Raw genomic sequence first — 57,671 nt, forward strand, 5'->3', positions numbered from 1 at the left:
GATTACTGAAGTAGACGGCGTGCTATACGACTTAGGTGTATCATCTCCGCAGCTTGATACGACAGAGCGTGGCTTTAGTTATCATAATGATGCACCGCTTGATATGCGCATGGACCAAAGTGCACCGCTTACCGCACGTGACGTTATAAATGACTGGGCGTATGAAGACTTAGTACGTATTTTTTTCCGCTATGGAGAGGAAAAGTTTTCTAAGCAAGTTGCACGTAAAATTGAAGCGGCAAGAGCCGTTAAGCCTATTGAAACAACAGCTGAGCTTGTCGAATTAATAAAAGAGGGCATCCCTGCGGCAGCGAGACGCAAAGGCGGTCATCCCGCTAAACGCGTGTTTCAAGCTGTGCGTATTGCTGTGAATGACGAGCTAGGTGCAGCTGAGGATTCTATCACAGATGCTATCTCAATTTTAGCGCCAAAAGGACGAATTAGTGTAATTACGTTCCATTCACTTGAAGATCGTTTATGTAAGACGATATTTAAAGAAGCATCATCATTACCAGAGTTACCACCTAACTTACCGATTATCCCAGACCACTTACAGCCTACGTTACGTTTAGTCAACCGCAAACCGATTCTGCCATCAGAAGAGGAGCTAGCAGCTAACAATCGTGCACGTTCGGCTAAGCTGCGGATAGCGGAAAAAAACTAACGAAAAGGATGTGATACTATGGCAGAACGCGCTTATCAACAATTGCCAAATATTCCACAACAGACACCTCAAGCACCACCATCTCAAAAGCCCAAAGCACCCAAAAAAGCAAAGAAACATACGCCTTTTGAAAAACTATTATTGGCTGTTTTTATCGTTGCTTTTATCGGACTTGCAACATTAGCAGTTAGTCGTCAAGTGACGCTTTATGAGATGACACGTGAGATTAAAAGTGTGGAATTAGAGACAAAAGCGAAATTACAGGAAAATAAAGAACTTAAAGCAACTTTGACAGAGTTATCACAACCTGAACGTATTTGGAAAAAGGCTGAAAGCTTAGGGCTAACACAAAGTGAACAAAATGTTAAGGTCGTGCCAGCAAAATGAGTCGAACTAAACGTCGATTAAGCAAAGGTGCAGTTTTTTTGTTCTTTGTTTTTGGTATCGCTTTTCTCGTTTTATTTACGCGCATTGTATACATTCAAGCGACAGGTGAAATTAAAGGCAATGACTTAAAAGAACGTGCTGCAGATATTCGAGCGCGTAAAGAAATATTGCCGGCAGAACGCGGAAAGATTGTAGATAGAAGAGGCGAAGTAATCGTAGAAGATACGACGACGTATCGTTTACAGGCGATACTAGATACGCCTAAAGCGCGTGAAATGCAAGTCCCTTACGTAAGTAATCCCAAAAATACAGCAAAGGTGTTAGCCAAACATATCGAGATGTCTGAAAAAGCTATTTTAAAGCAATTGACGCTTGATGATGTAACACAGGTGGAGTTTGGTACCGCTGGTAAGGACTTGAATTTTACAACGAAGCAAGCTATTGAAGAAGAGGGTTTACCCGGCATTAACTTTTCAACTGAGGCCAAACGATTCCATCCTAACGGTACATTCGCATCTCATTTAATTGGTTATGCTAAGCCTGTCGTCAATGACCAAGGTAAAATAGAACTTGTCGGTGAGATGGGATTAGAAGCCATTTACAATAAGTTGTTAAAAGGTGAAGACGGCTTATTAAAATATCAAGGTGCTAAAATGTCTTATATTTTACCGAATAGCAAGCGTGATATTACGCCTCCCAAAAACGGCGATACCCTTCAATTAACCATCGTAAAAAACATTCAAAACTTTTTAGAAGAAGAGATGGATGAAGTGTATAAGCAGTATAAGCCAAAAGCGATGTCAGCTGTTATGGTAGATCCTAAAACAGGAAGAATACTAGCTATTACACAACGACCAACCTTTAATCCTGACACTTTAGAAGGTGAAGGGATGAGTTGGTTAAATGCGCCAATTGAGCAAACGATTGAGCCAGGCTCTACAATGAAAGTGTTTACATTAGCTGCAGCTGTGGATAGTGGCAACTGGACACCAAATGCGTATTATCAATCAGGTCGCTATCGTGTTAATAACACGGAAGTAAATGACCATAATTTTCAAGGTTGGGGCGCGATTACGTATTTAGAAGGTTTCCAACGTTCTTCTAATACAGCGATTGCACATATGCTAGATATTATGGGATCCGACACTTTTTATAGCTATTTAGACAAGTTTGGTTTTGGTAAAAAGACAGGCATTGATTTACCGAATGAAGCGAGCGGTGTCCTACTATCGAAAGAGCCTATCGAACGCATTACGACAGCTTTCGGTCAAGGTAGTACATTTACACCGATTCAACTCGTGCAAGCAGCTACTGCTGTTGCTAACGATGGTAAAATGATGCGTCCATTCGTTATTGAAAAAATCATTGATGAAGCAACTGGTGAAGTAGTAGAGCAACATAAGCCAAAACAAGTGGGACAACCGATTTCAAAAGAATCAGCCGCAATCGTACGTGATGTGTTAGCTTCAACTGTTACGTCTAAATACGGATCGGCACAAAGCTATAAACTAGATGAGTACGAGGTAGCAGGTAAGACAGCTACTGCTCAAGTACCGAGAGAAGATGGTGGCGGTTATTATGCTTTTGATAATAATAACTTCTTATACGGCTTCCTAGGTATGGCACCGAAAGATGACCCACAAATTATTATGTATGTGGATATTACAATGCCACAATTAAGTGCAGGTGAATACGGTTCAAAGCCTGTATCTAAAGTGTTTAACTCAGTCATGCGTAACAGTTTAAAATACTTAAATGTTAGCACGGCAGAAATTGAGCCTGTAGAGAAGATGGCGTTAGCATCGTATAAAGATCAGCCTGTTGAAGATGTTCAGATGGCTTTAGAAACAAAAGGTATGATACCTGTTATTATAGGTGATGGTGATACGATTATTGATCAACAACCGAAAGCAGGTAGCAAAGTAGTAAGTGGTACACGTGTATTTTTGAAAACTGAAGGACCTAGCACATTGCCGTCATTTACAGGATGGTCACTGCAAAGTGTTTTAACTTATGAGGCGTTAACAGGTTTATCCATCGAAACGAATGGCGAAGGTTTTGTGGTAAGTCAAAGCGTTTCGGCAGGTACACAAGTTACAGAAAATACGACTATCGTATTACGTTTACAAACGCCAGAGGAAAGGTTTACGCAACCTCCTGAACCAGCACAGAAGGAGATGCCTTTAGAACCGAAGTTGCCAGATGGCTATGAAGGCTTAGAAGAAGGAGAGTCATTACAACAATTTGATAATCCGAATATTGAGCCAGATGGCGTAGGATAGCAGTAAGCCTAATAAGAAAGGAGTTGTCATGTAAAGTGACAACTCCTTTAGGTGTTTACATAAATGGATAAAAAGGAGAACGTTTTTCATGACAGTTTCAACAATGGCAATCGTATTTGCCGCAGCATTTATTTTAACGGTAGCGCTTGCACCGTTCGGTATTCCGTTATTACAACGCTTAAAATTTGGGCAAAGTATCCGAGAGGAAGGGCCGGAATCACACTTTAAAAAAGCAGGTACACCGACTATGGGTGGCTTAATCTTTTTAGTATCTATTTTAGTAGTAGCGGTTGTTATGGGGATAGTATTTGATTTTATGACAACACAATTATCGACGCTATTACTTGTCTTTTTAGGATTTGGCGTAATCGGATTTTTAGATGACGGATTAAAAGTAATTTTTAAAAGAAATTTAGGATTAACTTCTATTCAAAAGCTGATTGGTCAAATTATTATTGCAATTATTGCATATGTGTTATTGCGTGGTAATGAATTTGATACATCTGTAACGATACCGTTAGTTAAGTGGTCGGTAGATTTAGGTATGCTATATGTGGGCTTTTTAATCTTTTGGCTCGTTGGCTTTTCTAATGCTGTCAATTTAACGGATGGATTAGATGGGCTAGCATCAGGTTTATCTGTAGTAGCGTTTACGGCATATGGTGTTATTGCCTATGTACAAATGCAAGCAGACGTAGCATTTTTCGCCTTTGTTGTAGCAGGTGCAATGTTAGGTTTCTTACTATTCAATAAAAATCCAGCCAAAGTATTTATGGGTGACACAGGCTCATTAGCTTTAGGTGGCGGTCTAGCCATGCTTTCTATTGTCACTAAACAAGAGATGTTGTTATTAGTAATCGGTATTGTCTTTGTAATCGAAACATTATCAGTAATTTTACAAGTAGGTAGCTTTAAGCTACGTGGCAAACGTATTTTTAAAATGAGTCCAATCCATCACCACTTTGAGCTATCAGGTTGGTCAGAGTGGAAAGTAGTTATCGTATTTTGGACGACAGGAATACTTGCTGCCGTACTTGGCGTTATGATGGGGGTAATGTAATGAAAACGTATACGAATTTACAGCATAAAAAAGTATTAGTGCTAGGGCTGGCAAAGAGTGGATTTGCCGCTGCGGAGCTACTGCAACAACTCGGCGCTTTTGTAACCGTCAACGATGCAAAGCCTTTTGAAGAAAACAAAGAAGCACAATTGCTGTTAGAAAAAGGCATCACAGTTATTTGTGGGCGTCACCCGGAAGATTTATTAGATGAAGGGTTTGAATTGATTGTTAAAAATCCTGGTATTCCGTATACCAATCCTATTGTAGAGGATGCCATGGCACGCAATTTACCTGTGTGGACCGAAGTGGAGCTTGCATACCTTGTAAGTGAAGCGCCAATGGTAGGTATTACTGGCTCCAATGGTAAAACGACGACGACAACATTAGTGTATGAAATGTTAGCACAGGCACATAAAAAGCCACTAGTAGCCGGTAATATCGGTACCGTAGCCTGTGGCGTCGCTCAACAAGCTACTTCAGAAAATATTATTGTGACCGAGCTTTCTTCATTTCAATTAATGGGAGTTTCACAGTTTAAACCAAAAGTTGCGGTACTGCTTAACTTATACGATGCGCACCTTGATTACCACGGAACGTTTGAAGCGTATGCAGAAGCGAAATTTGCTGTAACAAAGCATCAAGATTCTAGCGATTACTTCATCTATAATGCGGATCAAGCTATTGTCAAGCGCTATGCAGAGCGCAGTAAAGCACAACTAATTCCTTTTACAACAAAAGGACGTACAGCACACGGGATTAGCGCTGATGAGACGAAGATTTATTGGCAAGGTGATGCCATTATGGAAAGAGCACAAATTGCACTACCAGGTGAACATAACTTACAAAACATTGTAGCAGCTGTAGCAACATGCTTATTATTAGGTTGTGAAGTTGCGCCTTTACAGCACGTCTTACAACAATTTAGTGGTGTAAAACACCGCACGCAATTTGTCAGCAATCGACAAGGTGTGAAATGGTACAACGACTCTAAAGCAACAAACTGTTTAGCGACTAAAAGTGCATTGTTAGCCTTTACAGCACCGACCATATTATTAGCAGGCGGTTTAGAGCGTCATCATAGCTTTGACGAATTAGGTGATGCCTTAACGAATGTTAAACATGTCATCGCTTTTGGTGAGACGAAGCAACGCTTGCAAAAATTTATGCAAGAAAAGGGTATTGAGACAACGTTAACAGATGATGTGACAACAGCTGTGCATATCGCAAATCAACTCGCAGTATTGGGTGACACGGTACTCTTATCGCCTGCGTGCGCAAGCTGGGATCAGTATGAAAGTTTTGAATTACGCGGTGACGCATTTATTAACGCTGTAAACGCATTGTAAAGGAGTGGAGCGGATGGCTAATAACGTAATTGATTTGGAAGAGCGTTTACCTGAGCTACAGCGTAAACGTAAGCGTAAAACGACGATAAAGTTCACGGTAGTATTGCTCGTCTTACTCGTGCTATTCGCTCTTTTTGCTTACATGCAGTCTTCCTATAGTAAAATCAAAACGATTAAAATCGACGGAGCTGAATTGCTTACTAAAGAGACGTACCTTGCCTTACTTTCTTTTGAAAAAGGCGACTCAATGTGGGGGATGCCTATTAAAGAAAGCAAGGCTACTATAGAGAAAGAAGATATTGTTAAAAGCGTTACGATTAAGAAAAAGTGGCCGCGCACTGTAGTTGTAACTGTAAAAGAGTGGCGTAATGTTGCATATATGTTTAAAGAGGCGAGTTATGTAGGAGTATTAGAAAATGGCACGTTTTATAAGCAAGAAGGGCTGTTACCTATTGATGCACCGTTAATTCAAGGGTTTGATGATAAAGAAGAGCGCAAAGCATTAACCGAACAACTTGCTCAGCTTCCTTCAGAGGTGCTACAGCTCATTTCTCAAATTGCTAATAATAAAACAGAAACTTCACCTTATCTTGTCCAATTATTTATGAATGATAGTTTTGAAGTATATGCTATGACACCTACATTAGCAGATAAATTGAAGTATTATCCAGAAATTGTGGCGCAAATTCCTGTAGGTGAAAAAGGTGTTATTGATTTAGAAGTCGGTGCGTACTACCGTCCATATAGTGAACAGTACCGTACAGTAGATGAGCAAATACCTGAAGAATCGCTACTTGAAGAACCGTTACTTGAAGAGAGCGAACAAGTTAACCCTACACGAGCAGAGGATAACCAGCAAGAAGAGGGTGTGGATGAATCATGAAACGCTTTGCTTTTACGCGGAAACAGTTTGTAGTGTTAGTAGTATGTATTACAGCCGGTTTTATTATAGGGTATTCCTATAATTTAACGAAAGAAGAGCGAATGATGACGATTGCTAATTTACAAGATTATGAACGCGAAGATAATTACCGTGAGCAGCTAATCGATCAACAAGAGCGCAATAAACAACTGACGACAGAGCTACATGAAATGACGGTAGCTATTCGGGATTATGAGAAGAAAATGGTCGACGCTGATTATGAAAAGCTCGTAGCGCAAGCCGATGATTTACGCTTGTTACTCGGTTCTATTTCAGCAAAGGGCAAAGGCGTGAGAGTGACGTTAGCTGATGCCGATTATAATCCAGCTAATGTAAATCCAAATGCGTATATTGTACATGAAAGCCATGTCTTCACTGTGATTAATGAATTAAAAATTGCGGGAGCTGAGGCTATTGCGGTTAACGGTCAACGATTGCGCACAAATTCGTATATTCGTTGTACCGGTCCTGTCATTGTTGTAGACGGTAAGCAGTTTCCAGCCCCTTTTACAATAGAAGCCATTGGCAGTAACGACAGCATCAATGCTTCGTTAAATTTGCGAGGAGGCGTATTAGATCAATTGCTACATGATAATATCGTCGTAACAGTTGAAGAAAACCGTATGATAGAAATGGTTGCAAATAAACAAGGAATGTGAGTGAAAGTACATAAGGAGGGGTAATGAATGAACACGTCATACTCTATGCGTATTACGATTGTGTTATTTATTATAGGAATCATGATGGCCGTCCTTTATAATACTGTGCAGCAACCAGTAGAGCGAGATACGCGTGACGTTTGGGAAATTCGCGAAGAATTGTCTCAAGAAAAAAAGCGTCACTCTGAATTATTGAAAGAAATTCGCACATTAAACGAAGTAATGAAACGCTATGAAAGTATAGCAGAAAGCAGTCCTGAAGTTGCGATTAAAGAAACGATAGCAAGGTTAGAAGAAAGCGTCGGTCTAACACCTTACCAAGGACCGGGGATTCAACTCATTCTTAAGCCGTCTCCCGAAGCGATAGCGCTAGGCACCACGCTTCATCCGGTACCACCGGCGTTACTCATGCAACTCGTTAATACGCTTTACGAATTTAAAGCGACGACAATTGCTATTGATAATCAAAGATTGATACAAACTTCTGCAATCCGTGATATTAACGGCAAAACGACGGTTAATGGTAAGCCGCTAGCAATGCCACCTTTATCGGTTCAAGTAGGGACATTAAATATAGAAGATGCTAAAAAGCTCAAGGCACAGTTAGAAGCATCTTCAATTATTGATAGTTTTTATTTAGACGATGTGCTATTAGAAATTGGAGAGCCACAAGAGGACGTTGTTATTGTAAAATACGCGGATGCCGTAAAGATTAATTATTTACAACAATTGGACAAAGGAGACTAAATGATATGTGGCTACCACTACTAGGTTTATTACTAGGTTTAGGGTTAGGTCTTTTGTCTGATATGCAAATACCTGTAATTTACCAAAACTATTTATCTATTGCAGTCTTAGCCGCACTTGATACACTATTAGGGGGTATAAGAGCTCAATTACAAGAGGTTTATGACGATAAAGTATTTGTATCGGGTTTTTTCTTTAACGTGTTATTAGCGGCTGGATTAGCCTTTTTGGGTGTTCATTTAGGCGTGGATCTTTATTTAGCTGCGATATTTGCGTTTGGTGTACGGTTATTTCAAAATATTGCTGTAATACGTCGTATCCTACTTGTGCGCTATGATGAGCGTAAAAAAGTAAGAAAAACAACAAATAACCATAAGATTATATGAATTTACTTAGACAAACGTTAACACATACAATAAAATGAACAAAAGAGACTAAATTATAAGGAGGTGCAACGGTTTTGGATTCACAAAACATTTATACAGCGATTGATATAGGCTCATCTAATGTAAAGGTAGTAATCGGTGAAATGCGTGGTGCACAATTGCATGTTATCGGCGAAAGTAACGTGCACTCTGAAGGTCTACGCAAAGGTATTATTGTGGATATTGAGAAAACGTTGCAATCAGTACAAGAAGCTATTGTACATGCGGAGAGAATGACAGGTTATAAAGTGGAGCGTGCAGTAGTTAGCATATCAGCTCATCAAGCAGATATTCAGCGTGTTCGAGGAGTAGTAACGGTTACAAATAGTGAAGTAACAAATGATGATTTACATCGCGTAATGGATTCGGCTAGCAGTTATAAATTACCAGAGGGGCGAGATCTGGTCAATGTTATTCCTATAGAGTTTACCGTAGATGATTGTGAAGGGATTACCGATCCTAGAGGAATGATTGGTGTACGACTTGAAGTGGATGCTATGATGATTACAACATCAGCTACTTTAATGCATAATGTTTTACGCTGTGTGGAACGCGCAGGTATTGATATTCATCAAATTTATTTCCAACCGCTAGTTGTAGGGCATGCGGCACTTACTAAGGATGAAAAGTATCAAGGTACAGCTTGTATTGATATTGGTGGAAGTTCAACGACGATATCTTACTATGAGGAAGGTATTTTGCAAGATGCACGCGTTGTGCCACTAGGTGGAGATAATATTACGCAAGATATTTCTATTGTGTTAAAAACATCAACGACGCAAGCAGAGTATATTAAAAAACAATATGGCCATGCCTATTATAAAGATGCTTCAGATCAAGAGTTTTTTGAAGTGCAAATTGAAGGTACTGATACAGTTGAGCAATACAGCCAGCGTTATTTATCTGAGATTATGGGCGCACGTCTTGTTGAAATTATAGAGTTTGCGATTGACGCCTTAGCTCAAATGGGCGTTAAAGACTTACCAGGCGGTGTCGTTTTAACAGGAGGTTCGGCCATGATTGAAGGCATAGCGCCTCTTACTCGTCAAGTGATGCAAACGCGTGTTAGAATTTATACACCACAGTTTATTTCAGTACGTGAGCCAGGCTATGCAGCTGCTGTAGGTTTAATTGATTATGCTACACAGCAAGATAATTTCTATAGACGACCTGCAACGACAACGCAACAGCAAGATGTGACGCAAACCGAAGAATATTATGAAGCGCAACCAGAAGCAGAAGAAGTCGAAGAAAAACGTCCGAGTTTAAAATCAAAAGTAGTTAAAATGTTTAATAGCATGTTCGAATAATATGGGAATTTACGGTAGGAGGAAAATAGTATGTTGGATTTTGATACGAGTTTAGATCAAATGGCTGTAATAAAGGTAATAGGTGTAGGTGGTGGAGGAAATAACGCGGTAAATCGTATGATTGAACATGGCGTTCAAGGTGTGGATTTTATAGCTGTTAATACCGATGCTCAAGCCTTAAAAGATTCAAAGGCTGATAATCGCTTACAGATGGGGATTAAGTTAACGCGTGGTCTTGGTGCCGGAGCTAATCCCGAAGTAGGTAAAAAAGCGGCTGAAGAAAGCCGTGAACAAATTGAAGAATTGCTAAAAGGCGCGGACATGGTCTTTGTTACCGCAGGAATGGGTGGGGGCACAGGAACAGGTGCAGCACCTGTTATTGCCCAAATCGCACATGACCTAGGCGCTTTAACAGTAGGTGTCGTAACAAAGCCGTTTAGCTTTGAAGGCTTAAAAAGAAAAAAGCAAGCGTTAGGTGGCATTGCGGCACTTAAGGAAGCTGTAGATACACTCATTGTTATCCCTAATGACAAGCTATTAGAAATTGTAGATAAGAGTACACCAATGTTAGAAGCTTTCATTGAAGCGGATAACGTATTACGTCAAGGGGTTCAAGGTATTTCAGATTTAATCGCAACACCTGGTTTAATTAACTTAGACTTTGCAGACGTTAAAACAATTATGTCTAATAAAGGATCAGCGTTAATGGGTATCGGTATTGCAGCTGGTGAAAATCGTTCGGCAGAAGCTGCGAAAAAAGCTATTTCAAGCCCGTTACTTGAGTCATCAATCTCAGGCGCAAAAGGCGTCTTAATGAACATTACCGGTGGTTCAAACTTAAGTCTTTATGAAGTACAGGATGCAGCAGAGATTGTCGCAGCTGCTTCAGATGAAGAAGTAAATATGATTTTCGGTTCAGTTATTAATGATAATTTAAAAGATGAAATTATTGTAACTGTTATTGCTACAGGTTTTAGCGAAGAGCCACAATCTGCACCTTCAGCTATGGAAAATATGGGCACGCAATTTATGCGTAAACCACGTCAAGCACCACCTGTACAAGAAAAGCCAGCACCCGTTCAAGAAGCACCAACACCTCAACCGCAAAATAATTACACACAGGAAGATGAGTTAGACGTACCTGCGTTTTTACGCAATCGTAATCGTCACTAATCCTAACAGATGCCCTGAGTTGCTTAACAAAGCAACTCAGGGCTTTTAAAATAGGTGGGTGTGAGTTGATATATTATAATGTGCTTGTTACAATTGAGATAAATTACTGAGGAAAAGTTGGGAGAAAATTGACGAAAATCATTGAGAATTTAGCACGAATTGAACCAAAAATTGCAGCGGTCAATCCACAACAGCCTGTTACGATTATCGCTGTCACGAAAGCTGTCTCTGTTGAGCGCACACAAGAAGCGATTGCAGCAGGTGTGACGCACTTAGGGGAGAATCGCCCAGAAGGCTTACTACGTAAGCAAGAGGCAATTAATGAAGCGACTTGGCACTATATCGGCACATTACAAACGAGAAAAGTTCGTCAAATTATTAATACGATAGATTATTTACATTCATTAGATCGCATGAGCTTGGCAGAAGAAATTAATAAACGAGCGACTAAAGTAGTGAAGTGTTTTGTACAAGTCAATGTATCTGAAGAAGATAGCAAGCATGGCTTACCTGTTAGTGAAGTTATACCGTTCATTAAACAATTAGCCGATATGGATAAAATTGAAGTGGTCGGCTTAATGACGATGGCTCCTTTACATGCGCAAGAGCATGAGATTCGTACGGTATTCCGCGGTTTAAAAGATGTGCAACAGCAAATTAAAGCATTGCAATTGCCATACGCACCATGTACAGAATTATCGATGGGGATGTCTAATGACTACGTTATTGCCATTGAAGAAGGGGCAACTTACGTTCGTATCGGCACAGCTTTAGTTGGTAGTGAAAGTGAGGGAATGCAATGAGCAAAAAAAGTAAATGGCGCAATTTTTTTTACGGTGAAGATGATGAGACGTACGATGAATACGAAGAGACACCTGCCCCTCCTGTGCAGCAACCACCTGTACAGCAAACAGCGCAACGCCCCCGTGTAGTAAAGACACCAACGAAAGATAGTACGAATATCGTAAAGCTACAAGCAGTACAAAAACCTGCGCAAACGCCACCTAAAGTACGGGTTTTTGAGCCGAGTAGTTATGCAGAAGTTCAAGCGATTAGTGACTGCATTCGTGAAGAACAAACGGTTGTTATTAACATTCATTTATTAGATGCTAACCAAGCGAAGCGCGTCATTGACTTTATCGGTGGAGCAACGTATGTGATGGGCGCTACTTTTAAGAAAGTAAGCACAGACGTATTTTTAAGTTCACCTGCAAATGTAGAAATCGAAGGTGATGTAACACAACTACTAACAAATCAGAAAACCGAGTGAGGTAATACTATGTATTTTGAAATTGCACCAATTATTATTAAAGTATTTAATGCATATTCTATTCTACTCATTATTTATATTTTTATGAGTTGGGTACCAGCTGCACAAAACTCAAAATTTGGCGAAATTTTAGCTGCAGTATGCGAACCGTATTTAAGCATTTTTAGAAAAATTATCCCACCATTAGGTATGATTGATTTTTCACCAATCATCGCAATCTTTGCATTAAATTTAATTGCTACAGGTGCGCTAAAAGTATTAAGTTGGCTATTACTATAAACAAAGACCTTACATTTTGTAAGGCTTTTTTTTAAGGAGAAATCAATGGAGCATATCTTACAGCATTTTAGACCAGAAGAAAAACCATTTATTGAACAAGTGGTGGGCTGGCAACGCGAAGTAGAAGATCGCTACGCACCGAAGCTTACCGATTTTTTAGATCCGCGCGAACGCTTTATCGTCCAAGCTATTATTAAACAAAGCGAAGATTGTAGACTAATGTCAAGCGGTGGCTTTTTGCAAGCTGAACGACAGCGTGTACTCATTTACCCAAGCTATTATGAACCGACTGCTGAAGACTTTCAGATTGCACTCTTTCGTATTAATTACCCTGTTAAATTTGTCTCATTAACGCATCCCCAAGTGCTCGGTACACTAACAGCGAGTGGTATAGACCGTAAACGCTTTGGTGATATTCGGTTAGAAGATAATGAAGTTCAGTGCGCAGTAAGCGAAGAAATTGCAGATTTTTTGCAAGTACAAATGACAGCTGTAGGAAAAGCTAAAGTAGCACTAGAAAAGATTACAACACAGCAGGCACTAGCACCGAGTGATGAAAAGTGGGAAGAACAACTTCATACCGTAAGTGCTATGCGCCTCGATGTAGTGTTAGCCAGTGCGCTCACGATAAGTCGTCAAAAAGCACAACAACTTATTACTTCAGGCCGTGTTAAAGTTAATCATACTGTGCGAGAAGACCGCGCTTTTGAATTACATGAGGAAGACTTACTATCAGTTAGGGGCTATGGTCGTATGAAAGTTATAGCGATTGAAGGCAGAACACGTAAACAAAAAATTAAAGTCATCATTGGGGCACTAACTGATTAAAATTATACAATTATGATGTGAATTACGTGTCGTAACGTGTATAATGTAAGGAAAACGTTATTGCTTTAAAAGGAGAGAAGGATACTATGCCGTTATCACCTATTGATATAAACAATAAGGAGTTCACGCGAGCATTTCGTGGTTACGCTGAGGATGAGGTTAATGAGTTTTTAGACCAAATCATTCAAGATTACGAAATTTTAATTCGTGAAAAAAAAGAGTTAGAGCAACAAGTCGCTATGATGCAAGAGCAAGTGAATCATTTTAATACGATGGAGTCTACGCTGCAAAAATCGATTATTGTGGCGCAAGAAGCGGCAGATGAAGTGCGTCGTAATTCACAAAAAGAGGCTAAGCTTATTGTAAAAGAAGCTGAGAAAAATGCTGACCGTATTATTAATGAAGCACTTGTTAAATCGCGTAAAGCTACAATTGAGGTAGAAGAGTTAACAAAACAATCTAAGGTTTTCCGTAATCGTTTTAAAATGCTAGTAGAAGCACAGTTGGATTTGCTTAATACAGACGACTGGGAACACTTATTAGATACAGCAGAAAATGAGTTGCTACCGACGATTAATGAGGAAGAGGCTTGACGTTTTAGCATTCATTTTCTATACTAACAACAATTAGATAATTTTAAATCTTTGAAGGAAACAGTAAAGTAAGGTGTTTATTATCAAGCGAGCTAGGGATGGTGTAAGCCTAGTTAATGCCCATACTTGAAAATCATTCCGGAGTTAAATGACTGAAAGACAGTAAGTTATTTCGTTACGCAGCGTTAATGCGTCTAAGACATAGTGCATGCACTATAAATTAGGGTGGTACCACGAAATGAAAGCTTCGTCCCTTGCTGGGATGGGGCTTTTTTATATTTAAGGAGGAAAAAACAATGGTTGAATACAAAAAAACCTTACTAATGCCAAAAACAGATTTCCCAATGCGCGGAAATCTACCGAACAATGAACCTAAGATGCAAGAAAAATGGGATGCAATGGATATTGATAAATTACAGCTTGAACGCACAAAGGATCGTCCACATTTCGTACTGCATGATGGTCCTCCTTTTGCCAATGGCGAAATCCATTTAGGCCATGCCTTAAACAAAATTTTAAAAGATATGATTAACCGCCATCGTTCAATGACAGGTTACCATGTACCGTATGTGCCAGGTTGGGATACACATGGTTTACCAATTGAGCAGGCATTAACAAATAAAGGTGTTAAGCGTAAAGAGATGTCGGTTGCTGAGTTCCGTGAGCTATGTGAAAAATACGCGATGGAACAAATCGAATTACAAAAAGGGCAATTCCGTCGCTTAGGTGTACGTGGTGATTGGGATAACCCATACATTACGCTGCAACCAGAAGTTGAAGCGCGTCAAATCGAAGTATTCGGTAAAATGGCAGAGAAAGGCTATATTTATAAAGGGCTTAAGCCAGTTTACTGGTCACCATCTTCGGAGTCAGCATTAGCTGAAGCTGAGATTGAGTATCAAGATAAGCAGTCACCTTCAATTTACGTAAGTTTTGCTATAAAAGACGCGAAGGATGTTGTACCAGCAGATGCTAAATTTATTATTTGGACAACAACACCTTGGACTTTACCAGCAAACCTTGGTATTTCTGTACACCCAGAATTTATTTATGCGGTTGTACAAGTAGCGGATAATAAATTTATTGTTGCTAAAGATTTGCTAGACACAGTAGCTAAAGAGCTCGAGTGGGAAAATTATGAAATCGTACAAGAAGTAAAAGGACAGGCGCTAGATCGCGTAGTAGCACAACATCCATTTTATGATCGTGATTCACTTGTGATGGTTGGTGAGCACGTCACAATTGATGCAGGTACAGGTTGTGTTCATACTGCACCAGGACATGGTGAGGATGACTACCAAATCGGTAAACAATACGACTTACCAATTTTAAGCCCTGTTGATAATCGTGGTGTGTTTACAGAAGAAGCACCAGGCTTTGAAGGGATTTTCTATGACAATGCTAATAAGCTGGTAACAGAAAAATTAGAAGAACTTGGTGCATTACAAAAATTAACATTCTTTACGCACTCATACCCACATGACTGGCGCACAAAGAAGCCGGTTATTTACCGTGCAACGCCACAATGGTTTGCATCAATTGATGCCTTCCGTGACGAATTATTAACAGCAGTAGACAATACGACGTTTACACCAGCATGGGGTAAAACACGCCTTTATAATATGATTCGTGACCGCGGTGACTGGGTAATCTCTCGCCAACGTGCGTGGGGTGTACCAATTCCTATTTTCTATGCAGAAAACGAAGAACCAATCATTACGCCAGAAACAATTGCACACGTATCACAATTATTCCGTGAGCATGGCTCAAATATTTGGTTTAAACGCGAGGCAAAAGATTTATTACCTGAAGGCTTTACACATGAAGGTAGCCCAAATGGTAAATTCACGAAAGAAAATGACATTATGGACGTTTGGTTTGACTCAGGGTCAACGCACCAAGGTGTATTAGTAGAACGCGGTATGAAGTACCCTGCTGATCTTTACTTAGAAGGCTCTGACCAGTACCGTGGCTGGTTTAACTCATCACTTATTACAAGTGTAGCGATTAATGGTGTGGCACCATACAAAGGTTTATTATCACACGGCTTTACGCTAGATGATAAAGGACGTAAAATGAGTAAATCATTAGGTAATACGATTGCACCAGTGAAAGTAATGAACCAAATGGGTGCTGATATTTTACGTTTATGGGCAGCATCAGTAGATTACACAGCAGATGTGCGTGTATCAGATGCTTTATTTAAACAAGTATCAGAAGTGTACCGTAAAATCCGTAATACATTCCGTTTCCTACATGGTAATGTGACAGACTTTAACGAAGCGACAGACCGCGTAGCTTTCGAAGACTTACGTGAGATGGATAAATATATGTATATGCGCTTGCAAGATGTAGTAAAAGCAGTGCACGTAGCGTATGAGCGCTATGACTTTGCAGCAGTGTATCATACAGTAAATAACTTTGTAGCAGTGGAACTTAGCTCATTCTATTTAGATATTGCTAAAGATGTTGTTTATATCGAAGGGGTAGATCACCCAGCACGCCGCGCAATGCAAACGGTCATGTATGATACGTTAATGGCGCTAGTAAAAGTATTAACACCAATTATTCCACATACAACAGACGAGCTATGGGCAGTAATGGATATGGAAGAAGTTTCAGTACAATTAACAGACTTCCCAGCACCAGTAGAGCATGAAGTATTTACAGAGCTACGTGCGAAATGGGAAAATGTTATCGCCCTACGTGATGAAGTGTTAAAAGCGTTAGAAGAAGCGCGTAATGCGAAAACAATCGGTAAATCATTAGAAGCGAAAGTTACTGTATATGCAGATAGCGACGAAGCGGCTATTTTAACTAGCGAAGGCATGAATTTTGCAGAGCTATGCATCGTTTCGGATTTTGTAACATTAGACAAAGCGCAAGCACCTGCTGAAGCACTTGCTACAGGTAAGTTAGCGATTGTTGTTACAAAGGCTGAAGGTGAAAAATGTGAGCGTTGCTGGTCAATTTCTGAAACAGTTAGCGACAGCGAAGCACATCCAACACTTTGTAAACGTTGTGCGGACGTAGTAGAAAACTATTATGCAGATGTAGAATAACAGAAAGAGGAAGTTGAGAATAGCTCAACTTCCTCTTTTTAAATAAATAAAAATTCTTTTGTATTACGGTAAACTTTAGGTGAGAAGCCAACATACTTTTTAAAGCTCATACTAAAGTAATTAGGTGTGTTAAAACCTACTTTAGTTGAGATGATATCAAAATTGTATTGGTGTTTGCGCAAATAAGGCAATGCTTTATTAATGCGCGTAATCGCTACGTAATCGACAAAGCTACGTCCTGTTTCACGCTTAAAAATGCGGCTAAAGTGAGAGGGACTAAAATTTACATGTGCCGCCACGAGCTGAACAGTGAGTGGTTCCGTATGATGTTCTTCGATATAGCTAATGGCTCGTTTAATAGCCTCATGTGTCGTTAAATCTTCATAGTAACGCAAATGTAAATTATTGAGTGCTGGTCGACGCCGTGCGAGCTTTGCTTGGCGATAGGAATGATGTAAATAATATGCATCTTGATACACTTTACCGACGCCTATAAAAATATACGTATTATAGTTATCGCGCAGTGTGGTGATTACTTTTTCTAAAGTAGATACGCCAATGTCCCACCGTTTAAAAGAAGTAATCGTAGGTGGTACGCGCATTAATACTACTAAGTAACGCTTAGCGTGTAAAAAGGTAAGGTGGCTATAAGGGCGAAAAGCTTGTTCGAGTTGCGTTAAAATGAGACGTTTAGCATCGTTAGGTAGCGGCTCATCACGGTCAGTTCTGTGAAAGCCTTGTAAAACGAGCACTATATTTGGCCATTCTTTCGGCTCAATAAATTGATGTGCACGTTCGATTTCTTCATTAGTTTGTATTTCATTTTTTACTAAGCGTCGCAAAAAAGCTTTTTGAAATGGTGTTGTGACAAGCTGTGTGTCTTTTTTGGCATACAGCTTTTTTGTGATGCGTAGCAACTTTTGTTGTGTGATTGGTTTGATTAGTAAAGCTGCCAGTTGTAATTCAATAGCGATAGGTGATGAGTAAGCGAGCTCTTGGGGAACGATAGGGATGACGATATGCTGTTTGCGCAATCGGTTAATTTTTACCCAATCAAATAAAGTTGTGAGCTCATAAACGTATAAATCACAAGAGGAAGCTTGACCATTATCGATGGTGAGTGTAGGAAATGCTTCGTGAATCCATGCCATTAATTGTTGCTGTTCTTGTGCATTAGACATTTTCCAACAAATGCGTAACATGAAAAACCACCCTTTCTTTACGTTTATAACTAATATATTAACTTATTCGAGCAGAAAAATATACATTTGTAGCAGTATATTGTATTTTTGTTTTCTCGTTATCGCGTAAAATAAGCAGTGTAAAGAAATTGTAACGAGGAGGAATGACCGATGGCAGATAATAAAAATGACTACGATTACGTAGCACACGGCACAGTGGATTTTAAAGACTTGCCGCCACTCGATAGCGAAACGAATGAGATTATGCACGATGAACTTCGCACGGGCGTATCACTCACGGTATTTTATTTCATTATGATTTTTAGTATTCCTGTTTTAAATTGGTATTTTCCAGCGATTGCATTTAAGCCCATTTGGGGTGGCATGACAGTAACTTGGTTTATTACTTCGATTGTGATGATGGCCATGGCTTTCATTATTGCGTACATTCACACAAAACTGTATGAAAAGCGTTTAGCAAAATACGATCACGATTAAGGGGAGCAAAGGGGTGCATTGAATGGGTATGTTACTAGAACCAAAAATGATATTAACGGTATTTTTAATGGGTACGATTGTTTATATTACGTATTTATCAAAGAAAAATGCTACAGCATCTGATTTCTTCGTTGGGGGACGAAGTTTTGGATGGTTTACAAATGGCTCGGCCATTGGTGGCGACTACTTAAGTGCAGCAACTTTTTTAGGGATTGCAGGCTTAACCTTCCAACTAGGTTATGATGGCGCATATTATGCTTTCTGTTTCTCGATTGGTTTAACGTTACTTGCTATTTTTGTGGCAGGACCATTACGTCGTTTTGGTGCATTTACGGTAGCAGATTTCTTAGGATACCGTTTTCATAGCCGTCGCGCTCGACTCGCAGCGGTTGTCGTTGTATTATCAATTTCAGGTTTCTATGCAGCACCACAGCTATTAGGTGCCGCACAAATTTTAAGTATGTTTTTTGGTACATCCTATGAATTTGGTATTATTTTCACATGTATCGTAATGATTTTCTATGTAGGCATTGGGGGTATGAAAGGAACGACAATCAACCAAGCGTTGGAGCTATGGATTCGTTTAGGAGCTTTCGTTTTGATGTTGATTGCAGCGATGTATAGCGGCTTGCATTATGATAAGATTTTATATGCGATTAATTCATTTTCAGGACCGATTACAGGTACGTCTCCATATGCATTAGATGGCAGTAATATTCAATTTGATGGCGAGGCATGGACAGGTACGGGGTTCTATTTCCCAACATTTTGGCAAACGATTAGTATGACGATTGGTTTAGCGTTAGGTACAATCGGCTTACCGCATATTTTACTGCGCTTCTATACGAATCCGAGTGCAAAAGCAGCGCGTAAGTCAGCGCTTATGGCGATTGGTATCGCAAGTGTATTCTTCTTATTAGCGGTATACTTAGGCGTAGTAGGTCGTGCAATTTTCTTAGCTGGCACAGCCTCAGAAGAAGTAATGCGAGACTTAGTAATCGGCGGTAATAATATGGTCATTCCATCGACTGCGCAAGCACTGGGCGGCGAATGGTTGCTTGGCCTAGTCATTGCAGGTGCCTTTGCAGCAGTATTCTCGAACTTATCTGGTTTATTTATTACGAGCTCGGGGGCATTAGCGCATGATTTGTATGCGGAGTTTATTAAAAAGGATATTACACAACGCGAGCGTGTTATTGCGGGTAAAGTAGCAATTTTAATTTTAGGTGTACTCTATGGCGGTCTTGGCTTATTAGTTAAAGATGCATCCATTGGTCATTTAGTGGCGTTAGCATTTACAGTAGCAGCAAGTACGTTTACACCGATTTTTATTTTAGGAATTTGGTGGCGTCGTATGACTGAAAAAGGCGCGATTGCTGGTTTAGTTATTGGCTTAGGCGTTTCTATGCTATTAATTTTCTTCCCAAGTGTTATGCCAGAGTTTTTACAATTTAAAATCCCAGGCATTATTACAGTGCCTGTAGGCTTCCTATCTGTCATTATTGTGTCACTACTTGATAGACAAGTGCCTGCAGACGTTAATGATTTTATGAAAAAAGTACACGCAAAAGGCTCAGAAACGGTATAATAGCTGTACTACAAAAACATTTCTACTACGTAGAGATGTTTTTTGTATTTTTGAAAGAAAACAGCTACACTATTACGAGAGTTAGCGAGCGTATTGGAGGGCGTAGAAGTGTATAAATATTATGGTATTGCGCTATTTGTCATTGTTATTGATCAATGGTCAAAATGGCTCATCGTTAAAAATATGGTAGTAGGCGAACGCATTATGTTATGGGATCCTTGGTTTGCTATTTTATCCCACCGTAACCGTGGTGCAGCTTGGGGAATGTTAGAGGGCCAAATGTGGTTATTTACGATTATTACAATTGCTGTTATTATCGCTATTATTTATTTCTTTCATAAAGAAGCAAATAATAAGCCTGTTTTGCAAGTAGGCTTAATGTTGCTATTAGGTGGGGCGCTTGGTAATTTTATTGATCGTTTATGGCGTGGTGAAGTCGTGGACTTTGCCAGCGTTTTAATTCCTGGTATTAATTACTATTTCCCTATTTTTAATGTAGCAGACGCGGCGTTAACATTTGCTGTAATTATTTTATTTATCGGTATGTTTATCGAAGAACGAAAAACAAGAAAACAGGTGAAAGCATGACAGTACAACAAATTGAAGTAACAGAACAAATGGCAAGCTTGCGTTTAGATAAGGCGTTAGCAATGACAGACAATGGTTGGTCACGTACACAGATTAGTACATGGTTAACAGAGGGGCGAATTACGCGTGAAGGTGATGTGCCAAAAGCAAATTACAAAGTAAAAGCAGGCGAAGTTTACACTGTCGACGTACCAGAGGAAGAAGTGTTTGAAATTATTCCGCAAGACTTGGCACTGACAATTATTTATGAAGATGACGATGTTGCTGTCGTTTATAAGCCGCGTGGCATGGTCGTTCACCCAGCGCCTGGGCATATGAAAGATACATTAGTAAACGGCTTAGCTTATCAACTTAATACCTTGTCTGATATGAACGGGGAATTGCGTCCAGGGATTGTGCATCGTATCGATAAAGATACATCTGGTCTTTTAATGGTCGCTAAAACAAATGAGGCGCATGAAGGTCTTGTACAACAACTTGTAGATAAAACAGTGACACGTAAATATTTAGCGCTTGTACATGGTCATATTGCGCATGATAAAGGAACGATTGATGCACCGATTGGTCGTGATACACGCGATCGTCAAAAGCAAGCGGTTCAAGACAACGGTAAGCATGCGGTCACGCACTTTACAGTCGTAGAACGCCTTGGTGATTTTACATTAGTAGAGTGTCGTTTAGAAACAGGCCGTACGCATCAAATTCGTGTGCATATGGATTATATCGGCTACCCTCTAGCAGGTGACCCGAAATATGGTCCGAAAAAGACGATTGATTTTGGCGGACAGGTGTTACATGCAGGGGTTATTGGGTTTGTACATCCTATTACTAAGAAATATTTACAATTTGAGCAACCTTTGCCGTCTGACTTTACCGACTTGCTCGCACAATTGCGTAAATAGCATTGACGGTTATTGTAGAACGCGTTATACTTAGCGACAGTAAATTAAATATTCACCTTTAATGGCAGTCCAGAGAGGCTGATAAGGTACTCAATATGACCGTACTCTAGGAGTATGTGCGTCTTTTTGTGTGCAAAACTACACCTCTTAAGCTTACTGCTTAAGAGGTTTTTTCGTTGGTGAAACTACTAAAAGGAGAGGGGAGCAATCCTTTGACGAAAACAGAGTTACTCGATGCACAGTCCATGTCACGTGCGATTACACGTATTGCCCACGAAATCATTGAACGTAATAAAGGAATTGACCAATGTATTTTAGTAGGCATTAAAACAAGAGGCGCTTTTTTAGCTAAACGTTTAGCAGAACGCATTGAAAAAATTGAAGGTAAGCCGATTCGTACAGGAGAGCTTGACATTACACTATATCGCGATGATTTAACGCATAAAAATGATAATGCAGAAGCTTATGTACAACAAGTCGATATTGATTACGTCGTTGCGAACCAAAAAATTATTTTAGTAGATGATGTACTTTATACCGGGCGCACTGTCCGTGCAGCATTAGATGCTGTAATGGATCTTGGGAGACCGGCGCAAATTCAATTAGCGGTACTTGTAGACCGTGGTCACCGTGAATTGCCGATTCGTGCAGATTATGTAGGGAAAAATATTCCTACCTCTAGCACAGAGAAAATCGTAGTACATTTAGCAGAAGTAGATAATTTAGATAGTGTAACCATTCAGAAGCAGGGAGAGTAAAGCGATGGCAACAAAGGCAATATTAGATGTTCAAGATGTACCAAAGCCGCTGTCGCTCATTACATTAAGCGCACAGCACATGTTTGCGATGTTTGGTTCTACAATTTTAGTACCAACGCTCGTTGGGTTAGAACCCGCTATTGCTTTATTAACGAGCGGTATAGCAACGATTTTCTTCTTATTAATTACACGCTTTGAGGTGCCGGCTTACTTAGGTTCATCTTTCGCCTTTATTGCACCAATTATTTTAGCGAGTAAAATTGATGGCCCAGGAAGCGCAATGATTGGTGCCATGGCAGTAGGTGTCGTCTATGGTATTGTTTCATTGGTTATTTGGCGCACGGGTTACAAATGGCTGATGAAATTATTACCACCCATCGTTGTAGGACCAGTTATTATGGTTATCGGTCTAGGGCTAGCTGGAACAGCAGTTGACATGGCGATGAACGTAAACGGTGAATATAATATGTTGCACTTCTCTGCAGCGCTAGTCACATTATTTACCGCAATTATCTTTACAGTCTTTTTTAGAGGCATTTTAAGTACGATGCCCATTTTAATGGGGCTCGTTGTAGGTTACCTTTACTCACTCGCTATCGGTATCGTAGATTACAGCAAAGTAAGCGAAGCAAAAATGTTGGAGATGCCGAAGTTTTTAATTCCGGGTGTGGATTATAGTTTTACCGTAACAACAGAGATTTTGCTTATTATGGTGCCTGTTGTACTCGTAACAATTTCTGAGCATATTGGTCATCAATTGGTGCTTGGTCGTGTTGTAAATCGCAACTACTTGGAAAGCCCAGGCTTACACCGCTCATTGCTTGGTGACGGGATTGGTACATTTATTAGTGCTTTAATTGGTGGTCCACCGAAGACAACGTACGGCGAAAACATCGGCGTACTCGCAATTACGCGTGTGTATAGTGTGTTTGTTATACTAGGTGCAGCGATAATTGCAATACTCTTATCGTTTTCCGGTAAAACAATGGCGGTAATTGCCACAATTCCGACATCGGTTTTAGGTGGCGTATCGATACTATTATTTGGTATCATTGCATCAAGTGGGTTACGTATGTTAGTTGAAAATCAAATTGATTTTGGTGAAAGTCGCAACTTAGTTATTGCCTCAGTCGTACTAATTATCGGTATTGGCGGCGCAAAGCTCGACCTTTCATTACTCACACTTGAAGGCATGGCACTTGCGGCAATCGTAGGTGTTATACTTAACCTAGTGTTACCAAAATCAGCATATACGAAAGACACTGAAAAATTATTAGATGAATAGCAGTACCTTTTAATAGATTGTCCAGAGAGGCAAAAAAGGGGAACTTGATGAGTGAGCAAGCGTTTAGCGCTACAGCTCTATCTCGTCATGCCTCCCTACGCCTCGCTTAACTTAAGCGAGGCTATTTTTATAGACGGGAGCTAACGAACGTGAAAAACTTATTATCGATGGAATATTTATCAAATGAAGAGATCTTACACATTTTAGCACGAGCGAGCGCATTTGAAGCGGGCGAACCGAGTCAGCTTGCACGTAAATACAACGTAGCGAATTTATTCTTTGAGCCAAGTACACGTACGAAAACAAGTTTTGAAATGGCAGAGCGCAATGTAGGATGTACAGTGATTCCTTTTGATGCGGGCTTCTCAAGTGCGTTAAAAGGCGAAACAATGTATGACACAGTAAAGACGTTAGAAATGATTGGTCTTGATGCGGTAGTCATTCGAGCTAAAGAAGATGAATACTACAATGAGCTATTAGAAGGTATTAATGTAGCTGTCATCAACGCAGGTGATGGTGCAGGGCAACACCCTTCACAATCGCTACTTGATTTATATACGATTCAAAAAGAATTTGGTAAATTTGAAGGTCTTAATATTACGATCGCTGGCGACATCTCGCACAGCCGCGTAGCTAAGTCAGATGCCATTGCACTAGAACATTTAGGTGCAAATGTGCGTTTCCTTTGCCCTCCAGAATGGGCAGGCGATTTTGAAGCCCATCATGATTGGGATGACTTAATTGAAGATAGTGATGTTATTATGTTGCTCCGTGTTCAACACGAGCGTCATAAAGTAAATAAAGATTTCTCTAAAGAGAGTTACCATGCACAATACGGTTTAACACTTGAACGTGAGAAACAAATGAAAGACGGTGCCATCATCATGCACCCAGCCCCGATTAATCGAGGCGTAGAAATTGATACGACGTTAGTGGAATGCGAGCGCTCGCGAATTTTTGAGCAAGTGCGTAACGGCGTATTCGTCCGTATGGCGATTGTTGAAACACTTTTGAAAGGGAGAGAATAAAATGAAAACAGTTATTCAAAATGTCAAAATGTTAAACGAGCAAGGTGAATTGATCGACACAAGCGTGGCGATTGAAGCAGGTAAGATTGCTAAAATCGGAGACGTACAAACAGAAGGTGCAACAGTGATTGATGGTAAGGGTAACTTACTAGCACCAGGCTTTGTAGATGTACATGTTCACTTACGCGAGCCAGGCGGCGAAAAGAAAGAAACGATTGCAACAGGTACGGCATCAGCAGCAAAGGGTGGTTATACAACAGTTTGCTCAATGCCAAATACACGTCCAGTACCAGACACAGTAGAAAACCTTGAACTTGTGAATACATTAATTAAAGATAACGCTAAAATTCGCGTATTACCTTATGCTTCACTGACAGTTCGTCAAGCAGGTAAAGAGCGTACAGATTTAGCAGCTTTAAAACAACACGGCGCATTTGCTTTCACAGATGATGGTGTAGGTGTGCAAACAGCTGCAACGATGTTTGAGTGTATGCAGGATGCTGCTAAACTTGATATGGCAGTAGTTGCACACTGTGAAGATAATTCATTAATTTACGGTGGCGTAATGCATGAAGGTAAGCGCAATAAGGAACTTGGGTTAAAAGGTATTCCTTCTGTATGTGAATCAGTGCATATCGCACGTGATATTTTACTTGCAGAAGCAGCGGGCGCACACTACCATGTTTGCCACGTATCTACAAAAGAGTCCGTACGCGTTATCCGCGATGCTAAAAAAGCTGGCGTAAACGTAACAGCTGAAGTAACACCACACCACTTATTACTATGTGAGGACGATATTCCTTCAGATGATGCAAACTGGAAAATGAACCCACCATTACGTGGTAAAGAAGATTTACAAGCGCTACGCGAAGGTTTACTAGATGGCACAATCGATTGCATTGCAACCGACCATGCGCCTCATACCGAAGAAGAAAAATCAAACGGTATGACAGATGCACCATTCGGCATCCACGGTTTTGAAATTGCGTTCCCACTACTGTACACGCGCTTTGTAAAAACGGGCGAGTGGACAGTAAAGCAATTAATTGACTGGATGACAGTTAAACCAGCAGCAGTCTTTAACCTACCTTATGGTACAGTAGCAGAAGGCGCTGTGGCGGATCTTGTACTAATTGACCTTGCTAAAGAGCAAGCCATTGATCGCACAACATTTGTTTCAAAAGGTAAAAATACACCATTTAATGAAAAAGTCGTACAAGGCTGGCCTGTTATGACTATTTTCGAAGGTGAAATCGTATATCAGGAGGACGCACAATGAAAACACGTATGCTTATTTTAGAAGACGGTACAGTATTTAAAGGTTTTGCTTTCGGTAGCGAAGCAGCTTCTCAAGGAGAAGTCGTATTTACTACAGGGATGACAGGCTATCAAGAAGAAATTACAGATCCTTCATTTTACGGTCAAATCGTAACACTAACATACCCGTTAATCGGTAACTACGGTATTAACCGTGATGACTTTGAAGGTATTACGCCTCAAATTCGTGGCTTAGTCGTACGTGAACTAGCAAAGCATCCATCTAACTTCCGTTGTGATGAGACGTTAGATAATTACTTAGCTTCAAAAAATGTGCCTGGTATTGAAGGGATTGATACCCGTAAATTAACGCGCATCATTCGTAAAGCGGGTACAGTGCGCGCTATCCTTACAGCAGCTAACGAAGAAGTAAACGTAGAAGAGATTGTAGCACAGCTAAAAGCGACGCCACTAATTACAGATCACGTTAAACAAGTATCGCCAACAGCGGCTTATCCGAGTCCAGGTCGTGGTATGCGTGTCGTGGTAATTAATTATGGTATGAAGCACGGTCTACTACGCGAATTAAATAAGCGTGATTGCGACGTGTTAGTCGTACCTTATAACACACCAGCTAAGGAAATCTTAGCGTGGCATCCAGATGGTATTTTATTATCAAATGGCCCAGGTAACCCAGCAGATATTCCAGAAGCTGTAGAAATCGTAAAAGAACTTATCGGTAAAGTACCGATGTTCGGTATTTGCTTAGGGCACCAAATTTTATCAATGGCTAGCGGTGCGAAGTCATTTAAATTAGCGTTTGGCCATCGTGGTAGTAACCATCCTGTTAAATCTTTAGCAACAGGTCGTACAGAGTTAACATCACAAAACCATAGCTATGCAATTGATGAAGCCTCATTAAAAAACACAGATTTAGAAATTACACATATTGCGTTAAATGACGGTACAGTACAAGGTGTACGTCATACGAAATATCCAATTTTCGCGGTGCAATTCCACCCAGAAGGTTCACCAGGTCCAGAAGATTCAAACCACTTATTCGATGACTTTATTGAAATGATGGAAAATGAAGCAGAAAAGGGGAAACAAAATGCCTAAACGTACAGATATTGAAACTATTTTAGTAATCGGCTCAGGCCCAATCGTAATTGGACAAGCTGCAGAATTTGACTATGCAGGTACACAAGCTTGTCTTTCATTAAAAGAGGAAGGCTACCGTGTTATTTTAATTAACTCTAACCCAGCGACAATTATGACAGATACAGAGATTGCCGACAAAGTATATATCGAGCCAATCACGTTAGAGTTCGTATCGCGTATCATTCGTAAAGAGCGCCCAGATGCCCTGCTACCAACATTAGGTGGGCAAACAGGGTTAAACATGGCAATTGAGCTTGAAGAGTCAGGCATTTTAAAGGAATTAGGCGTAGAAATTTTAGGTACAAAATTAGATGCGATTCATAAGGCAGAAGACCGTGATTTATTCCGTAACTTAATGTATGAACTAGGTGCACCTGTACCTGAATCTGACATTATCCATAACTTAGATGAAGCAAAAGCATTTGTTGAACGTATTGGTTACCCTGTTATCGTGCGTCCTGCTTTCACGCTAGGTGGCACAGGCGGTGGTATTTGTTATAATGACCAAGATTTAGAAGAAATCGTAACGTCAGGCTTAAAATACTCACCAGTAACACAATGTTTACTAGAAAAATCAATCGCAGGCTATAAAGAGATTGAGTACGAAGTAATGCGTGACGCAGCAGACAACGCCATCGTAGTATGTAACATGGAAAACGTTGACCCTGTAGGAATTCATACAGGTGACTCAATCGTAGTAGCACCTGTACAAACATTATCTGACCGCGAAAACCAAATGCTACGTAATATCTCATTAGACATTATCCGAGCATTGAAAATCGAAGGTGGCTGTAACGTACAGCTTGCACTAGATCCATATAGCTTCCAGTATTATGTAATTGAAGTTAACCCACGTGTGTCGCGTTCATCGGCATTAGCTTCAAAAGCAACAGGTTACCCGATTGCAAAGCTTGCAGCTAAAATTGCTGTAGGTTTAACATTAGACGAAATTAAAAACCCTGTTACAGAGTCAACATACGCTTGCTTCGAGCCAGCACTTGACTATGTTGTAGCAAAAATTCCACGCTGGCCATTTGATAAATTTGAATCAGCAAAACGTAACCTTGGTACACAAATGAAAGCAACAGGTGAAGTAATGGCACTTGGTCGCACATTTGAAGAAGCAATGTTAAAAGCTGTGCGCTCACTTGAGATGGGACTAGACCACTTAGAGCTTAAAAATGGTGCAGAACATGACGATGCATGGATTGAAAAACGTATCCGTAAAGCGGGAGATGAGCGTTTATTCTTCTTAGGTGAAGCATTACGTCGTGGTGTAACAATTGAACAAATTCATGAGTGGTCAGCGATTGACTTATTCTTCCTAGAGAAGTTTGATAAAATCGTTAAAATGGAAAAAACATTAGCGGACAATAAACAAGATAAAGATACACTTTATGTAGCAAAACGTTTAGGCTTTGCTGACCGCAAAATTGCAGAACTATGGGAAACAACAGAAGCAGAAGTGTATGCTTTCCGTAAAGAGCATGGCATTATTCCTGTGTATAAAATGGTTGATACATGTGCAGGCGAGTTTGAATCAAACACGCCATACTTCTACGGCACATATGAAGAAGAAAATGAGTCTGTAAAAACAGATAAAGAATCTGTAATTGTACTTGGTTCAGGTCCAATCCGTATCGGTCAAGGGGTTGAGTTTGACTACGCAACGGTTCACTCGGTATGGGCAATTAAAGAAGCGGGCTATGAAGCTATTATTATTAACTCAAATCCTGAAACCGTATCAACAGACTTCTCAATTTCAGATAAATTATACTTTGAGCCATTAACGATTGAAGATGTTATGCATATTATTGATCTTGAACAACCTAAAGGTGTTGTCGTGCAGTTTGGTGGACAAACAGCGATTAACTTAGCAGATAAACTAGAAGCAAACGGTGTAAAAATCTTAGGTACAACACTTGAAGATATCGACCGTGCAGAAAACCGTGATAAATTCGAACGTGCGCTTCATGAAATCGGCATTCCACAACCACTTGGCAAAACAGCAATTTCTAAAGAAGAAGCTGTAGTCATTGGTAAGGAAATCGGCTTCCCTGTATTAGTGCGCCCTTCATACGTACTCGGTGGACGTGCGATGGAAATCGTTTATAACGTAGAAGAGTTAGAACACTATATGGAACACGCGGTTGAAGCATCACCAGACCACCCAGTATTAATTGACCGTTATTTAACAGGTAACGAAATTGAAGTTGATGCAATTTGTGACGGTGAAAATGTATTAATCCCAGGTATTATGGAACATATTGAACGCGCGGGTGTTCACTCGGGTGACTCAATCTCTGTATACCCACCACAAAAATTAACACCAAAACAAATCGAAACATTAACAGACTATACGACGCGCTTAGCTCGCGGCTTAAAAATTGTAGGTTTAATGAATATCCAGTACGTTATCTCAGATGGTGAAGTGTACGTTATTGAAGTTAACCCACGTTCAAGTCGTACAGTGCCATTCTTAAGTAAAATTACAAATATCCCGATGGCAAACATTGCAACAAAAGCCATTTTAGGCGAGTCAATTGTAGAACAAGGCTACCCAACAGGTTTAGCACCAGAACAACAAGGTGTGTTCGTTAAAGTACCGGTATTCAGCTTTGCAAAATTACGCCGCGTTGATATTACGCTTGGACCTGAAATGAAATCAACAGGTGAAGTAATGGGTAAAGATGCGACGCTTGAAAAAGCACTTTACAAAGGTTTAGTTGCAGCAGGTATGGAAATTCAAACGCACGGTTCGGTATTATTTACGGTATCGGATAAAGATAAAGAAGAGGCAATTGCCCTAGCTAAACGCTTCTCAACAGTAGGTTACCGTATTTTAGCAACAGAAGGTACAGCGAAAACGTTTGAACAAGCAGGTATTCGTACAGATATTGTTGAAAAAATCGGAGCAAAAGGTACAACTTTATTAGATGTCATTCAAAATGGTGAAGCACAACTCGTTGTTAACACATTAACAAAAGGTAAACAACCAGCGCGCGATGGCTTCCGTATTCGTCGCGAATCTGTAGAAAATGGCGTACCTTGTTTAACATCACTAGATACAGCAGAGGCGATGCTACGTGTAATCGAGTCAATGACATTTACAGCAGAGCAAATGCCAAAGGCGGAGGTAAAATAATATGCAGCAAGAGCGAATGAAGGTCGTTCGCCAAGCTCAAATTGCTAAAAACATTTATGAAATTACGTTACGCGGACAAATTGTTCAGGACATGTCTCCTGGGCAATTTGTTCATATTCGCGTGACGGATGCACTTGAGCCTTTATTACGACGACCAATTAGTATTGCCAATGTGAATAAAGAATTAAGCGAGTTTACGATGATTTATCGTGCAGAAGGCCGCGGCACCCAAGTATTAGCGACTAAACGCGAAGAAGACCAAGTGGACGTATTAGGCCCGATTGGTAACGGCTTCCCATTAGATGCGGTTAAAGCGGGAGACACGGCACTTCTTGTAGGTGGCGGTATAGGTGTGCCACCGCTCTATGAACTATCTAAACAACTTAATGCTAAAGGTGTGAAAACCATCCATGTGATGGGCTTCCAAACGGCAGAAGTATGTTTTTATGAAAATGAATTTTTAGCTTTAGGCGAAACACAATATGTGACCGTAGACGGCACGCACCGTCACACAGGGTTCGTAACAGACGTATTAAACAAATTTCAGCCTGAATTTGATGTCTTTTATTCATGTGGTCCAATGCCAATGTTACGCGCATTAGAAGCCTACTACCCAGACAAACCAGGTTACTTATCATTTGAGGAGCGCATGGGCTGTGGCATTGGCGCTTGTTTCGCATGTGTATGTGATACAACCGATCAAGATGAACGCGACTACGTTAAAGTATGTTCAGATGGTCCAGTATTCCCGAAAGGTACGGTGGCATTATGAATCGCTTAGCTATGCAATTACCAGGTTTAGATTTACGCAATCCTATCATGCCCGCTTCAGGTTGTTTTGGTTTTGGTCAAGAGTACGCAAAACTATATGACCTTGAAAAGCTTGGGGCTATTATGATTAAAGCAACAACAGAAGAGCCACGCCGTGGTAACCCAACGCCGCGTGTTGCTGAAACCGCAGCAGGTATGCTAAATGCTATTGGCTTACAAAACCCAGGGCTTGAGCATGTTATGAATAATGAATTGAAGTGGTTAGCACAATATGATGTACCTATTATTGCTAACGTGGCGGGTTCAGAGACAGCTGATTATGTTGAAGTAGCTAAACGTATTTCAACTGCACCGAATGTTAAAGCACTAGAGCTAAATATTTCCTGCCCAAATGTTAAGTGTGGTGGTATCCAGTTTGGTACAGACCCACAAACGGCTCAAGAACTAACAGCAGCGGTTAAGGCTGTATCACAAGTACCTGTTTATGTGAAGCTATCACCTAACGTAACGAGCGTAGTGGAACTTGCTAAGGCTGTAGAAGCAGGCGGAGCAGACGGTATTACGATGATTAATACATTAGTTGGTATGCGCTTAGATGAGCGCACAGGTAAGCCCGTTATTGCTAATAAAACAGGTGGTCTATCAGGCCCAGCCGTAAAACCTGTTGCTATTCGTATGGTGTATGAAGTATACAATGCTGTTAACATTCCAATCATTGGTATGGGTGGTATTACAGACGCACAAGATGTGATTGACTTTATGTCAGCAGGTGCTTCCGCTGTTGCAGTAGGTACAGCGAACTTTGTTGATCATTTTGTATGTCCAAATTTAGTTGAAGCACTACCAGCTAAACTAGATGCACTTGGCGTAACGCATATTTCAGAAATTATCGGAAGGAGCCACCGCTAATGAACACCAATCCTATTATTGCGCTAGATTTTTCGACTGAGCAAGAAGTCGTAGCATTTTTGCAACAATTTGATGAGCGTCTATTTGTAAAGGTCGGCATGGAGCTGTATTTACAAGAAGGTCCAAGCATTATTACAACTATTAAAAATATGGGCCATGATATTTTCTTAGATTTAAAACTTCATGATATTCCTAACACAGTTAAGTCAGCAATGCGCGGCTTAGCTAAGCTAGGCGTGGATTTGGTTAACGTACATGCGGCAGGTGGTCGTCCAATGATGGAAGCAGCACTTGAAGGATTAAAAGAAGGTACGCCAAAAGGACAAGAGCGCGCTAAGTTAATTGCTGTAACACAGCTAACTTCTACAACAGAAGAGCAAATGCAACGTGAGCAGAAAATTATGCTTTCACTTAATGATGCAGTGAAGCATTACGCTCAATTAACAAAAGAAGCAGGGCTTGATGGCGTAGTATGCTCTGTCCACGAAGCAGCCATGATTGGCGAAGTTTGCGGCGCTGATTTCTTACGAGTAACACCAGGCATTCGTTTAGCAGGCGGCGAAACGCATGACCAAAAGCGTATTGCAACACCAGATGGTGCAAAACGTGACGGCGCAACACAAATTGTAGTAGGACGTGCTATCACACAAGCAGCAGAACCACAACTTGCATACACAACGGTACGTACATTATGGGAGGGCAACTAATTATGACATTACAAAACGAAATTGCACACGCTATGCTTAGCGTCGGAGCAGTAGAACTTAATCCAACTGATTTATTTACATGGGCTTCTGGTATCAAATCACCAATTTACTGTGATACACGCCTAACAATCTCTGATCCAAAAGCACGTAAGCAAATCGCTAACGGTTTAGCTACATTGATTAAAGAAAACTTCCCAGAAACAGAAGTTGTAGCGGGTACAGCGACGGCAGGCATTCCGCATGCTGCTTGGGTAAGTGATATTTTAGATTTACCAATGGTTTATGTACGTTCAAAAGCAAAAGAGCATGGGCGCGGCAATCAAATTGAAGGTAAATATGCACCCGGTCAAAAGGTTGTAGTAGTTGAAGATATCGTATCAACAGGTGGTTCTTCGATTACTGCTGTCGAAGCACTGCGTAAGGCAGGCTGTGAAGTTGTAGGTGTAGTTTGTGTGTATACTTACAATCTACCACGTGCTGAAAAAGCATTTGATGAGATTGGTGTAACATACGCAAGCTTAACGAATTTTGATTATTTAATTGAAGCGGCAACGGAGGCAGGTTCAATTAAAGAAGAAAACGCACCTTTCTTAAAAGAATGGCATGCAAAATTAAAAGCAGGCGAATTATAAAAAAAGAATGCGCTATTTTTTCGGAAACGAGAAAATAGCGCTTTTTTTGTTGAGAAATTGACGTTTACACTTATACAAATATAATTACAGCCCAAAAATTATGCAACGTATGTATAAAATCTTTAAAGCGTAGTCAAAGTGTACTAGTAAAATCTTAAGTTAACTATAGATAAATGGTTATAAAACATGCTTTTTATGTGAGATAACATAAAATTCTAAATAAAGAGGTTTACATTATTCAAAATTTACGTGATAATCAGAATTATTAATATAATATTTTTGCAATGTAAAAGGAGGTTGCTACAGTGAGCAAAACAGATATTTTGCTAGAGATTAATCATTTATCGACTAGCTTTCGCATCAAAGACGATTACTTTGCAGCCGTTGATGATGTCACATTAACACTTCGTAAAAATGAAGTTTTAGCAATTGTAGGGGAGTCAGGTTGTGGTAAAAGTACGTTAGCCACATCAATTGTAGGCCTGCATAATACAGAAAATACAAAGGTAGATGGGGAAATTAACTATAATAATCAAAATCTTGTACAAATGACAGACGAACAATTCAACAATGTTAGAGGCGCAGAAATCGGTTTTATTTTCCAAGATCCATTATCTGCACTTAATCCACTTATGCGAATCGAACAGCAAATTGAGGAATCGTTGATCTATCATACTAAACTAAATAAAGAGGAGCGCAATAAACGTGTAATTGAACTTTTACAACAGGTAGGCATTCCTAATCCCGAGCGTACTGCAAAACAGTTTCCACATCAGCTATCAGGTGGTATGCGTCAGCGCGTTATGATAGCGATTGCATTGTCTTGCAAACCCGCTGTTATTATTGCAGATGAACCGACAACAGCACTCGATGTGACGATTCAAGCGCAAATTTTAGATTTATTGAAAGCGTTACAGTCAGAAACAGGAGCTGGCATTATTTTAATTACTCATGACCTTGGGGTCGTAGCAGAAGTAGCGGACCGTGTTGCTGTGATGTACGCGGGACAAGTCATTGAAGAAGCTCCGGTAAATGAATTGTTTACAAACCCAAAGCATCCGTATACGCGCTCACTATTAAATTCGATTCCGCAAATGAACACAGAAGGGCAAAAGTTAAATGTCATTCATGGCATCGTACCTTCTTTAAAAAACTTGCCACGTACAGGTTGCCGCTTTGCGTCACGTATTCCGTGGATGCCACAAGATATTCATGAAGCATCACCTAGCATGCATGAAGTAGCACCAGACCACTTTGTACGCTGTACATGTTGGCAGCGTTTTCATTTTGAAGAGGAGAGCGATGTAGTATGAGTTTTATGGAAATTACAAACTTATGTGTGCATTACCCAATACGTGGAGGGTTTTTTAATACGGTCGTTGATAATGTTTATGCTGTAGACGGAGTGAGTATGTCCTTTGAAAAAGGAAAAACATATGGGCTTGTCGGTGAATCAGGTTGCGGAAAATCCACAACAGGTAAAGCGATTATCGGCTTGGAAAAAGTAACAGCTGGTAGCATTACGTATGAGGGCAAAGATGTAACAAATGAACGAAGAAAAAGAGGCTCGTCTTATAATCGCGATGTGCAAATGATTTTCCAAGACTCTCACTCAAGTATGAATCCGAGAAAGCGTGTTATCGATATTATTGCAGAACCTATTCGCAATTTTACAACGATGACACCTGATGAGGAAAATCGCCGGGTGAATGAGCTATTAGCAATTGTCGGTATGCCAGAGGATGCGAAATATAAATACCCCCACCAGTTTTCTGGGGGACAGCGACAACGCCTAGGCATTGCTCGTGCAGTAGCGTGTAAACCGAAGTTAATTATCGCGGATGAGCCAGTATCAGCGCTCGATTTATCGGTTCAAGCCCAAGTTTTAAATTTCATGCAAGATATTCAAGATGAATACGGATTAAGTTACTTATTTATCTCGCATGATTTAGGTGTAGTTAAGCATATGTGTGATGATATTGCGATTATGTACCGTGGTCGATTTGTAGAGCGTGGAACGAGCAAAGATATTTATACAAATCCGCAACATATTTATACGCACCGACTATTATCAGCTATTCCGAATATCGAACCTGCAACACGTAAGGAACGCAGGGAAGAGCGATTACGTGTAGAGCAATTATATCGAGAGCAACAACATAAATTTTATGATAAAGACGGCAAAGTGTATCCCATTCGCCCATTGACTGAAACGCACTATGTCGCAATGCTACCAACTGGGGAGGGCGAGTAATTATGTGGAAAACAGTCGTTCGACGTATTTTAGTTATGATCCCACAGCTTTTTGTGCTTAGTTTAATTATTTTCTTTCTCGCGCAAAAGATGCCTGGTGATCCATTCTCAGGTTTAATTACGCCAGAAACGGATCCTTCACGTATTGAAGAACTGCGTGAACAAGCGGGGTTAAATGATCCACTACCTATGCAGTATGTCAACTGGATTAAAGACGTAGCACAAGGTGACTTTGGTAAAAGTTATACGTATAAGCGCAGCGTATCTTCATTGATAGGTGAAAGAGCGTATAACACATTTTTACTATCGCTATTTAGCGTGATTTTAGTGTATGCACTTGCTATCCCTTTAGGTGTTATTGCAGGTCGCTATAAGGATACGTTCGTCGATAAGACAGTAGTGTTATATAGCTTTATTAGTTACGCTATACCTACATTCGTGTTGTCGCTCATCTTCTTATATGTATTTGGTTATCAGTTGAGCTGGTTCCCTACGAGTGGTACGGTTGATGTAGGCATTGAAGAAGGAACGCTTAGTTATTATTGGAACCGCATACATCATATGTTATTACCAGCGATTACGTACGCTGTTTTAGGCACTACAGGTATCATTCAATATTTACGTAGTGAAGTAATTGATGCACAAACGCAAGATTACGTAAAAACAGCACGTAGTAAAGGTGTGCCAATGCGTAAAGTATATACGCGTCATATCTTCCGAAATTCTTTATTACCCATTGCAGCATTTTTAGGGTTTACGATTACAGGACTACTAGGTGGCTCAATTTTTATTGAAACAATCTTTGGTTACCCTGGTATGGGACAATTATTTGTTAACTCTGTACTCACTCGAGATTATAGTGTTATTACTACATTAGTTATGTTATTTGGTTTTTTAACATTACTGGGTAGTTTATTGTCTGACATTATTATGAGTATCGTAGATCCACGTATTCGCATTGATTAATAGAGAGGGAGTGAAGACGCTATGGAACAAGAAAAGCAACAAGAAGTAGTGGTAGAAAGTGTGCCACCAACAGGAATGAAAGTCGTTTTACGAGAATTTAAAAAAGATAAGATTGCAATGTTTTCATTCATCTTTATTACCGCTTTAATTATCGGTGTATACATTGCAAGTTATTTCTTTATTGATATTGATGAAGTGATGAAAGTTAAGCTACTGCAACGCTATACAGAGCCGGGGGTAAACGGTTACGTTTTAGGTGCTGATGAAGCAGGGCGAGACATTTTAATGCAACTCATTATTGGCGCTAAAAATTCCATTTATATTGCGATTTCTGTAACGCTTATTACGTCAATTGCCGGTATTATAATCGGCTTAGCAGCAGCGTATTATGGTGGCGTTATTGATAATATAATTATGCGTATTATTGATTTCTTTATGACGCTACCAACATTATTAATTATTATCGTTATGATTACAATTATTCCTGAATATACACCGTTTCACCTTATTTTAGTCATTAGTTTATTCGGGTGGGTTGGTACAGCAAGGCTCGTGAGAAGTAAAGTATTATCAGAAGCAAGACGAGATTATGTAAGTGCTTCGAAAACAATGGGAACGAGCGACTTAGCTATTATGTTTAAAGGTATACTACCTAATTTAAGCTCTATTTTAATCGTAGAGTTAACATTAAGTTTCGCTGGTAACGTAGGTATCGAAACAGGTTTATCTTTCTTAGGTTTTGGTTTACCACCTTCAGTACCTAGCTTAGGAACATTGGTAAGTTATGCTACTAACCCTGTAGTACTTGCAGGCAAGTGGTGGGTATGGTTACCCGCATCATTATTCATTCTTGTAATGATGCTTGGTATAAATTATGTTGGTCAAGCGCTTCGACGTGCGGCCGACGCAAGACAAAGATTAGGATAATAAGGGAGGAAGTAACATGAAGAAGAGAAGTCTATCATTACTCGCATTGCTTTTTGCTGCGCTATTAGCATTAGCAGCATGTAGCGGTGGCGGCACTGACACCAAAGACACAGACAAAAAAGATGATGACACATCAAGCAAGGACAAAGAGGAAACAGCAACGCTTCCACTTAAAATTGAAAATGAAGGTGAAGCAATTAAAGGCGGTACATTACAATATGGTATGGTATCAGATTCACCATTCCAAGGTGTATTCTCTTGGGAGTTATATGACGACGCTTATGACTCAACAATTATGGGCTTTGCAACAAACTCATTATTTGATACAGGTGAAGATTTCTTAATTACAGATGAAGGTATTGGTAAATTAGAAGTAGATGCAGATGCTAACAAAGCGACAATTACAATTCGTGAAGGTGTAAAATGGTCTGATGGTGAACCGCTTAAAATCGAAGACTTAATTTATGCTTATCAAATTATTGCAGATAAAGATTACCCGGGTGTACGCTATGATGGCGACTTCCGTAACATCGTTGGTGTTGAAGAATACCATGATGGTAAAGCAGATACAATTGCTGGTCTTAAAAAGGTAGACGATACAACATTAGAAATCTCATTTAAAAAATTATCGCCAGCTATTTTCAGTGGCGGTGATGGTTTATGGGGCTATGCTGCACCTAAGCACCAATTAGAAAGCATTCCAGTAGCAGATTTATTAGCATCGGATGCAGTACGTAAAAACCCAGTTACACTAGGTGCATTTAAATTTGAAAAAATCGTACCAGGTGAATCTGTACAATTTGCGAAAAACGAACATTACTGGCGTGGAGAGCCTAAGCTAGATAAGATTGTGTTACAAACTGTACCATCATCTTCAGCAGCTACGGCAATTAAATCAGGTAAATTTGATATTGTCGATTCATTCCCAGCAACACAGTATGACAATGTTAAAGATTTAGAAAACATTGATGTATTAGGTCGTCCAGAATTAGCATACTCTTACCTATCATTTAAATTAGGTAAATATGATAAAGAAAACAAAGTAAACGTTACAGATGAAAATGCAAAAATGAATGACAAAGCGTTACGTCAAGCAATGGGTTACGCAATTGATGTTGAGTCAGTAACAAAAGAATTCTACCAAGGTCTACGTACTCGTGGTAACTCACTAATTCCACCAGTATTTGCTTCATTCTATGATGATTCATTAGAAGGGATTACATTCGATCCAGAAAAAGCTAAAACTTTATTAGAAGAAGCTGGCTACAAAGATGTAGATGGCGATGGTATTCGTGAAGATAAAGAGGGCAAACCATTTGTAGTAAACTTAGCAGCAATGTCAGGTTCTGATACAGATGAAGCAATCGTTGAATACTACCGTCAAAACTGGAAAGAAGTAGGTATTGACGTACAATTAACGACAGGTCGTTTAATTGAATTCCAAAGCTTCTACGAGAAAGTAAAAGCTGATGATCCAGAAATCGATATGTTTATGGCTGCATGGGGTACAGGTACTAACCCATCACCAGCAGGTTTATATGGTAAAGAAGCAGAGTTTAACTTCGCTCGTATCGTTTCAGACGAATTAACAAACTTATTAACGGATATTGATTCTAAAGAATCAATGGATGCAACTCACCGTGCAAAAGCATTCCGTGCTTGGCAAGAATATATGGCTGAGCAAGCTACAACAATTCCAACGTACTTCCGTACAGAAATTGTTCCTGTAAATAAACGTGTGAAAAACTACAATATTGATTATATTGATGGTACACAATTACACGAAATCGAATTAGTAGCAGATGCACCAGTAAAATAAAGTGAAAAAGACACTGTCTCTTATTAGGGGAGGCGGTGTTTTTTTATCGCATCGAAGAAGATGTACTTCACTTTAGTAGAATAGTAAAATTTTAAAAATAACTGGATAAAAATAGTTATTTTTTACGATGGATAATAAATTTATAATAAACATAAACATCATATAAAGGGTTTATTTTCCTTTTTTTGTCAGATTATAAGTTAGGTATAAAGAATTATTTTACAAGAAAAACTCATTAATACAGAAAAATCAGAAAATAATGAAGATAAAAGTGTAATTTCATTTATGTCTATTAAGTTATGATAATGATAATGCGTATATCAAAAAAATACTAAAATTTCACTTTGGTCAATTAATGTAGTAAAATATAATTTATAATTTATTTTTTTAAGAATAGTTTAATAAATAGAAAATTAAATTTTTTTATTTTTCAATGGCGCAATTTTTGGTATATTTGATAAGAGCTTAGATTACGGCTTATAAAACATTAGGGGGATTTCACATGAACAAAAACAAAAAGTTTTTCCTTCTGGCACTACTAGCAGCGTTCTCGTTAGTATTAGCAGCATGTGGTTTTGGTGGCGATAAAGGCACAGATACAAAACCAACGACTGACGGCGATAACAAAGAAAGTTCTGGCAAAAAAGAACTTAATGTAGTAGTAGCTTCTGAACCACCATCATTACATCCACAACTTGCTACTGATACAACATCAGGTGCAGTACTAAACGAAGTGTTTGAAGGTTTAACACGTTTAGACAAAGACACAGTGCCTCAAAAAGCTATGGCTGAGGACTGGGAAGTAAGCGAAGATGGTTTAACATACACGTTTACATTACGTGATGCTAAATGGAGCAATGGTGATCCAGTAGTAGCTGGCGACTTCGCATACTCATGGGAGTGGGCATTAAATCCAGATAATATGTCTGAATATGCGGCATTACTTTACCCGATTAAAGGCGCTGAAGCGTATAACAATGGTAAAGGTTCTGCAGATGATTTAGGTATTGAAGTAAAAGACGATAAAACGTTAGTTGTAACTTTAGAAAATCCAACAGCGTATTTCTTAGAGCTTACGGCGTTTAAAACATATGCACCACTTAACCAAAAAGTAGTAGAAGCAAATGAAGACTGGTATGCAAACGCTGGTGAGCAATTCGTAACAAACGGTCCATTTAAATTAGCGGACTGGAAGCATAATGCATCAATCACATTAGAGAAAAACGAAGACTACTGGGATGCTGACAATGTAAAACTTGAAAAAGTAAACATCGGCATGGTAGAAGGCGAATCAACAGCAGTAACAATGTTTAAAAAAGGTGAAATTGACTTCTTAGGTTCACCATTCCAAACAGTAGCACTTGATTCAATTGATGCCTTCCGTTCTGAAGGTAAATTAAACATCGCTGATAAAGCGGGCGTTTATTGGTACAAACTTAATACTAAAGACAAAGTAATGGCTAACGAAAATATTCGTCGTGCTTTAACTTTAGCAATGGACCGTCAAGGTTTAATTGATAACGTATTAAAAGGTGAACAAACACCGGCTTTAGGCATGGTACCAACAGTAATTAAAGGTTTTGAAGAAGACCGTGGTTACTTCAAAGACAATGATATTGAAGAAGCGAAAAAAGCGCTTGAAGCAGGTCTAAAAGAATTAGGTCTTGCTAAAGCATCTGACTTAACAATTGCAATTTCTTATAACACAAGTGAGGCTCACGCATCAGTAGCACAATACATCCAAGAGAGCTGGAGCAAAAACTTAGGTATTAACACAACGTTAGACAACTCTGAATGGCAAGTTTATTTAGAGAAAGTAAACATGGGTGACTACCAAGTAGGTCGTATGGGTTGGATTGCTGACTACAACGATGCTTACACATTCTTAGAAATGTATGCAACTGCAGAAAACGGCAACAATGATACAGGCTGGGAAAACCCTAAATACAAAGAATTGATTGAAGCTTCTAACAAAGAGGTTGATGCTGAAAAACGTATCCAAATCTTAAAAGATGCTGAAGCAATTGCAATGAAAGAACTTCCTGTAGCACCGATTTATTACTACACAGATCCATCTGTAGTAAGCGAGCGAGTTACAGGTATGGAAGCGGATATCTTAGGTAACTTCCAACTTAAAAATGTTGACGTGAAATAATTTCACAACAGCGAAGGGCTGCCTCATAGCTGATACTTCGGTTTTGAGGTAGCTCTTTTTTCTATTAATGCGAAAGCATATATTTGTCAGAGGGCAAATAGAAGGAGGAGTCCAAAGTGATTAACTATATTTTGAAAAGGCTGATGTATATACTTCTCGCGCTTTTCGTCATCGTAACGGTCACGTTTTTCTTAATGCGTTTAGCACCAGGTAGTCCATTTGCAAATGAGCGTAATTTCCCTCCTCAAATCGAGGAAAAGTTAAACGAAACGTATGGCTTAAATAACCCTTGGTATATTCAGTACAAAGATTATTTAATCGATACGGCCACATTTAATTTCGGTGAATCCATGAAGTATAAAGCGCGTTCGACAAACGATATGATTGCGGAAAGCTTCCCAGTTTCTTTAACATTAGGTATTGAAGCAATGTTACTGGCAATAGGGTTTGGGGTATTAATAGGCGTCATATCTGCGCTTTACCACAATAAGTTCCCAGATTATTTGGCTACGTCCATAGCAGTGCTAGGCATATCTGTACCGTCCTTTATTTTAGCAGGGCTTATGCAGTATTTCTTAGCGTATAAGTTAGATATTTTTCCGACAGCGGGTTGGAATGGTTTTATTTATAGTATTTTACCTGCTCTTGCAATCGCTTTCTCGCATGCGGGCTTCATTGCCAAACTTACGCGTTCAAGCATGCTTGAGCAAAATAGTAGTGATTATGTAAAAATGGCACGCGCAAAAGGTTTAGGTAAATGGACGGTCGTATTCCGTCATACGCTGCGTAACGCATTATTGCCTGTAGTGACGTACTTAGGGCCGTTAACTGCCGGTGTAGTAACAGGTAGCTTTATTGTTGAACAAATTTTCGCTGTACCTGGATTAGGTAAACACTTCGTACAAAGTATTACGAACCGTGACTATACGGTAATTATGGGAACGACAGTGTTCTATTCAATCATACTTTTATTTGCGGTGTTCATTGTAGATATTTTATACAGCATCATCGATCCGCGAATTAAGTTGAAAGGAGCGAAAAAGTAATGACGCAACAACCGATTGATAAAGATTTATTTAGAGTAGTCGGGGTTAATGAAGATGACTCTGATAAATTAGCCAAAAAATCTGTATCCTTTTGGAAAGAAGTATTTATTCGCTTCTCTCATAATAAAATGGCGATTGCAGGCTTAGTGATTTTAGCGATTATTATTCTTATGGCGATTACCGTACCGATGTTTTCGCAATATAAATATAGTGACCAACTTGGCGTGTATAACTCACCACCAAGTGCGCAGTTTTGGTTTGGTACAGACGATTTAGGTCGTGATATTTTCGTCCGTATTTGGGCTGGTGCGCGTATTTCATTATTCATTGGTATTACAGCGGCACTAATTGATTTAATTATCGGTGTACTTTGGGGCAGTGTGTCAGGTTTAGCGGGCGGACGTGTTGATAATATTATGATGCGTATCGCAGACGTGTTAACAGCTGTACCTTACCTGTTAGTTGTAATCGTATTATTAGTTGTTATGCAACCAGGTATTGTGCCGATGATTATTGCACTGTCAATTACAGGTTGGATTAACATGGCTCGTATCGTACGTGGTGAAGTATTATCCATTAAAAATCAAGAGTATGTACTTGCTGCACGCACATTAGGTGCAAGCACGGGGCATTTAATTATGAAGCATTTAATCCCTAACGCATTAGGTGCTATTTTAGTAACAATGACATTAACAATTCCTTCGGCGATTTTTACCGAGTCATTTTTAAGTTATTTAGGTTTAGGTGTACCAGCACCTCGTGCCTCATGGGGAACGATGGCGTCAGATGGTAACAAGGCAATTGCTGATTATCCATGGCGTTTAATTTTCCCAGCGGTATTTATTTCGTTAACAATTTTTGCGTTTAATGCTATTGGTGATGGCTTACGCGATGCATTAGATCCAAAACTACGTAAGTAAGGAGGTGGCTGAATCATGGAAACACGAAAAAAAGTAGTAGAAGTAAAAGATTTACGTATTAATTTTAAAACTTACGCAGGCTTAGTACAGGCGGTTCGCGGTGTGAACTTTGAGTTATATGAGGGCGAAACATTAGCGATTGTTGGTGAATCGGGTTCAGGTAAAAGTGTTACGAGTAATGCTTTAATGAAATTGATTCCGCAGCCACCAGGTATTTATGCTTCAGGCGAGATTTTATTTGATGGTAAAGATTTAGTGAAATTAACAGAGAAGCAAATGACAAAAATTCGCGGTAATGATATTGCAATGATATTCCAAGATCCAATGACAAGTCTTAATCCTACAATGAAAGTAGGACGTCAAATTACAGAGGTCATTTTACAACACCGTTCAATGCCAAAGGCGGAAGCTAAGCAAAAAGCAATTCAATTAATTGATCAAGTAGGTATTCCTTTCCCTGAGAAGCGCTACAATCAATACCCACATGAGTTTTCAGGTGGTATGCGTCAGCGTATTGTAATTGCGATTGCTTTAGCCGCTGATCCAAAGTTATTAATTGCGGATGAGCCAACGACAGCGCTAGATGTAACTATCCAAGCGCAGATTTTAGAGTTAATGAAAGAAATTCAGAAAACGTCTAAAACATCTATTATTTTTATTACCCATGACTTAGGTGTAGTAGCGAATGTTGCTGACCGCGTTGCAGTAATGTATGCTGGGCAAATTGTAGAGTACGGCACAGTAAATGATATTTTTTATAATCCAAAGCATCCATACACATGGGGCTTACTTGGCTCAATGCCCGATTTAGATAATGATGCAGAAGAATTACTGCATACAATCCCAGGTTCACCGCCAGATTTAACGCACCCACCAAAGGGTGATGCTTTTGCAGCGCGTAATGAATTTGCGATGGCAATTGATTATGAGCAAGAGCCGCCAATGTTCCAAGTGAGTGACACGCACTTTGCTAAAACATGGTTATTACATCCGGACGCACCAGATGTTGCAATACCAGAGATCGTAGCAAAACGTATTCGTACCTTTGCAGAGAAGGAGGCGCAATACAATGACTAAAGAAAAGATTTTAGAAATTAAAAATTTAAAGCAGCACTTCGGTTCGCCAAGTAGCCCAATTAAAGCAGTTGATGGTATTAGCTTTGATGTATATAAAGGGGAAACGCTAGGGCTTGTAGGTGAGTCAGGTTGTGGTAAGTCAACAACAGGACGCTCGATTATTCGTTTATATGATATTACAGATGGTGAAATTATTTTTAAAGGTCAAAATGTGCATGGTAAAAAGTCGAAGGAAGAAGTAAAGGCCTTTAACCGTGAGATGCAGATGATTTTCCAAGACCCTTATGCAAGTTTAAATCCGCGTATGACAGCGGGCGAAATTATTGCAGAAGGTTTTACGATTCATGGCTTATACAAAAATAAAAAAGAACGTCAAATGAAAATTTATGAACTGCTTGAGGCTGTAGGGTTAAATCGTGAGCACGCCAATCGCTATGCGCATGAATTTTCTGGAGGACAGCGCCAGCGTATTGGTATTGCGCGTGCGCTTAGCTTAGATCCAAGCTTTATTATCGCGGATGAGCCAATTTCAGCATTAGACGTTTCGATCCAAGCGCAAGTCGTTAACTTATTGAAACAACTACAAAAGGAACGTGGCTTAACGTATTTATTTATCGCGCATGACCTATCAATGGTTAAGTATATTAGTGATCGTATCGCGGTAATGTATCGCGGTAAAATTTTAGAGATTGGTCGTGCGGATGATATTTATCATCATCCTGTACATCCTTATACAAAATCATTATTGTCTGCGATTCCGCTTCCTGATCCACTTTCGGAGAAGCGACGTACACGTATTCCGTATGAACATACAGAAGTGCCAGATAGCGCGACATACTATGAAGTAGACGAAGAACATTTCGTTTATGGCACAGAGAGTTTAGTAACAGAGTGGGCAAAAGCGCGCACAAAATAAAATGAGGAGGCGCATTAGGCGCACTCCTCATTTTTTTAATTGCATAACTAATGCTTCGTCTGGGGTTACGTACACTGTTTTTTGTTCGAAATAAATCACAAAACCTGGCTTTGCACCACTTGGTTTTTTTACATGTTTGATTTGCGTGTAATCTACAGGGATTGAGGAAGACTCGCGTGCTTTACTGAAATAACCTGCAAGTGTTGCAGCTTCCATAATCGTTTGCTCATCAGGCTCGTCGCTATGGATGACCACATGTGAGCCAGGGATGTCTTTCGTGTGCAGCCATGTGTCAGTGCGTTTAGCGATTTTAAAAGTGAGTGCGTCGTTTTGTTTATTATTTTTACCAACAGAAATGGCAATGCCACTTGAAGACACAAATTTCTCGGGTTTTGCTTGCGTTGGTTTCTTTTTCTTTTTGAGAATGCGACGTTTTAAAAAGCCTTGCTCCGCTAGTTCCTCACGAATTTCCTCAATATCAGTTGGCGAAGCTTGCTGTACTTGTTGCATAAGCATCTCGAAATAGCTAATGTCTTCAGTTGTTTTATCTAGTTGCTCTTGTACCATCACTAATGCATTTTTAGCTTTATTATATTTTGTGAAGTAACTTTGTGCGTTATCAACAGGTGATTTACGTGGATCAACTGTGATGGTCACAGGTTCGTCCGTATAATAGTTAGTTACAGTTACTTCATTAACACCACGTTCAAATGTATAAATATTAGCCATTAACAGCTCCCCGTATAATTGAAAAGTGTCAAGGCGTGAAGCGCGCTCAAAATCTTTTGTGAGCTTTTTCATTTTTAGTTGGAGCTTACTAATTTCATTTTGTAGCCAGCGCTCTAAATCGCCAGCTTGTTGTTTAACGCGGTCGCGCTCTGCACGTGCAAAAAATACACGATCAAGTAGTGCACTGTTGCTTGAGAAGCTAGTTGTCTGGGTTAAATGCGTCAGACGATTTGGCGAAAATAGCACTTTATTGCCTACTTCCGCATAGGTTGGTTGCTCGCCGCCTTTATTAAACGCTTGAACAAAAGCAGTGAAGTTTTCAGTGCCTCGTGCGAGTAGTTCTTCTGCATGTAGTGGGCTAAAGCCAGCGAAGTGTCCGACGATGTCTTTAGCTGTGCGCGGCTCAGTAAAAAAGTTATCATCGCCTAAAAATGGATCGACCTTATCTTGTGCAGGCGGGGCAATAAATGGTTGTCCTGGCATGATAGTACGGTGACGGTTCATTAAAGGTGATAGGTGTTTAAGCGCCTCAATAATTTGTTTTTTTTGAGGGTCAACTAATAAAATGTTGCTGTGACGGCCCATAATTTCAGCATGCAACTCGCGTACCGTAGCGTCACCAATTTCATTAGTGCTATGAATTTCCATAATCATAATACGATCACTGCCGACTTGCTTAATGGCATTAATAAAGCCACCTTCAATGTGTTTGCGTAAAAACATACAAAACATTGGTGGTTCTGCTGGGTTATCAATCGTATGCGCTGTTAATTGTATGCGTGCATAGGAAGAGTGCACAGATAATAATAGTTTGTGGTTCGCTCCCTTAGCGCGTATGTGCAGTACAATTTCTTGCGCATTTGGCTGATGTACTTTCGTAATGCGCCCTGTGACAAGCTGTTGTAACTCGGTTGTCATCGCGCGTGTAAATAATCCGTCAAAGGCCATAGTTATTCACTCTCTCATTCATTATTGTGTCGTCTTGTACTATCTTAACACGGGTATTCCCTTTTTCGTAACGGAGCTACTGCGAAAAAACATGCGCCTATGGTATAATGTACGACAGTATATGCATGAAGGATGTGACGAGCTTGGTACGAAGCATGACGGGTTTTGGCAGAGGTGTCACAACTACGAAAGCATTTCAACTAACGATAGAGATGCGCTCCGTTAATCACCGTTTTTTAGAAGTACATAGTCGTTTCCCTAAAGAATGGATGGAAGCAGAAGTGCTGACCAAAAAAATGATTGCGGCAAAATTAGCACGTGGTAAAGTAGATGTCACAGTAAATGTGAAGGAATTAACCGAAGCCACACAGACAATTGCTGTTAATACAGCGCTAATTGAGGCGTATGCTCAAGCACGCACGGAGGTAGCGGCACTTGCCCCGCTAGCTGCAGAGTGGCAAATGAGTGAGTTATTTGCTTTAGAAGGTGCACTCATTCAGCAAAAAGAAGTGCCGGCACAAGAAATTAATGATGCAGTCATGACTGCACTCTCAGCAGCGCTTGATGCATTGGTGGGGATGCGGCAAACAGAAGGTGCAATGTTACAACAAGTGCTATTAGAGCAACAACAAGCTTTGCAACAAGAGATTGCTACGATTGAAAGCTTAGCACCGCAAGCTGTAGAGAAATATCGTACGCGTTTAGTAGAGCGCTTAGCACAAGTTACTACACAAGTAGATGTGGATGATCGCATTATGGCAGAGGTTGCTATCTATGCAGAGCGTGTTGACATTGCGGAAGAGCTAGATCGCCTGCAAAGCCACTTTGCACAGTTTACTAAAGCGTTAAAGAGCAATGATGCGATTGGGCGCAAATTAGATTTTATTATGCAGGAGATGCATCGTGAAATTAATACAATCGGTTCTAAAAATCAATCAACTGTCGTATCAGTAGCTGTAGTGCAGGCAAAAACAATTTTAGAAAAGATGCGTGAACAAGTACAAAATATAGAGTAAAATGATTGTCATATATAAAGGAGAATGAAAATGAGCAAAGAACGTGGCTTATTGATTGTATTATCAGGGCCTTCTGGTGTTGGTAAAGGTACGGTGCGTAAAGAACTGTTTTCGCAACCAAATACGAATTATGAATATTCGATCTCAGCTACTACACGCTTACCACGTGAAGGAGAGGAAGATGGGGTAGATTATTTCTTTAAAACGCGTGAAGCCTTCGAAGCGCTCATTGAAGAAGGTGGTTTGCTTGAACATGCAGAGTTTGTCGGTAATTATTACGGCACACCACTTGCTTATGTAAACGAAACATTAGATGCGGGGCGTGACGTATTTTTAGAAATCGAAGTACAGGGCGCTGCACAAATTCGTAAAAAAGCACCCGATGCTTTATTTATTTTTTTAGCGCCGCCGAGTATTACCGCTTTGCAAGACCGCTTAGAAGGCCGTGGTACAGAGCCAGCAGACGTTATTGCACGCCGCGTGGCTAAAGCGAAAGAAGAAGTAGAAATGATGAGTTTATATGATTACGTAGTAGAAAATGATGAAGTTCATAACGCATGTGATCGTATTAATGCTATTATAAAGGCAGAGCATTGCCGCCGCGAACGCGTTGAAAAACGCTATATCGCTATGTTGAAAGGGGAATAATTATGTTATATCCATCAGTTGATAAATTAAAAACGAAAATCGATTCAAAATACTCACTTGTAAGTCTTGCCTCAAAGCGTGCACGTCAGATGCAAGAGTATGAGGGGACAGAGCAACTAGAAGTTTACCGCTCTCATAAATATGTTGGTAAAGCTTTAGAGGAAGTAATTGAAGGTGCTTTAACACAGAAAGCACAAGATGCATCAACCATTTACGAAGACGAAATTTAATCATGTACGATACAGCTCCCGGAGATTTACTCTTTGGGAGCTTATTGTTTAAGGAGGCGTAATAATGGAACAAAAAAATATTTTACTTTGTGTCACCGGAGGTATTGCTGTATATAAAGCAGTGGCTTTAACGAGTAAATTAACGCAAGCAGGATTTAACGTTAAGGTGATGATGACAGACGCTGCGCGTGAATTTGTTCAGCCGTTAAGCTTTCAAGTGATGTCAAAAAACGATGTATTTTATGATACGTTTGATGAAAAAGATAGCCGCGTCATTGCCCATATTGACTTAGCAGACTGGGCCGACCTCATCATCGTAGCCCCCGCTACAGCGAATACGCTTGCTAAACTTGCTCACGGTTTTGCAGATAATATGGTGACGACAACGTTACTAGCTACTCAGGCGCCTGTATGGTTAGCCCCTGCGATGAATGTGCATATGTACCAACACCCTGCTGTACTGCGTAACATTGAACAGTTACATCGCGACGGATACCGTTTTATCGAGCCTTCAGAAGGGTATTTAGCATGTGGTTATGTAGGCAAAGGCCGCTTAGAGGAGCCTGAGAAAATCACAGCACTTGTGACAGCGCATTTTGCTAACCAAGAGCAAGCTAAAGTGCTTTTAGTATCAGGACAAGCCTCGTTGCTTGCTCAAACGATTGCTTCGTACTTTGCACAGGCTAAGCAACCGTTAACTGTAGTAAACAATGAACCATTAGCCGTTGCTCATCCGCTTGTCGAAGAAGTTACGACCAGTGTAGAAGAAATGACACCCTATGTTTTAGCTTGGCAAAATGAACATCCTACAGGCATTGTTATTAGCGCAGATGTAACAGAAGATATTATGTTACCATTTGCCATTATTGTGAAAAATTTAGACGGGGCCAAACGTATTTTAGCACGCATACAAGAAGGCGGTCAGTAATGTTTGCCAAAGTGATTGTCGATGTTCCTACGTATCATGTTGACCGTGCGTTTGACTATGTCGTTCCGGCGCACTTACAAACGTTAATTGAAGTCGGGAGCCGCGTCAAAGTACCATTTGGTAGAAGACCCGTGCTAGGTTTTGTGATAGCACTAACGACAGACAGTGATGTGCCGGCAAATAAATTAAAGTCAATTGCAACGTTAATGGACCTTGAGCCTGTATTAACACCAGAACTATTAGCACTCGCACAATGGCTAAAACAGCAAACGATTTGTTTTCAAATTGATGCCCTGCAGGCGATGTTACCTTCAGCATTGCGTGCTAAATATGAAAAAGCAGTTGATGTATTAGTCGCACCTGCTAGTTTGCCGAGTGACTTACAACCTTTTGTCCGTAATAATGACAAAATGCATTACCAAGAGCTTGAAAAAGCGAATATGCTACCTCTTGTAAAAAAAGAAGTGCAACGAGGGCATTTACGTATAACGACTAAAGTGAAACAGCGTGGTAATGTGAAGCGCATACGTTATGTAAAAATTGGAACAGCCGCAGAAATTGAGCGAGCGCTAACGAAAGTAAGTACGCGCGCGAAAAAACAACAAGCGTTATTAGCGTGGTGTAAAGCGCATAGCGATGAGTTAGTATTACCGCGAGATATTGATGCTTCTGCAGCCGTATTAAATCAAATTATTGCGCATGGCGCCGCGACGTATGTAGAAAAAGAAGTGTACCGAGATCCTTTCACCCAACCGATTAAAAAAACGGCACCGTTAACGTTAACTACCGCACAACAACGAGCAAAAGATGCGTTGCAATTAGATGAAGCAGGTACGTATTTATTACATGGTGTGACAGGTAGCGGCAAGACAGAAGTCTATTTGCAAGCCATTCAACAAGTAATAGATGCAGGTAAGCAAGCCATTATGCTAGTGCCAGAAATTGCGCTCACACCTCAAATGACCGAACGATTTCGCGGTCGTTTCGGGGAACGTGTAGCAGTTATGCATAGCGGTTTATCGAGCGGAGAAAAGTTTGATGAGTGGCGCAAAATTACACAGCAAGAAGTGCAAGTAGTCGTAGGTGCGCGGTCAGCTATTTTTGCGCCATTTACGAATGTAGGTATTATCATTTTAGATGAAGAACATGAAGCTACGTATAAACAAGAAGATGCCCCGCGCTATCATGCGAGAGATGTAGCGATATGGCGCAGTGAATTTCATCAATGTCCTGTTATTTTAGGGAGCGCGACACCATCTTTAGAATCATATGCGCGTGCAAAAAAGGGCGTCTACACCCTTCTTACACTAGAAGAGCGAGCGATGAATCAGCCTTTGCCTAGTGTGGAAGTCGTTGATATGAGGGATGAGTTACGCAGTGGCAACCGTTCGATGTTTTCAGTAAGTCTACTCGAAGAAATGCAAGCGGCATTAGCGAGACAAGAACAAATTGTACTTTTTTTAAATCGCCGTGGTTATTCATCCTTTGTAATGTGTAGAGATTGTGGTACGGTAGTGCAATGTCAAAACTGCGATATCTCCTTAACCTATCATCGCAATCAAGAAAAATTACGGTGCCATTACTGTGGCTATGAAGCATCCGTACCTAAAACATGCTCAACATGTGCAAGTGATAGAATTCGCTATTTTGGTACAGGAACACAAAAAGTAGAAGAAGCAATTTACCAACACTTCCCTTCTGCTCGTGTATTGCGAATGGATGTTGATACGACACGCAAAAAAGGCGCACACGAACAAATACTAGGTGCATTCGGTCGTAAAGAAGCCGATATTTTACTCGGTACGCAAATGATTGCGAAAGGCCTAGACTTTCCTAATATTACTGTAGTAGGGGTGCTAAGTGCCGACACCTCCTTACATTTACCCGATTTTCGTGCTTCAGAAAAAACATTTCAGCTACTCACTCAAGTGAGTGGCCGCGCAGGACGGCACGAGAAGTTAGGGCGTGTTGTTGTGCAAACCTATACGCCAACGCACTATGCTATAACGCTTGCTCAACAGCAAGCATATGTGCCGTTTTATGAGCAGGAAATGCGCTATCGTCAACGTGCAGGCTACCCTCCTTATTTCTTTATTGCGCTCATTCAAGTAACACATACTGATGTACTGCAAGCAGGGCATTATGCACAGCTAGCAGCAAGCTGGCTACGACAACAATTGCCAAGCGTTCATATTATAGGGCCTACCGCTTCTGCGATTAGTCGATTGCAAAATAGATATCGCTATCAATGTTTGATAAAATATAAAATTGAACCAAATCTTATTCCGACATTACATCGTTTACTTGCGATGTACCGAGCGGATTGGCAAAAACAAGGTGTACAATTGACAGTAGATTTAGACCCGTCAATGATATAGAAAAGAGGTTAACAATGACAATTAAAGAAGTAGTAAAACACCCAGCGAAGGTGTTAACAACAAAGACGAAAGAAGTAGAAGTGATTAATGAGGAAATCATAGCGTTGCTTGATGATTTATATGACACGATGATTGAACATGATGGTGTAGGTATCGCTGCTCCGCAAATTGACGTCGGCTTACGCGTAGCAATCGTAGAGATTGGTGATGAGCGAGATATTTTAGAAATGATTAACCCAACGGTACTTGAAACAGACGGGGCAGAGGTAGATATGGAAGGTTGCTTAAGTTTTCCAGGCTTATTTGGTGATGTAGAGCGCCCGACTTACGTACGTATTGAAGCTGCGGATCGCGAAGGCCGTATTTACGAATTAGAAGCGGGTGGCTTTGATGCACGCGCGATTTTACATGAAATTGACCATTTAGATGGCGTGTTATTTAATGATAAAATCACACGTACGTATACGGAAGAAGAAATTGCCGCAATGTATGAAGAAATGGAGGAAGAAGCATGATTTCCATCGTCTTTATGGGGACGCCTGATTTTTCAGCACCCATCTTACGCATGCTTCATGAACAAGGCTATGCGATTAAAGCTGTAGTTACCCAACCGGATCGCCCTGTAGGCCGTAAGCGTATTTTAACACCCCCGCCTGTGAAAGTAGAGGCGTTGTCGCTTGGCTTACCTGTTATTCAACCTGAAAAGTTACGCGGCTCAGCAGAGCTACAGCAAATTATTGATTTGCAAGCAGATTTAATTGTAACGGCAGCTTTCGGCCAAATTTTACCGAAGGAACTGTTAGAAGCCCCGCGCTTAGGTTGCATTAATGTCCATGCTTCGCTACTGCCAAAATACCGTGGTGGTGCACCGATTCATCAAGCGATTATTGACGGTGAAAAAGAAACCGGCGTTACGATTATGTATATGGCCGAAAAATTAGATGCAGGCGATATTATTGCACAAAAAGCGATTGCTATTGAAGCAACTGATCATACGGGAAGCATGTTTGAAAAGCTATCGGTAGTAGGGCGTGATTTACTTGAACAAACGTTACCAAGCATTATTGCTGGTACGAATACACGTACTGTTCAAGACGAAGCTAAAGTAACGTTTGCAAGCAATATTTCACGTGAGCAAGAGCGTATTGATTGGCATAAACCGGCGACGGCTGTATATAACCAAATTCGCGGCTTGCATCCTTGGCCAACCGCTTACACGACTTTAGATGGTTCTAATGTTAAAATTTGGTGGGCGCAACCTGCAATGACAAACGGCGAACCTGGTGAAGTAGTAGCGATTCATAAAGACCATTTTGAAATTGCCGCAAAAGAAGGTAGCATTGCGGTGTATGATTTGCAGCCATCAGGCAAAAAACGTATGTCAGCAGAAGACTATTTAAATGGTGTTGGCGCGAAATTACAGATTGGGGACCGCTTTGAATGAGTAAAAAAAGTGTAGTAATTTGGGACGGTAATGTCCGTGATGCGGCGTTATCAATTTTACTTGCGGTAGATAAAAATCAAGCGTATAGTAACTTACTTTTGCATGAAACGATTAAACGACATAAAATTGAACCGAAAGACCGCGCACTGCTAACTGAGATGACGTACGGTACGTTGCAACATAAAATGACATTAGATTATTACCTCGAACCATTTATCCGCGGGAAAATTGATCATTGGGTACGTTGGTTATTACGCTTGTCCTTATATCAAATGCATTATTTAACACGTATTCCACCACATGCTGCGGTCAATGAAGCGGTAGAAATCGCAAAACGCCGAGGCCATAAAGGTATTGCGTCAACGGTCAACGGTATACTGCGTTCTATTTTGCGTCAAGGTGTACGCTCGACTGATGAAATTACAGATCCTATTGAGCGCCTATCGATTGCGACGAGTCACCCTAACTGGCTAGTTGAACGTTGGGTGGCAGCTTATGGTATGGCAACAACACAAGCGATGCTAGAAGAAAATAATGTGCCACCTATCCAGACAGTGCGTGTGAACTTAACAAAAGGAACAGTAGAAGAAGCAATTACGCATTTGACAGCAGAAGGTATAAAAGTGGAGAGAAGCACACTAATTCCGGAATGCTTACACATTACCGGTGGCCAAGCAGCTCGTACAGCGGCTTTTGGTCAAGGGCTCATTACGATTCAAGACGAAAGTTCGATGCTTCCTGCAACTGTCATGAATCCTCAACCTGATTGGCGCGTATTAGATATGTGTGCAGCACCTGGTGGCAAAACAACCCATTTAGCTGAAAAGATGAACGATGAAGGTTCGATTTTAGCTTTAGATTTACATCCACATAAATTAGAACTAATTGATGAGAATACCGCGCGTCTTGGTTTAGAAAGTATAGATACAGCACCACTTGATGGCCGTAAAGCACCGGAGTATTTAGCGGTGGAGTCATTTGACGCGGTACTTGTCGATGCACCTTGTAGCGGCCTTGGTGTAATGCGTCGTAAACCAGATATTAAATATACGAAGCGGGAAGAAGACCTTGAGAGCTTACAGGCAATTCAGTTGAGCTTATTAAAAGCCGCAACGCGCTTACTAAAGCCAGGCGGTTTATTAATTTATAGTACATGTACGGTAGATAAAACAGAGAATGAAGGTACAGTTGCGCAGTTTTTACAAGATGTTAAGAAGATGCAACTTACACCACTGCAAAATTTACCTGCTGCACTCGATGCTAAGCAAAAAGATGGTATGTTACAAGTATTCCCTCAAGATTTTGGAAGTGATGGTTTCTTCGTAGCAGCGTTTCGTAAACAAGCCTAGTGAAAATTTGAATTAAAGAAGAGGTTTATAATGGAAGAAAAAACATTAAAAAAATTAGATGAACGCATTGATGATTTAGTGGAAGAAGTTGCGGAAAAACCAGCACGTACGAAAAAGGAAAAACCTAATTTAAAAGAATCAATTTACTCATTCCAACCCGAGCAATTACAAGCTTGGTTAAAAGACAATGGCGAAAAACCGTTTCGTGCAGCTCAAATTTTTGAATGGTTATACATTAAACGCGTTAAAACATTTGAAGAAATGTCTAACTTATCAAAGGGACTGCGCAATAAATTAGCGGACAATTTTGCATTAACTACGCTGAAAACTATCATCCAACAAGAATCTAAAGATGGTACGATTAAGTTTTTATTTGAGTTGCAAGATGGCTATGCGATTGAAACGGTATTAATGCGTCATGAGTATGGTAACTCAGTTTGTGTTACGACGCAGGTTGGTTGTCGAATTGGCTGTACATTTTGTGCCTCAACACTCGGTGGGTTAAAGCGCCACCTATTAGCGGGTGAAATTGTAGAGCAAGTTGTAAAAGTGCAACAAGCGTTAGACGAAGTAGACGAGCGTGTCTCACATATCGTAATTATGGGTATTGGTGAGCCGTTTGATAACTACGATGCAATGATGAACTTCTTAAAAGTTGTTAATCATGATAAAGGGTTAAACATTGGTGCGCGTCACATTACGGTGTCCACATCAGGGATTGTGCCAAAAATTTATCAGTTTGCAGATGAGCAATTACAAATTAACTTTGCGGTCTCACTGCACGCACCAAACCAGGAGGCGCGTCAAAAATTAATGCCTATTGCACGTGCTTACAAGTTGGATGAACTGATGGAGGCTGTTCGTTACTATACGAAAAAAACAGGGCGACGTGTTAGTTTTGAGTATGGTTTAATGTCTGGCGAAAATGATTCTGTAGAAGTAGCAGAAGAACTATCAGCGTTAATAAAAGGGATTAAATGCCATGTTAACTTAATTCCTGTTAACTATGTGCCAGAGCGCGATTATATTCGCACATCTCGCAGCAAGATTTTTGCTTTCGAAAAAACATTAAAGAAAAACGGTATTAACGTAACCATTCGTAGAGAACAAGGGTCTGATATTGATGCTGCGTGTGGTCAGTTACGTGCGAAAGAGCGAGAAGAAGAGACGAGGTGACAACGTGAAATACACAGTCGAAAGTGATATTGGGCGCAAGCGTTCAATTAACGAAGACCGTGCCGCATTTGTAACACGTGAAGATGGTCTTCAAATGGCGCTAGTCGCCGATGGTATGGGCGGTCACAATGCAGGTGATGTGGCTAGCCAGATGGCATCAGAAGAAGCGCGTACGTTATTTTTACAAGCGAAGTCAAAAAGTTTTACCACAATGGATAAGAAAAAAGAGTGGTTGTTAGAAACCGTCAAAAAACTTAATAAAACCTTATATCGTTATGCGAGTAGTAATCCAGATTGTAGCGGGATGGGGACGACACTAATTATTGTGCTAATCGAAAAATTGCATTGTTTAATCGCTCATGTAGGCGATAGCCGAGTGTATCACTTTTATGATAATAAAGTGAAACAAATTACGAAGGACCATTCATACGTCAATGCACTTGTAGAGAGCGGCGAGATTAGTGTAGAGGAAGCTGAAAATCACCCGAAAAAAAATGTGATTTTAAAGGCGCTTGGTACAGATAGCCGTGTAGAGCCTGATCTTTATGAAATGATGCTTACGCCTTATTCCTATATATTAGTGTGCTCGGATGGTTTGAGCAACAAGGTAGATATGCGTGCGATGGGGGCTGTCATATTTGATTCCTTATCGCTTCAAGAAAAGGGTAAAAAATTAGTTGAGTTAGCCAACGCTAGTGGCGGAGAAGATAATATTTCCCTTGTGCTTCTAATGAAGGAAGGGGAGAGCTAATATGTTAGAAGGTAAACGTATTAATGATCGCTATAAGATTATTAAAATGATTGGCGGCGGCGGCATGTCAAATGTCTACTTAGCCCACGATATCATTTTAAACCGTGATGTAGCGATTAAAGTGATGCGCTATGATTTTTCTGATCAAGACGAACTGCAACGACGCTTCCAGCGAGAGGCCTTATCTGCAACGAGTTTAACGCATCCTAACATCGTTGACGTTTATGACGTTGGGGATGAAGGGAATTTACATTATATCGTTATGGAATATGTGAAGGGCAAAACGTTAAAACAATACATTCAAGAATATGCCCCGATTTCGCCAGCGCGTTCGGTTTATATTATGAAACAATTAACGTCAGCTATTGCCCATGCGCACGATAATGAAATTATCCATCGAGATATTAAGCCGCAAAATATTTTAATGGACGAAAACGGTGATGTTAAAATTACCGATTTTGGTATAGCGATGACGCTTTCAGCTACAGCGCTAACACAAACCAACTCTGTGCTCGGTACGGTACATTATTTATCGCCTGAGCAAGCGCGAGGAAGCGGCGCTACCCATAAGTCCGATA

The 57,671-nt window shown here is 40.2% G+C and carries 53 protein-coding genes, 1 pseudogene and 1 other annotated feature (2 of these 55 cut by a window edge); of the genes and pseudogenes, 52 read left to right on the forward strand and 2 right to left on the reverse strand.

The features are described from left to right. The 17 genes from rsmH to ileS all read left to right on the forward strand — a co-directional run. Window positions 1-664 carry the 3' portion of a 16S rRNA (cytosine(1402)-N(4))-methyltransferase RsmH gene (rsmH, locus tag DDE80_RS00330; protein WP_108305699.1) on the forward strand. It extends 269 nt beyond the left edge of the window, so 664 of the gene's 933 nt are visible here — the last part of the coding sequence; its start codon lies off the left edge, out of view; its stop codon occupies window positions 662-664. An 18-nt stretch (window positions 665-682) separates the two neighbouring features. Next, complete coding sequence (gene ftsL, locus DDE80_RS00335; protein ID WP_108305700.1) at window positions 683-1,051, forward strand: cell division protein FtsL; 369 nt, start codon at window positions 683-685, stop codon at window positions 1,049-1,051. After that, entirely contained in the window at window positions 1,048-3,333 is a 2,286-nt protein-coding gene (locus DDE80_RS00340; protein WP_108305701.1) for a penicillin-binding protein, read from the forward strand. Before ftsL ends, DDE80_RS00340 begins: the two co-directional genes overlap by 4 nt. A gap of 88 nt (window positions 3,334-3,421) precedes the next feature. Continuing rightward, entirely contained in the window at window positions 3,422-4,393 is a 972-nt protein-coding gene (gene mraY / locus DDE80_RS00345) for a phospho-N-acetylmuramoyl-pentapeptide-transferase (protein WP_108305702.1), read from the forward strand. Continuing rightward, window positions 4,393-5,739 carry a UDP-N-acetylmuramoyl-L-alanine--D-glutamate ligase gene (murD, locus tag DDE80_RS00350; RefSeq protein WP_108305703.1) on the forward strand — a complete coding sequence of 449 codons (1,347 nt, stop codon included), beginning with the start codon at window positions 4,393-4,395 and terminating at the stop codon, window positions 5,737-5,739. The genes mraY and murD overlap by 1 nt, the downstream gene beginning before the upstream one ends. A 13-nt stretch (window positions 5,740-5,752) precedes the next feature. Continuing rightward, window positions 5,753-6,622: a cell division protein FtsQ/DivIB gene (locus tag DDE80_RS00355; RefSeq protein WP_108305704.1), complete on the forward strand. Its 870-nt coding sequence runs from the start codon at window positions 5,753-5,755 to the stop codon at window positions 6,620-6,622. Further along, complete coding sequence (locus DDE80_RS00360) at window positions 6,619-7,320, forward strand: DUF881 domain-containing protein (RefSeq protein ID WP_108305705.1); 702 nt, start codon at window positions 6,619-6,621, stop codon at window positions 7,318-7,320. Before DDE80_RS00355 ends, DDE80_RS00360 begins: the two co-directional genes overlap by 4 nt. A 27-nt stretch (window positions 7,321-7,347) precedes the next feature. Then, the gene (locus DDE80_RS00365) at window positions 7,348-8,067 is read left to right on the forward strand and encodes a DUF881 domain-containing protein (protein ID WP_108305706.1); all 720 of its coding nucleotides are present in this window, start codon (window positions 7,348-7,350) and stop codon (window positions 8,065-8,067) included. 5 nt (window positions 8,068-8,072) lie between these two features. Then, window positions 8,073-8,453, forward strand: a complete 381-nt coding sequence (locus DDE80_RS00370; RefSeq protein ID WP_108305707.1) for a small basic family protein — start codon at window positions 8,073-8,075, stop codon at window positions 8,451-8,453. A gap of 74 nt (window positions 8,454-8,527) precedes the next feature. Continuing rightward, the gene (gene ftsA, locus DDE80_RS00375; protein WP_108305708.1) at window positions 8,528-9,802 is read left to right on the forward strand and encodes a cell division protein FtsA; all 1,275 of its coding nucleotides are present in this window, start codon (window positions 8,528-8,530) and stop codon (window positions 9,800-9,802) included. Window positions 9,803-9,832: 30 nt separating this feature from the next. Further along, entirely contained in the window at window positions 9,833-10,975 is a 1,143-nt protein-coding gene (gene ftsZ, locus DDE80_RS00380) for a cell division protein FtsZ (RefSeq protein ID WP_108305709.1), read from the forward strand. Window positions 10,976-11,103: 128 nt separating this feature from the next. Further along, on the forward strand, window positions 11,104-11,778 hold the full coding sequence (locus DDE80_RS00385; RefSeq protein WP_108305710.1) for a YggS family pyridoxal phosphate-dependent enzyme: 675 nt from the start codon (window positions 11,104-11,106) through the stop codon (window positions 11,776-11,778). Continuing rightward, on the forward strand, window positions 11,775-12,245 hold the full coding sequence (locus tag DDE80_RS00390; protein ID WP_108305711.1) for a cell division protein SepF: 471 nt from the start codon (window positions 11,775-11,777) through the stop codon (window positions 12,243-12,245). The genes DDE80_RS00385 and DDE80_RS00390 overlap by 4 nt, the downstream gene beginning before the upstream one ends. A gap of 9 nt (window positions 12,246-12,254) precedes the next feature. Then, entirely contained in the window at window positions 12,255-12,524 is a 270-nt protein-coding gene (locus DDE80_RS00395) for a YggT family protein (RefSeq protein ID WP_108305712.1), read from the forward strand. A 45-nt stretch (window positions 12,525-12,569) separates the two neighbouring features. Beyond that, complete coding sequence (locus DDE80_RS00400) at window positions 12,570-13,352, forward strand: YlmH family RNA-binding protein (RefSeq protein WP_108305713.1); 783 nt, start codon at window positions 12,570-12,572, stop codon at window positions 13,350-13,352. Between the two features lie 86 nt (window positions 13,353-13,438). Further along, on the forward strand, window positions 13,439-13,945 hold the full coding sequence (locus DDE80_RS00405) for a DivIVA domain-containing protein (RefSeq protein WP_108305714.1): 507 nt from the start codon (window positions 13,439-13,441) through the stop codon (window positions 13,943-13,945). Between the two features lie 42 nt (window positions 13,946-13,987). Continuing rightward, window positions 13,988-14,203: a binding site (T-box leader), on the forward strand. A gap of 38 nt (window positions 14,204-14,241) precedes the next feature. Next, window positions 14,242-17,007, forward strand: coding sequence for an isoleucine--tRNA ligase (gene ileS, locus DDE80_RS00410; RefSeq protein ID WP_108305715.1), 2,766 nt, complete (start codon window positions 14,242-14,244; stop codon window positions 17,005-17,007). Window positions 17,008-17,045: 38 nt separating this feature from the next. On the opposite strand, the gene DDE80_RS00415 is transcribed toward ileS, so the two are convergent. After that, the gene (locus tag DDE80_RS00415; protein ID WP_108305716.1) at window positions 17,046-18,209 is read right to left on the reverse strand and encodes a helix-turn-helix transcriptional regulator; all 1,164 of its coding nucleotides are present in this window, start codon (window positions 18,207-18,209) and stop codon (window positions 17,046-17,048) included. Window positions 18,210-18,359: 150 nt separating this feature from the next. Between DDE80_RS00415 and DDE80_RS00420 the strand changes: the two genes are divergently transcribed. The 24 genes from DDE80_RS00420 to DDE80_RS00535 all read left to right on the forward strand — a co-directional run bounded on the left by DDE80_RS00420 (window position 18,360) and on the right by DDE80_RS00535 (window position 45,496). Next, window positions 18,360-18,686, forward strand: coding sequence for a DUF485 domain-containing protein (locus DDE80_RS00420; RefSeq protein WP_108305717.1), 327 nt, complete (start codon window positions 18,360-18,362; stop codon window positions 18,684-18,686). Window positions 18,687-18,708: 22 nt separating this feature from the next. Further along, the gene (locus DDE80_RS00425; RefSeq protein WP_108305718.1) at window positions 18,709-20,274 is read left to right on the forward strand and encodes a sodium/solute symporter; all 1,566 of its coding nucleotides are present in this window, start codon (window positions 18,709-18,711) and stop codon (window positions 20,272-20,274) included. A 108-nt stretch (window positions 20,275-20,382) separates the two neighbouring features. After that, window positions 20,383-20,862, forward strand: coding sequence for a signal peptidase II (gene lspA, locus DDE80_RS00430; protein ID WP_108305719.1), 480 nt, complete (start codon window positions 20,383-20,385; stop codon window positions 20,860-20,862). Then, window positions 20,859-21,764, forward strand: coding sequence for an RluA family pseudouridine synthase (locus DDE80_RS00435; RefSeq protein WP_108305720.1), 906 nt, complete (start codon window positions 20,859-20,861; stop codon window positions 21,762-21,764). Before lspA ends, DDE80_RS00435 begins: the two co-directional genes overlap by 4 nt. Before the next feature lie 212 nt (window positions 21,765-21,976). After that, window positions 21,977-22,522, forward strand: a complete 546-nt coding sequence (gene pyrR, locus DDE80_RS00440; RefSeq protein WP_108305881.1) for a bifunctional pyr operon transcriptional regulator/uracil phosphoribosyltransferase PyrR — start codon at window positions 21,977-21,979, stop codon at window positions 22,520-22,522. Window positions 22,523-22,526: 4 nt separating this feature from the next. Beyond that, complete coding sequence (locus DDE80_RS00445; protein WP_108305721.1) at window positions 22,527-23,807, forward strand: solute carrier family 23 protein; 1,281 nt, start codon at window positions 22,527-22,529, stop codon at window positions 23,805-23,807. Window positions 23,808-23,956: 149 nt separating this feature from the next. Continuing rightward, on the forward strand, window positions 23,957-24,835 hold the full coding sequence (locus tag DDE80_RS00450) for an aspartate carbamoyltransferase catalytic subunit (protein WP_108305722.1): 879 nt from the start codon (window positions 23,957-23,959) through the stop codon (window positions 24,833-24,835). A 1-nt stretch (window position 24,836) separates the two neighbouring features. Beyond that, the gene (locus tag DDE80_RS00455) at window positions 24,837-26,114 is read left to right on the forward strand and encodes a dihydroorotase (RefSeq protein WP_108305723.1); all 1,278 of its coding nucleotides are present in this window, start codon (window positions 24,837-24,839) and stop codon (window positions 26,112-26,114) included. Beyond that, window positions 26,111-27,211: a glutamine-hydrolyzing carbamoyl-phosphate synthase small subunit gene (gene carA / locus DDE80_RS00460; protein WP_108305724.1), complete on the forward strand. Its 1,101-nt coding sequence runs from the start codon at window positions 26,111-26,113 to the stop codon at window positions 27,209-27,211. Before DDE80_RS00455 ends, carA begins: the two co-directional genes overlap by 4 nt. Next, complete coding sequence (gene carB, locus DDE80_RS00465; protein ID WP_108305725.1) at window positions 27,204-30,398, forward strand: carbamoyl-phosphate synthase large subunit; 3,195 nt, start codon at window positions 27,204-27,206, stop codon at window positions 30,396-30,398. Before carA ends, carB begins: the two co-directional genes overlap by 8 nt. A gap of 1 nt (window position 30,399) precedes the next feature. After that, window positions 30,400-31,170, forward strand: coding sequence for a dihydroorotate dehydrogenase electron transfer subunit (locus DDE80_RS00470; RefSeq protein ID WP_108305726.1), 771 nt, complete (start codon window positions 30,400-30,402; stop codon window positions 31,168-31,170). Further along, window positions 31,167-32,078, forward strand: a complete 912-nt coding sequence (locus tag DDE80_RS00475; RefSeq protein ID WP_108305727.1) for a dihydroorotate dehydrogenase — start codon at window positions 31,167-31,169, stop codon at window positions 32,076-32,078. Before DDE80_RS00470 ends, DDE80_RS00475 begins: the two co-directional genes overlap by 4 nt. Beyond that, on the forward strand, window positions 32,078-32,785 hold the full coding sequence (gene pyrF, locus DDE80_RS00480; protein ID WP_108305728.1) for an orotidine-5'-phosphate decarboxylase: 708 nt from the start codon (window positions 32,078-32,080) through the stop codon (window positions 32,783-32,785). The genes DDE80_RS00475 and pyrF overlap by 1 nt, the downstream gene beginning before the upstream one ends. Before the next feature lie 2 nt (window positions 32,786-32,787). Further along, entirely contained in the window at window positions 32,788-33,417 is a 630-nt protein-coding gene (pyrE, locus tag DDE80_RS00485; protein ID WP_108305729.1) for an orotate phosphoribosyltransferase, read from the forward strand. A gap of 305 nt (window positions 33,418-33,722) precedes the next feature. Further along, on the forward strand, window positions 33,723-34,730 hold the full coding sequence (locus DDE80_RS00490) for an ABC transporter ATP-binding protein (RefSeq protein ID WP_108305730.1): 1,008 nt from the start codon (window positions 33,723-33,725) through the stop codon (window positions 34,728-34,730). Further along, window positions 34,727-35,671: an ATP-binding cassette domain-containing protein gene (locus DDE80_RS00495; RefSeq protein ID WP_108305731.1), complete on the forward strand. Its 945-nt coding sequence runs from the start codon at window positions 34,727-34,729 to the stop codon at window positions 35,669-35,671. Before DDE80_RS00490 ends, DDE80_RS00495 begins: the two co-directional genes overlap by 4 nt. 2 nt (window positions 35,672-35,673) lie before the next feature. Beyond that, a complete protein-coding gene (gene opp4B, locus DDE80_RS00500) occupies window positions 35,674-36,636 on the forward strand; it encodes an oligopeptide ABC transporter permease (RefSeq protein WP_108305732.1) in 963 nt (320 codons plus the stop codon). Window positions 36,637-36,657: 21 nt separating this feature from the next. Next, window positions 36,658-37,563 (forward strand): ABC transporter permease, encoded by a 906-nt coding sequence (locus tag DDE80_RS00505; protein ID WP_108305733.1) that lies wholly within the window; start codon window positions 36,658-36,660, stop codon window positions 37,561-37,563. Window positions 37,564-37,579: 16 nt separating this feature from the next. Then, complete coding sequence (locus DDE80_RS00510; protein WP_108305734.1) at window positions 37,580-39,382, forward strand: oligopeptide ABC transporter substrate-binding protein; 1,803 nt, start codon at window positions 37,580-37,582, stop codon at window positions 39,380-39,382. A 502-nt stretch (window positions 39,383-39,884) separates the two neighbouring features. After that, window positions 39,885-41,537: a peptide ABC transporter substrate-binding protein gene (locus DDE80_RS00515; protein WP_108305735.1), complete on the forward strand. Its 1,653-nt coding sequence runs from the start codon at window positions 39,885-39,887 to the stop codon at window positions 41,535-41,537. A 116-nt stretch (window positions 41,538-41,653) separates the two neighbouring features. Next, window positions 41,654-42,583, forward strand: coding sequence for an ABC transporter permease (locus DDE80_RS00520; RefSeq protein ID WP_108305736.1), 930 nt, complete (start codon window positions 41,654-41,656; stop codon window positions 42,581-42,583). Next, a complete protein-coding gene (locus DDE80_RS00525; protein ID WP_108305737.1) occupies window positions 42,583-43,503 on the forward strand; it encodes an ABC transporter permease in 921 nt (306 codons plus the stop codon). Before DDE80_RS00520 ends, DDE80_RS00525 begins: the two co-directional genes overlap by 1 nt. Window positions 43,504-43,518: 15 nt before the next feature. Then, entirely contained in the window at window positions 43,519-44,580 is a 1,062-nt protein-coding gene (locus DDE80_RS00530) for an ABC transporter ATP-binding protein (protein WP_108305738.1), read from the forward strand. Next, window positions 44,573-45,496 carry an ABC transporter ATP-binding protein gene (locus DDE80_RS00535; protein WP_108305739.1) on the forward strand — a complete coding sequence of 308 codons (924 nt, stop codon included), beginning with the start codon at window positions 44,573-44,575 and terminating at the stop codon, window positions 45,494-45,496. Before DDE80_RS00530 ends, DDE80_RS00535 begins: the two co-directional genes overlap by 8 nt. 27 nt (window positions 45,497-45,523) lie before the next feature. On the opposite strand, the gene DDE80_RS00540 is transcribed toward DDE80_RS00535, so the two are convergent. After that, complete coding sequence (locus DDE80_RS00540; protein WP_108305740.1) at window positions 45,524-47,173, reverse strand: Rqc2 family fibronectin-binding protein; 1,650 nt, start codon at window positions 47,171-47,173, stop codon at window positions 45,524-45,526. A 134-nt stretch (window positions 47,174-47,307) separates the two neighbouring features. Here DDE80_RS00540 and DDE80_RS00545 point away from each other — a divergent pair, with 134 nt between their 5' ends. From DDE80_RS00545 to pknB, 11 genes and pseudogenes are all read left to right on the forward strand, one after another. Then, window positions 47,308-48,189, forward strand: coding sequence for a YicC/YloC family endoribonuclease (locus DDE80_RS00545; RefSeq protein WP_345788840.1), 882 nt, complete (start codon window positions 47,308-47,310; stop codon window positions 48,187-48,189). 30 nt (window positions 48,190-48,219) lie between these two features. Beyond that, window positions 48,220-48,837: a guanylate kinase gene (gene gmk / locus DDE80_RS00550; RefSeq protein ID WP_108305742.1), complete on the forward strand. Its 618-nt coding sequence runs from the start codon at window positions 48,220-48,222 to the stop codon at window positions 48,835-48,837. A 2-nt stretch (window positions 48,838-48,839) separates the two neighbouring features. Beyond that, a complete protein-coding gene (gene rpoZ, locus DDE80_RS00555) occupies window positions 48,840-49,067 on the forward strand; it encodes a DNA-directed RNA polymerase subunit omega (RefSeq protein WP_108305743.1) in 228 nt (75 codons plus the stop codon). Between the two features lie 64 nt (window positions 49,068-49,131). Further along, window positions 49,132-49,671 (forward strand): annotated as a pseudogene (gene coaBC / locus DDE80_RS00560) (bifunctional phosphopantothenoylcysteine decarboxylase/phosphopantothenate--cysteine ligase CoaBC); the annotation flags it as partial. Between the two features lie 323 nt (window positions 49,672-49,994). Further along, window positions 49,995-52,373 (forward strand): primosomal protein N', encoded by a 2,379-nt coding sequence (gene priA / locus DDE80_RS00565; protein WP_108305744.1) that lies wholly within the window; start codon window positions 49,995-49,997, stop codon window positions 52,371-52,373. 14 nt (window positions 52,374-52,387) lie between these two features. Beyond that, on the forward strand, window positions 52,388-52,888 hold the full coding sequence (gene def / locus DDE80_RS00570) for a peptide deformylase (protein WP_108305745.1): 501 nt from the start codon (window positions 52,388-52,390) through the stop codon (window positions 52,886-52,888). Next, window positions 52,885-53,817 (forward strand): methionyl-tRNA formyltransferase, encoded by a 933-nt coding sequence (fmt, locus tag DDE80_RS00575; protein WP_108305746.1) that lies wholly within the window; start codon window positions 52,885-52,887, stop codon window positions 53,815-53,817. Before def ends, fmt begins: the two co-directional genes overlap by 4 nt. Continuing rightward, window positions 53,814-55,166, forward strand: a complete 1,353-nt coding sequence (rsmB, locus tag DDE80_RS00580) for a 16S rRNA (cytosine(967)-C(5))-methyltransferase RsmB (RefSeq protein WP_108305747.1) — start codon at window positions 53,814-53,816, stop codon at window positions 55,164-55,166. The genes fmt and rsmB overlap by 4 nt, the downstream gene beginning before the upstream one ends. Before the next feature lie 30 nt (window positions 55,167-55,196). Beyond that, on the forward strand, window positions 55,197-56,342 hold the full coding sequence (rlmN, locus tag DDE80_RS00585; RefSeq protein ID WP_201261472.1) for a dual-specificity RNA methyltransferase RlmN: 1,146 nt from the start codon (window positions 55,197-55,199) through the stop codon (window positions 56,340-56,342). 4 nt (window positions 56,343-56,346) lie between these two features. Then, a complete protein-coding gene (locus DDE80_RS00590; RefSeq protein ID WP_108305748.1) occupies window positions 56,347-57,093 on the forward strand; it encodes a Stp1/IreP family PP2C-type Ser/Thr phosphatase in 747 nt (248 codons plus the stop codon). A 1-nt stretch (window position 57,094) separates the two neighbouring features. After that, window positions 57,095-57,671, forward strand: the 5' portion of a protein-coding gene (gene pknB / locus DDE80_RS00595; RefSeq protein WP_108305749.1) for a Stk1 family PASTA domain-containing Ser/Thr kinase. Its footprint extends 1,403 nt past the window's final position; 577 of the gene's 1,980 nt are visible here — the first part of the coding sequence; it begins with the start codon at window positions 57,095-57,097; its stop codon lies beyond the right edge, outside the window.

The sequence above is a fragment of the Metalysinibacillus jejuensis genome (genome assembly GCF_003057615.1).
Lineage (GTDB): Bacteria > Bacillota > Bacilli > Bacillales_A > Planococcaceae > Metalysinibacillus > Metalysinibacillus jejuensis.

Bases quoted from the DNA above. Each gene is read 5' to 3' on its own strand.
- ftsL (WP_108305700.1), top strand. From the start codon at position 683: ATGGCAGAACGCGCTTATCAACAATTGCCAAATATTCCACAACAGACA.
- DDE80_RS00340 (WP_108305701.1), top strand. From the start codon at position 1,048: ATGAGTCGAACTAAACGTCGATTAAGCAAAGGTGCAGTTTTTTTGTTC.
- mraY (WP_108305702.1), top strand. From the start codon at position 3,422: ATGACAGTTTCAACAATGGCAATCGTATTTGCCGCAGCATTTATTTTA.
- murD (WP_108305703.1), top strand. From the start codon at position 4,393: ATGAAAACGTATACGAATTTACAGCATAAAAAAGTATTAGTGCTAGGG.
- DDE80_RS00355 (WP_108305704.1), top strand. From the start codon at position 5,753: ATGGCTAATAACGTAATTGATTTGGAAGAGCGTTTACCTGAGCTACAG.
- DDE80_RS00360 (WP_108305705.1), top strand. From the start codon at position 6,619: ATGAAACGCTTTGCTTTTACGCGGAAACAGTTTGTAGTGTTAGTAGTA.
- DDE80_RS00365 (WP_108305706.1), top strand. From the start codon at position 7,348: ATGAACACGTCATACTCTATGCGTATTACGATTGTGTTATTTATTATA.
- DDE80_RS00370 (WP_108305707.1), top strand. From the start codon at position 8,073: ATGTGGCTACCACTACTAGGTTTATTACTAGGTTTAGGGTTAGGTCTT.
- ftsZ (WP_108305709.1), top strand. From the start codon at position 9,833: ATGTTGGATTTTGATACGAGTTTAGATCAAATGGCTGTAATAAAGGTA.
- DDE80_RS00390 (WP_108305711.1), top strand. From the start codon at position 11,775: ATGAGCAAAAAAAGTAAATGGCGCAATTTTTTTTACGGTGAAGATGAT.
- DDE80_RS00395 (WP_108305712.1), top strand. From the start codon at position 12,255: ATGTATTTTGAAATTGCACCAATTATTATTAAAGTATTTAATGCATAT.
- DDE80_RS00400 (WP_108305713.1), top strand. From the start codon at position 12,570: ATGGAGCATATCTTACAGCATTTTAGACCAGAAGAAAAACCATTTATT.
- DDE80_RS00405 (WP_108305714.1), top strand. From the start codon at position 13,439: ATGCCGTTATCACCTATTGATATAAACAATAAGGAGTTCACGCGAGCA.
- ileS (WP_108305715.1), top strand. From the start codon at position 14,242: ATGGTTGAATACAAAAAAACCTTACTAATGCCAAAAACAGATTTCCCA.
- DDE80_RS00415 (WP_108305716.1), bottom strand. From the start codon at position 18,209: ATGTTACGCATTTGTTGGAAAATGTCTAATGCACAAGAACAGCAACAA.
- DDE80_RS00420 (WP_108305717.1), top strand. From the start codon at position 18,360: ATGGCAGATAATAAAAATGACTACGATTACGTAGCACACGGCACAGTG.
- DDE80_RS00425 (WP_108305718.1), top strand. From the start codon at position 18,709: ATGGGTATGTTACTAGAACCAAAAATGATATTAACGGTATTTTTAATG.
- DDE80_RS00435 (WP_108305720.1), top strand. From the start codon at position 20,859: ATGACAGTACAACAAATTGAAGTAACAGAACAAATGGCAAGCTTGCGT.
- DDE80_RS00445 (WP_108305721.1), top strand. From the start codon at position 22,527: ATGGCAACAAAGGCAATATTAGATGTTCAAGATGTACCAAAGCCGCTG.
- DDE80_RS00455 (WP_108305723.1), top strand. From the start codon at position 24,837: ATGAAAACAGTTATTCAAAATGTCAAAATGTTAAACGAGCAAGGTGAA.
- carA (WP_108305724.1), top strand. From the start codon at position 26,111: ATGAAAACACGTATGCTTATTTTAGAAGACGGTACAGTATTTAAAGGT.
- carB (WP_108305725.1), top strand. From the start codon at position 27,204: ATGCCTAAACGTACAGATATTGAAACTATTTTAGTAATCGGCTCAGGC.
- DDE80_RS00470 (WP_108305726.1), top strand. From the start codon at position 30,400: ATGCAGCAAGAGCGAATGAAGGTCGTTCGCCAAGCTCAAATTGCTAAA.
- DDE80_RS00475 (WP_108305727.1), top strand. From the start codon at position 31,167: ATGAATCGCTTAGCTATGCAATTACCAGGTTTAGATTTACGCAATCCT.
- pyrF (WP_108305728.1), top strand. From the start codon at position 32,078: ATGAACACCAATCCTATTATTGCGCTAGATTTTTCGACTGAGCAAGAA.
- pyrE (WP_108305729.1), top strand. From the start codon at position 32,788: ATGACATTACAAAACGAAATTGCACACGCTATGCTTAGCGTCGGAGCA.
- DDE80_RS00495 (WP_108305731.1), top strand. From the start codon at position 34,727: ATGAGTTTTATGGAAATTACAAACTTATGTGTGCATTACCCAATACGT.
- opp4B (WP_108305732.1), top strand. From the start codon at position 35,674: ATGTGGAAAACAGTCGTTCGACGTATTTTAGTTATGATCCCACAGCTT.
- DDE80_RS00505 (WP_108305733.1), top strand. From the start codon at position 36,658: ATGGAACAAGAAAAGCAACAAGAAGTAGTGGTAGAAAGTGTGCCACCA.
- DDE80_RS00510 (WP_108305734.1), top strand. From the start codon at position 37,580: ATGAAGAAGAGAAGTCTATCATTACTCGCATTGCTTTTTGCTGCGCTA.
- DDE80_RS00515 (WP_108305735.1), top strand. From the start codon at position 39,885: ATGAACAAAAACAAAAAGTTTTTCCTTCTGGCACTACTAGCAGCGTTC.
- DDE80_RS00525 (WP_108305737.1), top strand. From the start codon at position 42,583: ATGACGCAACAACCGATTGATAAAGATTTATTTAGAGTAGTCGGGGTT.
- DDE80_RS00530 (WP_108305738.1), top strand. From the start codon at position 43,519: ATGGAAACACGAAAAAAAGTAGTAGAAGTAAAAGATTTACGTATTAAT.
- DDE80_RS00535 (WP_108305739.1), top strand. From the start codon at position 44,573: ATGACTAAAGAAAAGATTTTAGAAATTAAAAATTTAAAGCAGCACTTC.
- DDE80_RS00540 (WP_108305740.1), bottom strand. From the start codon at position 47,173: ATGGCCTTTGACGGATTATTTACACGCGCGATGACAACCGAGTTACAA.
- gmk (WP_108305742.1), top strand. From the start codon at position 48,220: ATGAGCAAAGAACGTGGCTTATTGATTGTATTATCAGGGCCTTCTGGT.
- rpoZ (WP_108305743.1), top strand. From the start codon at position 48,840: ATGTTATATCCATCAGTTGATAAATTAAAAACGAAAATCGATTCAAAA.
- priA (WP_108305744.1), top strand. From the start codon at position 49,995: ATGTTTGCCAAAGTGATTGTCGATGTTCCTACGTATCATGTTGACCGT.
- def (WP_108305745.1), top strand. From the start codon at position 52,388: ATGACAATTAAAGAAGTAGTAAAACACCCAGCGAAGGTGTTAACAACA.
- fmt (WP_108305746.1), top strand. From the start codon at position 52,885: ATGATTTCCATCGTCTTTATGGGGACGCCTGATTTTTCAGCACCCATC.
- rsmB (WP_108305747.1), top strand. From the start codon at position 53,814: ATGAGTAAAAAAAGTGTAGTAATTTGGGACGGTAATGTCCGTGATGCG.
- rlmN (WP_201261472.1), top strand. From the start codon at position 55,197: ATGGAAGAAAAAACATTAAAAAAATTAGATGAACGCATTGATGATTTA.